The sequence below is a fragment of the Micromonospora sp. NPDC018662 genome, from assembly GCF_044391475.1.
GTDB lineage: Bacteria > Actinomycetota > Actinomycetes > Mycobacteriales > Micromonosporaceae > Micromonospora.
In genome coordinates this window covers 112,080-167,512 of sequence record NZ_JBISAC010000010.1, presented here as the reverse complement: position 1 = coordinate 167,512, position 55,433 = coordinate 112,080, and the positions used below count along the sequence as shown (strand labels likewise).

The window sequence follows — 55,433 nt, the reverse complement described above, 5'->3', positions numbered from 1 at the left end:
GACCATCGCGAGGTCGGCGTGTGTCGTCATGCCGGGGGAGTCTGCCGCCGGTACCTGCCACCTGCTGTCAGGTACCGGTGGCGGGTCGCACGGTCAGCCGGCCGTCGGGGTCGCGGCAGGCCAGCGCATCGGCGACCAGGTGGCAGTCGCGGGTGCCGGCGGGCAGCGTCCCGCCCGGGCGCGGGCCGTCGCGGTCGACGGCGACGACCAGGGCGCGGCCGTCGCCGCCCGGGCGCAGCAGCACCTGCCGCGTCGGGTCGGGCTCGCCGGGCACCGGCTGCCAGCCGGCCCCTCCCGGCCACCGCCACACCTGCGCGCCGGTGGCCGGGTCGAGCGCGCGTCGGTCCGTCACCCCGGCCAGGCAGAGCAGCCGTGGGCAGCCGGGCGCGGGCGTCTCCCCGACCGGCAGCAGCCGCCGCCAGCGCGGGGTGAGCGCGGGCAGGTCGTACCCGGTGAGCGCGGTCCCGCCCGGCGCCGGGTGCCGCAGCACCAGGTGGTCACCGACGACGAGCGGGTTGTCCGGGGCGTACCCGGCCGGTGGCAGGCGGGTCTCGGCGATCGCCGCGCCGTGGCGGACGTCGTGCACGCGGGCCAGCCCGGTGTCGTGCACCACGACGATCCGGCCGGGCGACGCCGCGAGCACGGCGGTCGACGGCACCGGCACCGACCAGCGGTCCGCGCCGGTGGCCAGGTCGACGCCGCGTACCGCGCCCTGGACGCGCTGGCCGGGGTCGGCGACGCTGCGGACCTCGGTCACCGCCACCGCGGCGGCGCCGGCCGGCTGGACGCGGTCGGGGCGACGCCAGCGCGGCTGCCCGGTGTCGGCCGCGTACGCCGTGGTGCCGGTGACCTGGCGGGCGTCGTCGCGCGCGGTGACCAGCACCAGGTCCGCGACGGACGCGGCGGTCCACGCGCCGGCGGGCGCCGGGGCCCGCCACCGCGGCCGGCCGTCCGGACCGTACGCGGTCAGTGTCGAGGGGTCCGCGACCAGGAACAGCGCGCCGGCGGAGAGCAGGACGGCGCCGGCCGGCAGGACCGGACCGGTGACCGCCGCGGAACGGCCGGGTGGGGCGGCGGCGCCCAGCAGCAGGCACCCGGCCAGCACCGGCGCGGCCCACCAGCGGCGCCGGGGTCGGGTCGACGGTCCGGGTGGCGGCCGGTCCAGGGTCACCGGGTGGTCGGGCTGCCCGTCACGCGTCATCCTCGGCTCCTCCCGGGGCGTGCGCCGACGGTAGACGATCCACCGCCGGGCGGCACAACCGGCTGCGGGCCGGTCGCTGGTTGCCTACCGTCGGTGGTGATGGGCGGGGAGCAGGTGTGGCACCGACCGGCCCGGCGTCGCCGGCCGGCGCGCGCCGGTGTGCTGGTCGCCGGCCTGGGACTGGGCACCTGCCTGATCGGCGTGGCCGGCCTGGCGGTGTGGAACGCGCAGGTGGTGCTGCAGGCCGGCGGGCCGGTGCGGGAGACCGCGGACGGGTTTTTCCGGGACGTCGCCGCCGGCGACACCGACGGGGCGTACGAGCGGTTGTGCGCCGAGGCGCGCAGCCGGTGGAGTCAGGCCGGGTTCGGCAGTTGGGTGCGGACCCCGCCGGTGGTCAGCGGCTACGAGATCGTCGACGTGTCGGTGTCGACGCGGGCGGGGCGGCCGCGCGGCACGGTGGTGGTGCGGTTGAACCGCGACGGCGGCGGCAGCGAGCAGCGGGAGGTGCCGGTGGTGCCGGAGGACGGCGGCTGGCGGGTCTGCGGGGACCCGTTCTGACCTGGCCCGTCCGTAGTTTCCGGACCAAAAACAACGCTAAGGACTGAGGGTTGATCGAGCTCTGATCTGGGCCGTAGCGTCCCGTCCCGTTCGGTGACGGTCGATGCTCAGGCGGTGGGTTCGTGGCGACTCAGGACGTGTTCTCGGCGGAGGAGCTGGCGCGGCTTCGGGGGTTCCCGGAGATCAACCGGGCGGAGCTGATCCGGTACTTCACGTTGACCGGTGCGGACGAGGCGTTCGTGCGCCAGTTCCGTACGGGCCGCAACGTGCTGGGCGTGGCGGTCCAGCTCTGCACGCTGCCGTGGCTCGGGTTCGTGCCCGACGAGGTCGCGTCGGTGCCGGATGCCGCGGTGGGTCGGTTGTCGCAGCGGCTCGGGATTGCCCTCGGTGAGCTGCGCGGGTACGGCGAGCGGGAGCAGACCCGGACGGGGCATCTGCGGGAGGTGGCCGGGTACGCCGGCTGGCGGTCGATGAACACCGCCGAGTGGAAAGACCTGGACGAGTTTCTGTTCGCTCGGGCGATGGAGCACGACTCGCCGAAGCTGCTGTTCCGGCTGGCCTGCGAGTACCTGCTGTCGTCGCGGGTGATCCGGCCGGGGGTGATCCTGCTGCTACGGCGGGTGGCTGCGGCCCGGGCCCGCGCTCGGGGTGAGACGTGGTCGCGGGTACGGCACCTGCTCACCGATCGGCGGTGCGCGGAGCTGGACCTGTTGCTGGTCCCGGACGCCTACCTGGGCCGGACGCCGCTGGCATGGCTGGGTGTGGGGCCGACGTCGTCGAGCCCGGCCGCCGTAAAGGCGGAGCTGGAGAAGCTGACCTACCTGCGCCGGTTGGACGCGCACACGCTGGATTTGTCGATGCTGCCGGCGGAGCGGCGCCGGTTCCTGGCCGGGGTCGGGCGGCGGTTGACCGGGCAGGCCTTGCAGCGGCGCGAGCCGGAGCGCCGGTACCCGATCCTACTCACGCTGTTGGCGCAGTCGGCGGTCGACGTGCTGGACGAGACGCTGCTGCTGTTCGACCAGGCGATCAGCGGCCGGGAGGCGGCGGCGAAACAGAAGGTCGCCGAGGCCCTCGCGGAGCGGGCGAAGGGCGGGGAGAACCGGCAGGCGCTGCTGGACGAGATCCTGACCATCGTGCTCGACACCGCGATCGGCGACGAGCAGATCGGCACGCTGCTGCGCGGCCGGATCGGTATGGACCGGATGCGCGCGGCGTGGGCGGAACGTCGCGAGCGGCTGCCGCGCGATCACGGGCAGCTCAGCATGTTGGACGCGTCGATGTCGTACCTGCGCCAGTTCGCCCCGGCGGTGCTGGCGGCGGTCCAGTTCGCCGGCGGGCCGGGCACCGAGCAGTTGCTTCAGGCGGTGAGCGTGCTGAGCGAGTTGTACGCCACCGGCGCTCGGAAGGTCCCGGCGGGTGCGCCGGTCGGGTTCGTGCCGACGAAGTGGGCCGGCTACCTCGTGGCGACGGAGCAGGCCGGTGACGTCACCGCGTACCGCCGGTACTGGGAGATCGCCCTGCTCGTCGGGCTGCGCGACGGGCTGCGCTCGGGTGACGTGTTCGTGCCCGGGTCGCGGCGGTACGCCGATCCGGCGTCGTTCCTGCTCACGCCCGAGGCATGGGCCCCGCAGAAGGTGGAGTTCTGCCACCTGGTCGACAAGCCGGTCGAGGCCGCTGACGCGCTCGCGCAGGCCGACGACGAGCTGCACACCGCCCTGGCCGATCTGGAGACGCAGTTGGCGAAGGGCAATCCGGGTGAGGTCCGGCTCACCGACGACGGGGAGCTGATCATCCCGCCGCTGACCGCGGAGGACGTGCCGGCCGAGGCTGACGCGCTGCGCGCGGAGCTGGCCGGGATGCTGCCGAGGGTGCCGATCGCGTCGGTGCTGGTGGAGGTCGACGCCCGGACCGGGTTCACCGACCATCTGGTGCACGCCGGCGGGAAGGTGAGCCGGCCGGCGGAGCTGAAACGCAACCTGCTGTACGTGATCATCGCCGAGGCGACGAACATGGGCCTGTCGGCGATGGCCGAGTCCTGCGGCGTGCCCTACGACGTCCTCGCGTGGACCGCCGAGTGGTACTTCCGCCCCGAGACGCTGGAGGCGGCCAACGCCGCGGTGGTCAACTACCACCACCGGCTCCCGCTGACCCAGGCGTTCGGGTCGGGCACCCTGTCGTCGTCGGACGGGCAGCGGTTCCCGGTCAAGGGCAAGAGCATCACCGCGCGGCACCTGTCGCGGTACTTCGCCCGGGGGCAGGGCGTGTCCACCTACACCCACGTCTCCGACCAGCACTCGACGTTCGACACGAAGGTCATCGTGGCGACCGCGCCGGAGTCGCACTACGTGCTCGACGGCTGCTGGGCAACGCCACCGACTTGGCCGTGTTCGAGCACGCCACCGACACCCACGGCGCGACCCTGGCCAACTTCGCCCTGTTCGACCTGGTCGGCAAGCAGCTCTCGCCACGCATCCGTGACCTCGGGAAGATCACCCTCTACCGGACCGGCCCGAACGCCGACTTCCTCGCCCGCTACCCACGTGCGGGCGGCCTGCTGACCCGGCGGCTGAACACCGACCTGATCACGAGCACCTGGGACGACCTGCTGCGCGTCGCCGCGAGCGTGCAGGGCGGGCATGCCACCGCCGCGCCGGTCGTCGGGAAGCTGTGCTCCTCGAAACGGCAGCAGAACGCGCTGACCAGCGCGATCAAGGAGTACGGGGCGCTGCGCCGCACCGTCTACGCCGCCCGGTACCTGGCCGACGAGACCTACCGGCGCCGGATCGCCCGGCAGCTCAACAAGGGCGAGAACCTGCACGCCCTGCGCCGCTCCCTCGCCTACGCCGGCGAGGGCGCGTTGCGCCGCCGCCACCACGAGCAGCAGACCGAGCAGATGTGGTGTCTCACCCTGGCCACCAACGCGATCGTCTGCTGGTCCACCGAGTACCACGGCCTCGCTGTCGGCGCACTCCGCCGCGACAGCCGCCAGGTCGACGACGAGGTCCTGGCGCACATCTGGCCGACCCACCACGAGAACGTCCACTTCTACGGCACCCATTCCGTCGACATCGACGGCGAACTCGCCCAGCTCGACACCGACGGCTACCGGCCGTTGCGGCTTCCGGAGTTGCGCCCAGCCGCGTGATGCCCCCATGAATAGATGAACCCCTTCGGCCGCATATTCTCGGGCATCTCGGGACAGTGGCGACTTCTGAGTTCTGCAAATATCAGGAAGCAGTTGCTGGTCGCAGTGACCTGTGCAACTGAGGGTGCTTGGGTGACTTCGACTAGTCATATCGCGGCCATGCGCATGTGCCACCCGTCGACGACGAACGGAGGATCGCATGAAGCGATCGGCCGCAGCCGTCATGGCGGTCGCCCTCGGACTGTCCACCATCGCGGTGGCGGGTCCGGCATGGGCGGAACCGCCGGGCTGCTCACACGTCAAGCCCGACATCTACGAAGAGAGCCCCGGCTACATGACCGCGTACGGCAGCGGTTCGTGCAGCGCGTCGGAGACCCGGACCTTCCGGGTGGAGATCAAGAAGGATCTGTCCGGACGACCCGACCCGGTGTTGTCCAGCTACGACGACCGGCACACGGGCATGAGCTACTACGCTGAGACCAGCAGCTGCGACGGCGGCGCCAACGCCACCTACTACGGCCGGACGTTCTTCACGTCGAGCCCGACCTACAAGGACAGCGATCATCTGGACGTGAACACCTGTTGATTGGACGCTTTCGGGGGACCCACGATGACCGAGCCGATCATTGGGCACGGACTGGCGCAGCGGTACGGGAAACGGACCGTTTTTCGTGATCTCGACATCGTCGTTTCGCCCGGCGTGACGGTGCTGTTGGGACCGAACGGCGCCGGGAAGACGACACTGCTGCACACCATCGTGGGTCTCAAGCGGCCTGATGCCGGTGATCTACAGGTGCTCGGCCGAGACGTTCTGCGTCGTGGCGGCCTGCGGGCCGTCGCGGCGCGGATCGGATTCCTCCCCCAGATGGTCTCGCATTATCCCGGACACAGCGTGCGTGACTCCGTGGCCTACGCCGCGTGGCTCAAGGGTGTGCCGGAGCGGGAGATCACGACGAAGGTGAATCGGGCGCTGCAGGTGATGCACTTGTCCGGCCGGGCCAGGTCACGGATGAGCAGCTTGTCGGGAGGTCTGCTGCGGCGTGCGGGCATCGCCCAGGCGATCGTGCACGAACCGGCGTTGCTCATCCTTGACGAACCCGCGGCTGGCCTCGACCCGCAGCAGCGCATTGAGCTGCGCCGCGTCGTGCAGACGCTCGCCGGCTCAACGACCGTGCTGATCAGCACGCACGTCGTGGAGGACGCCCGGCACATCGCCGACACCCTGGTCGTGCTGCACGATGGCGCGGTGGCGTTCACCGGCACGGTCGCCGGCCTGGAGGCGCTCGCCGGTCCGGACATCGACGGTGACAGCGATCTTGAGCGGGGTTATCTCGCCACGCTGCGGCAGCCGGCGGTGTCGGCGTGACCGCTCTGCGGATCGAGCTGCGGCGTGGCCCGGGCTTGTGGAGTTTGCCGGTGCTGGTGGTGATCGGCGTCTTCGCTGCCCGCGCTGAACTGCGCACGGACACCATCTGGTCGTATGCCACGGGCGCGGCGACGAGCGCGCCGATGTTGATGGCGCCACTCGCGGTGGGTCTAGCAGCCTGGGCGGGTGCCCGCTCCCAGCGCCGAGGCGTGCGACAGGCGTGGCTGCTCGCGGGCCGCGAGCCGGCGCAGGCCCCGCTGGTGGAGGTTGGGGTGTTGGTGGTCTGCGCGATCGCCGCCTACGTGACGGTGGTGGCGGCGACGTTGCTGCCAACGGCGGTGACTGCGACGTGGGGCGGGCCGCTGTGGTGGTGGCTGATCGCCGCCGGCGCCGGGCTCGCCGCCGTGGTGGCGATCGGTTACGGCGTGGGCGTGCTGGCGCCCGGCCGTCTAACGCCGTTCGCTGCCGCTGTGGTCACCTACCTGGCCACGACATGGAACCTGGGGCAGAACGGCAGTTGGTGGCACGCGCTGTTCCCGGTCACCGTCGCCAAAATCTTTCCGTTCAACGCGCCGCACGTGCAAACCATGCGGGGTCAGGTGTTGTGGTTCGCCGGTCTCGGACTGGCGACGTTGGCGCTGGTTGCGGTGAAGGTGCGTTCGTCAGCACGACTGATGATGCCGGCGGCCGGAGCGTCCCTCGCGCTGCTCGCCGCAGGCGCCGCCGTGGTGGTGAACGAGGGCGGGCGGTATGTCGATTTGAATCGCCACATCGTGTGGTCCTGTGAGGGCACCACTCCGCAGGTCTGCATTCACCCCGCCTACGCCAACAGCCTGACGGCGATCAGCCAGCGTGCGGCGGCGATCAGCGACCGCCTGGCCTCGACGCCGTTCGCCATCGCTCGGGTGGAGCAGCGGCCCAGGGGCGTGGGGAGTCGGCCCACAGCGGGGGCGATCGCGTATGCCCTCGACGCGCCCGCCGCGGACGACTACGACCGCGCGGGGCTTGACATCGCTATCGCAGCTCTCGGCGTCCGGGCCTGCGGGCGGGGACCAGTTCGCGACACCGACGCCCATGCGATGGCGCAACTGCTTGTTGCCTGGGTGGTTGGCGACGAACGGCTGTTCGTGCCCCGCAGCCTTGAGCAGCGGCAGGTGAAGTCTCGCTTCCTCGCGATGGGGCTCAAGGACCAGCAGCGGTGGCTCACCGTGCACGCCGCTGCTGTCCGCAGCTGCGCGCTGTCCCCGCAGTCGGTTCCGTGACCGGTCTTTACCTGCTGGCGAAGTCACGCCGGGCCGCGTCGCTGCTGCTGGCCCTCATCGCGGTCGCCGTGGCGTCTCGTCAGCTAGGGGGACAAAGACTGCTCGTCGGCGCGAGCGAGCCCATCCCGCTGCCGTGGGCTGCCGTTCTACCCGCGATCACCGCTTACCTGACCGTCGTCGCCGCATGGCCGGCGTTGCCCGTTCAGGAGTATCTCGCCGCTCGCCGCGTGACCTTGATCGACATGCTCAACCTCGCGGCTGTCGCGGCGGGCGGGATCGGGCTGGTCGCCTGGGCAGCTCAGCCGCTCACCGGAACTCTTACCGAGCTTGGCGCCGTTCGAAACTATCTGGGCCTGCTCGGCTACTCTCTGATCGGCGCCGCGGCCTTCCGGCCCACGATGGGTTGGGCGCTCCCGACCATGCTGGTCACCACCGGACTGGTCGCCGCCGGCGCCGGTACGAACATGCCGCCGTTGGACTGGCCAGCCCGCAACGACACCGAACCGACATCCTGGGCCGTTGCCATCGCAATCTTGCTCACCGGTCTGACGACCTTCGTCAGCCCCACTCGCCGCCGCGCCCTGGCGCTACGCGCGGCACGAGCCGAATACGACCAGTAGCTGGCGCTCACCCCAACGCGGCGGCCCCCCGTGGATGAGCCGGTGGCTTCGGTCGTGCGTGGTTAATGGCCCGGCCGCAGCCCGTAGCGAATAGCCAACGCGAAGAAGCGCCAGGGCCGAAAACAGCGTGTTGCCGGCACCACCCCCGGGTGCCGGCCGTGCTGCGCGTCGTCGACGGTGCGGTGCGGCAGAGGTGGCACATGCCCGTCGACGCGCGACCCCTTGCCTTGTCCATCGATCGGGTGCTGTCGGTGGTGACGGGTTCGCGGCGACGAATGTGAATAGGACGCGGGTTCCGGGGCGCGATGCTGTCCGAAAATCGATCGTTTCCCAGACAAGATCAGAAACTGCCGCTCCGGTCGGTCACACCCGTCCGAGAAACCCGTCCGAAAATTCGGCGTGTCCAACAACGCGACAAGGGTTTTGTTGGACATCATGACGGCATGACCGTCACCCCCGTGCCCGCCGACAGCGATCTGCTCCTGCCGACCCCGCTCGCCGGCGTACTCGTCGGCTACGGCCGCGTCTCCACCCGCGAGCAGAACCTCGCCCGCCAGCAAGCCGCTCTGGCGGCGGCCGGCTGCGCAAAGTGCTTCTTCGACAAGGCCAGCGGCAAGAACACCGACCGGCCCGAGCTGACCAAGGTGTTCGAGTACATCCGGCCCGGCGACGCGCTCACCGTCGTCTCCCTCGACCGGCTCGGCCGCTCCCTGGAAGACCTGATCACGATCGTTGGCCGGCTCAAGCGCCTGGGCGTCGGCTTCCAGTCCCTGCACGAGAAGCTCGACACCACCACCCCCGGTGGCATGTTCGTCTTCCACGTCTTCGCCGCCCTGGCCGAGTTCATCCGCACCATCATCGTGGCCAACACCAACGAGGGCTTGGCCGCCGCCCGCGCCGCTGGCCAACGCCTCGGCCGCCCCCCGGCCATGACACCCGAGAAAGTCGCGTACGCGCTGCAACTGCTCGGCGAGCCCGACCGCACGATGACCTCGATCGCCAAGCTCCTCGGGGTCTCCCGCAGCACCCTCTATACCGCGCTGCCCGAACTGCAAGCCACCAAGCGCGGCTGCGGCAGCCTCGACGACGTCCTCGCCCGGCTGCCGCCGGACTCCCGGCCCGGGCCGCCGGCGGTCGACCAGTACGACACCCTGTTCACCCGCCCCCGGATGGCGACGGCCGACCCCGAATCCCACTTACCGGGAACACGTCAAACGCTTGCACGACTGCCCGAAGCCCGCGCCCCTGAAGCAGCACCCCAGGTACAGACCTAGATCAACTGCTTAGCGTTGTTTTTGGTCTGGAAGCTACGGGCGGGCCGACCTCAGGCGCGCGGGCCGAGGTCGCCGGAGCGGTAGTGCCGCCGGCACAGCACCTGGTAGCGCACGTCGGCGGTGTCCACGGTGTCGCCGATGACCACCTGCGCGCCCTCGCGGACGACCCGGCCGCTCACCACCCGGGCGTTGAGCAGCCCTTCCCGGCCGCACCAGCACAGCACCTCGACCTGGATGCGGGCCACCTCGTCGGCCAGCTCGAACAGCCGCTGCGCGGCCGGGAACAGGCAGGAGCGGAAGTCGGTGGCCAGGCCGAAGGCGTAGACGTCGACGTCGAACTTGTCGACCAGTTCGGCCATCTGCTCGACGTGTTCCAGGTCGTAGAAGGACGCCTCGTCGCAGATCAGGTAGTCGACGCGTACCCCCTCGGCCCACGCGGAGCGGACCAGGTCGCGCAGGTCGAGGCCGTCGGTGACCTCGATGGCCTCGTGGGCCAGGCCGATGCGGGTGGTGACCTGCGGGCCCAGCGAGCGGTCGATGCGGGTGGTGACCAGGCCGCGGCGGCCCTGGCGGGCGTGGTTGTAGTTCATCTGCAACGCCATGGTGGACTTGCCGCAGTCCATCGGCCCCCAGAAGAACTTCAGCGCGGCGGCGTGCAGCGGCCGGCCGTCGACGCCCCGGGCGGCGGCGCAGCCGCCGGCACGGTCGTCGCCGGGCCCCGGCAGGGGGCGGGCCAGGCAGGTCGGGGCGGCAGTGGCGTCGTCGGTCACGTCGGGGCAGCCTAGCCGATCGACGCCGGCGCATCCGGGCCGCGATGATCCACGGCCCGGACGCGCCGGGTCTCAGAGCACCCGGGGCGGGGTGTTGCCGGCGGCGATGATGGCCCGGCGCATCGGCACGGCGGCCAGCAGCGCGAAGCCGACCACGAAGAAGATCAGCAGCGACACCAGCCCCACCCGGTACGACGAGGTGAGCTGGAACACCAGGCCGAACGCGAGCGGGCCGAGCCAGCTGGTGCCCTTGTCGCTGATCTCGTAGAAGCCGTAGTACTCGCCCTCCTTGCCGGCGGGGATGAGCTGGCTGAACAGCGAGCGGCTCAGGGCCTGGCTGCCGCCGAGCACCAGCCCGATGCAGCCGCCGAGGATCATGAAGGGCACCGGGGCCTCGGCGGGCAGCCGGAACGCGGCGATGATCACGCCGGTCCAGAGCACCAGCGACAGCAGCACCGTCTTCCAGGCGCCGATGCGCTTGGCGAGCGCGCCGAGGGCGAGCGCGCCGCCGAACGCGAGGAACTGCACCAGCAGGATGGTCACGATCAGCGTGCCCTGTTCCAGCCGCAGTTCCTCGGTGCCGTACTGGCTGGCGAGCGTGATGACGGTCTGGATGCCGTCGTTGAAGACCAGGAAGGCGAGCAGGAAGAACAGCGTCAGCGGGTACGCCTTGACCTCGCGCAGCGTGTGGCCGAGCTGCCGGAACCCGTCGGTGAGCACGTTGCCGCCGCCGAGGCGGGCGGCGGCGGTGGGGCGCTCGCGCAGCCAGCGCAGCGGCAGCAAAGTGAACGCGGCCCACCACACGCCGGCCGAGACGATCGACCAGCGGGCCAGGTCGAGGGTGCGCTGGGCGTTGCCCTCCTCGCTGAGCGCGGTGACCGCGACCAGGTTGAGCGCGAGCAGCAGCCCGCCGCCGAGGTAGCCGATGGCCCAGCCGCGGCTGGAGATGGCGTCGCGGTCGTCCGGGCCGCCGAGCTGCGGCAGGAACGAGTTGTAGACCACCACGGCGGCGCCGAAGGAGATGTTCGCGATCAGGAACAGCACGCCGCCGAGCAGGTACCGCTCGCCGGTGACGAACGCGAACGCGATGGTCGCGCCGGCGCCGGTGAACGCGGCGGCGGCCAGCAGCCGCTTCTTGTGCGCGGACCGGTCGGCGATCGCGCCGACCACGGGCAGCACGAACACGGTGAGGAAGACCGACAGCGAGATCAGGTACGGGTAGTAGGAGCCGGCGGCGACGCGGATGCCGAGCGGGTGCACCACGCCGTCGCAGCGGTCGGCGCCCAGCTCGCAGCCGGCGGCCAGTTCGGTGACGGTGGTGAGGAACGGCCCGAGGAAGACCGTGATGACGGTGGTCTGGAAGGCGGAGTTGGCCCAGTCGTAGAGGTACCAGCCGGTGCGTTCGCGGCGGGTGCTGCCCGGGGGTGTGGGCTCGGCGACGGCGGGGGTGACCGTTTCGGCCATCGGGGCGGTCCTCGGGGGGCTCAGGCGGCCCAGTGGCCGCGGCTGTGGTAGACGTCGCGGAGCACGCCGACGTGATCGGTCATGATGCCATCCACTCCAAGATCAAGTAACTGGTGCATCCGGGCGGGTTCGTCGATCGTCCAGACGTGCACCTGCAGGCCGATCCGGTGGCAGTAGGCGAGGAACCGGCGGTCGACCACCGGGATTCCCCCATAGGAGACCGGGACCTGGGCGGCGGCCACCGACGGCGGCAGTCGCAGCGGCCGGCCGTGCAGCGAGGCCATCCGCAGCCGGGCCACGCCGCGCATGCCCAGGCTGGTGGCGACGGCCGGGCCGGCCAGGGCGCGCAACCGGGCCAGCCGGGCGTCGCTGAACGAGGCGAGCAGCACCCGGTCGCCGGCGCCGGCCCGGCCGATCGCGGCGACGGTCGGCGCGACCCCGCCGTCGGCCTTGACGTCGACGTTGAACCGGACCTCCGGCCAGGCGCCGAGGACGTCGTCGAGGCGGGGCACCAGGGCGGCGCCGCCGACGCGTACCGAGGCGAGGTCGGCGTAGCGCAGGTCGGCGATGCGCCCCGCCTCGCCGGTGACCCGGCGCAGCGTCGGGTCGTGGAAGACCACCGGCACGCCGTCGGCGGTGGCGTGCACGTCGGTCTCCACGTACCGGTAGCCCAGGGCGACCGCGCGGGCGAACGCGGCGGCGGTGTTCTCGTCGCCGTCGGCCGCGCCGCCGCGGTGGGCGAAGGCCAGCGGCGCGGGCGCGTCGAGGTAGCCGTGTCGGGGCTGCACGCCGGCAGTATGCCGGCCCGAGACGGCCAGCGGGTGTCCGGCCGATGAAATTCCCTATCGTTACCTATAAGCGCTACCATACGGTGCGATGGGTAACGACATGTACTCGGTGGAGCAGGTCGCGGCGCTGCTCGGGCTGCACGTGCGCACGGTGCGCGGCTACATCCGCGCCGGCCGGCTGCCCGCGACGCGGATCGGCAAGCAGTACCGGATCGCCCGCGCCGACCTCGACGCGCTGACCGGCCGGCCGCCACCGCCGGCCGGCCCGGCGGCGGAGGTGTCGAGCATCGTGGCGCTCGACGGCGTCGACCGGGCCGCCGCCGACCGGCTCGCCACCCTGGTGCTGGCCGGCGTCAACACCCACCCCGACCCGGACCGTCCGCTGCGCGTGCAGACCGTCCACGACGAGGAGCGTCACCGCATGAAGATCATCGTCCTGGGCGACCTGGCCGCCACCGCGGACCTGCTGCGCCTGCTCGACGCGGTGCTCGACGGCGACAACGGCCTGCTCGCCGGCGAGGCCGGCCGTGGCTGACGAGCTGCGCGAGCGTGCCGGCGTCACGGTGCTGGTCTGCGACCCGGCCGGCCCGCCCATCGTCACCGAGGCCGACGCGCTGGACCTGATCGGCGCGGCGTTCCTCGGCGCCACGGTGGTGGCGGTGCCCGCCGCCCGCCTCGACCCGCGCTTCTTCGCGCTGGGCACCCGCTTCGCCGGGGAGGTCATGCAGAAGTTCGTCAACTACCGGCTGCGCCTGGTGGTGGTCGGCGACATCTCCGCGCACCTGGCCGCCAGCGGCGCGCTGCGCGCGTTGGTCGCCGAGTCCAACCGGCACGACCAGGTGTGGTTCGTCCCGGACCTGGCCGCGCTCGACGACCGGCTGCGCGCCGCCGGCTGACCGCTACCGCAGCCAGCCGGCGGTCAGCGCGGTCACCCCCAGGCCGTCGGTGTCGGCCAGTTTGACGGCGACGAACTGGCGGGCGGCGGGGGAGGTCTGCACGCGGGGCGCGGGCTCCGGGTCGGTCAGCGTCGCGACCACCGCCGCGGCCGCCTCGGCCGGCGACTGCGCGGCGGCGAACGCGTCGGCGCTGCGCCGCAGGTACGCCCGCAGCGCCGGCCCGTACGCTCCGGCGGCGGCGACGGCGGTGTCCCGGTCGAGCCCGACGTTGGCGACGAACTCGCTGGCCACCGCGCCGGGCTCGACGACGCAGACGCTCACCCCGACGGTGGCCGCCACCGGCGCCAGGGACTCCATGAACCCCTCGACGGCGAACTTCGCCGCGCAGTACGCCTCGTTGAACGGCTGCCCGACCACGCCGCCGACGCTGGTCACCGTGATCAGCCGCCCGTTCGCGGCGCGCAGGTGCGGCAACGCGGCGCGGGTGACGTGCAGGACGCCGAAGAAGTTGACCTCCAGCACCGCGCGCACGTCGTCGACGGTCTCCTGTTCCAGCGTGCCGACGTGGCCGGCGCCGGCGTTGTTGACCACCGCGTCGAGCCGGCCGTGGCGGGCCACCACGTCGGCCACGCAGGCGGTCACCGAGGACTCGTCGACCACGTCGAGCCGGCGTACCTCCAGCAGGTCGCCGACCCCGGCGGCGTCGGCGGCGGCGCGCAGCGGGCCGGCCCGGTCGGGGTCGCGCAGCGTGGCGACGGTGCGCCAGCCGGCGCGGGCCGCGCCCACTGCGGTTTCCAGGCCGATGCCGGTGGACGTGCCGGTGATCAGCACGACGGGTGCGTCGCTCACATGTGCCACGGTCTCACCCTAAGCCGGGGTGGCGCGGCGGATTCAGCCGGTTCGGTGGCGGCGGTGCGCGCGGCTCGGGTCCACCGGCCGGCCGGGGTCGACGTGGCGGGGCACGTCGGGCTCGTGCGGGCGCAGCGGGGCCAGGTCGTCGGTGATCGCGTCGATGATCCGGTCGGTGGCGCGGCGGGCCGCGCCGGGCGCGGCCGGCGACAGGTCGGCCAGGGGGACCGGGTTGCCGAAGTGCACCCGGATGACCGGGCGGCGGGCGAGCGCACGGGCCAGGCCGCGCAGCATCCCCTTCGGCGCCCGGTAGGGCAGCACCTCGTGCGAGCCCCACTGGGCGACCGGGACGACGGCGGCGCCGCTGGCGAACGCGAGCCGGGCGGCGCCGGTCTTGCCCCGTTCGGGCCACATGCCGGGGGCCAGTCCGATGCGTCCCTCCGGGTAGACCAGCACCACCGACCCGCCGGCCACCGCCTCGGCGGCGATCTCCAGCGAGCGGTGCACGGCGGTGGTGCCACGGTCGACGCGGATGTGCCCGGCGCGGCGCATCAGCGGCCCCAGCACCGGGGCCCGGAACAGCCCGCCGGTGGCCATGATCCGGGGGGCGACGCGCCGGACCCGGCAGGCCGCGGCGAGCACCACCGGGTCGAACGGGCTGATGTGGTTGGCCGCCAGGATCAGCGGGCCGTGGCGCAGCAGGTCCGGCACGTCGCCGGTGACCTCCAGACGGCCGATCAGCGCGACGGCGGCCCGGGCGAGCGTCTGGGCGCCGCGCCACAGCAGCGGCGCGCGCCAGGGGGAGGTGTCCATCAGTGCTGGATGGTCGCACGGACCCACCGACCGGGGTGATCAGGGTCATTGGTCCCGGGTGGATCCGGGCCGAACGGCCCTCACGTTTTCTCTACGACGCCGAGTAGTATTTACTACGTCTCGTAGTAAGAAGGCTGGGGGTTCTCAGGTGGACGCGTTGGACGTCGCCCGCTGGCAGTTCGGTGTCACCACCGTCTACCACTTCCTGTTCGTGCCGCTGACCATCGGCCTGTCCGTGCTGGTCGCCATCCTGCAGACCATGTGGCACCGCACCGGCAACGAGCGGTACCTCAAGCTCACCAAGTTCTACGGCAAGCTGTTCCTCATCAACTTCGCCATGGGCGTGGTCACCGGCATCGTGCAGGAGTTCCAGTTCGGCATGAACTGGAGCGACTACTCCCGCTTCGTCGGCGACATCTTCGGCGCCCCACTGGCCATCGAGGCCCTGGTCGCGTTCTTCCTGGAGTCCACGTTCATCGGCCTGTGGATCTTCGGCTGGGACCGGCTGCCCAAACGCCTGCACCTGGCCGCGATCTGGGCCGCCGCGATCGGCACCAACCTGTCGGCCTACTTCATCCTCGCCGCGAACTCGTTCATGCAGAACCCGGTCGGCTTCCGCATCAACCCCGACAGCGGCCGCGCCGAACTGACCGACTTCGTCGCCGTGCTCACCAACAAGGTCGCACTGGTCACCTTCCCGCACACCCTCGCCGGGTCGTTCCTGGTCGCCGGGTCCCTCGTGGTCACCGTCGGGCTGTGGCACGTGATGCGCAACCGCGGCAGCGCCGACACCGGCGCCTACCGCTTCGCCACCAGGTTCGGCTCCTGGGTGGTCCTGGTCTCCTCGGCTCTCGTCGTGCTCACCGGCGACATCCAAGGCAAGATCATGACCGAGGTGCAGCCGATGAAGATGGCCGCCGCCGAGGGCCTCTACACCACCGAGAGCCCCGCCTCGTTCTCCGTACTCACCGTCGGCAGCCTCGACGGCAGCCGCGAGGTCTTCGCCCTGAAGATCCCCTACCTGCTGTCGTTCCTCGGCACCGGCGACCCGAACGGCACCGTGCAGGGCATCAACGACCTCCAGGCCCAGTACGCCAGCCAGTACGGCCCCGGCAACTACGCCCCGATCATCCCGGTCACCTACTGGAGCTTCCGCTTCATGATCGGCTTCGGCCTGGCCGCCGCCGCCATCGCGCTGCTGGTGCTCTGGAGCCAGCGCAAGGGCCGCACCCCCACCAGCCGGTGGCTGCTGCGCGCCGGCCTGGTCATGCCGGTACTGCCGCTGCTGGCCAACTCCTTCGGCTGGATCTTCACCGAGATGGGCCGCCAGCCGTGGATCGTCTTCGGCGAGATGCTCACCCGCAACGGCGTGTCCCGCAGCGTCTCCCTCACCGAGGTGCTCACCTCCTTCACCGCCTTCACGCTCATCTACGCCACCCTCGCGGTGATCGAGTTCAAGCTGCTCGTCCGCTACGCCCGCGCCGGCGTCCCCGACGTCACCCCGCCACCCGTCGACGACGACACCGACGACGCCGAGCGCCCGCTCGCGTTCGCCTACTGACCCGGAGCCCACCGTGGAACTGACGACCGTCTGGTTTCTGCTCGTGGCCGTGCTGTTCACCGGCTACTTCATCCTCGAAGGCTTCGACTTCGGCGTCGGCATGCTGCTACCCGTGCTCGGCCGCGACGACCGGCAACGCCGCGTCCTGATCAACACCATCGGCCCCGTCTGGGACGGCAACGAGGTCTGGCTGATCACCGCCGGCGGCGCCATGTTCGCCGCGTTCCCCGAGTGGTACGCCACCCTGTTCTCCGGCTTCTACCTGCCGCTGCTGCTCATCCTGCTCGCCCTCATCGCCCGCGGCGTCGCGTTCGAATACCGGCACAAGCGCCCCGAGGCGTCCTGGAAACGCCGCTGGGACCAGGCCATCTTCGCAGGCTCGGCGATCCCGGCCGTGCTGTGGGGCGTCGCGTTCGCCAACATCTTCCGCGGCGTGCCCCTGGACGCCGACCACGAGTACGTCGGCGGCCTGCTCGACCTGCTGCACCCGTACGCGCTGCTCGGCGGCCTGACCACGCTCGGGCTGTTCCTCACCCACGGCGCGGTGTTCCTCGCGCTCAAGACCACCGGCGACATCCGCGAACGCGCCGGCGCGCTCGCCGTCCGGCTCGGCGCCGGCACCGCCGTCGCGGCGGTGGCGTTCCTCGGCTGGTCGCTGACCATCCGCTCCAGCGCCGCCGCCGTCGTGCTCGCCGTCGGCGCCGCGCTCGCCCTGCTCGGCGGCCTCGCCGCGGCCCGGGTACGCCGGGAGGGCTGGGCGTTCACCGGCACCGCGCTGGCCATCGCGCTGGCCGTCGCCACCCTGTTCGCGGCGCTGTTCCCGAACGTGCTGCCGTCCACGCTCGACCCGACCGGCACACTCACGGCCACCAACGCCGCGTCCACCCCGTACACCCTGAAGATCATGACGTGGGTGGCGGTGGTGTTCACCCCGATCGTGCTCGCCTATCAAGGTTGGACCTACTGGGTGTTCCGCCGCCGAATCGGGGTACAGAACATTCCGCAACACTGATGGACCTGTGGGCGCAGGGGTACGCGGGGCCGGTGCGAGGGGGTCGCACCGGCCCCGCGGGGCGTCCGGACCCGCGTCAGCGCGCCTCGCGCAGCTCCGCCAGCCGCGCCTCGATCTCGGCCAGCTCGGCGCGCAGCTTCTCCGCCTGCTGCTCCGCCTCGGCCCGCTCCGCGCCCAGGATCTGCTCCACCGCCTCCTGCACCCCGGGCACGTCCACCAGCGCCACCATCCGCAGGGCCTCGGCCGGCTTCACCACGTACGGCCGCGCGAGGGCCTTCGCGCCCTGCTGCGCCGCGACCGTCCACTCACCGTCGGCGTAGGCCAACGTCACCGTCAACCCGGCCGGGGTCTTCGGCTTGGCGGCCTTCACCGCCCGCTTCGCCGGCTTCGGCTCCACCTGCTGCTGCTCCACCTTCGGTTCCTCCCGGCGCGGCGCCGGCACCCGCGGCGTGTCCAGCACGAACTCCGGCCCCGCCGGCGCGGCCACCTCCGGCTCCGGCTTCGCCTCCGCGGCCGGCCGACGCCCGGCGCCCTTGGGCGCGATCGCCACGTCCGTGGGGGAGAAGGGCAACTCGTCGCGGCCGAACCGCACCACCACGAACTCCTCCGACGCCGCCGGGTCGGTCAGCTCCACCACCTGCCCGAGCTGCCCGGCCATCTGCCCGGCCGCCTCGGTGAACACCACCCGCGGCTTACGGCCCGCCGCCAACGACTCACGGATCTGCTGGACCTCGTCAGTGGACAAACCCTGAACCGCCATCACGCCCTCTTCCGTACACCTGTTTGACTGGCGCTCTTGATATCAGTTCGCTGCGACAGCGCGGCGGTCAGCCCCCGAGCGCCCGCAACGCCGCGTCGGCGTGCTCGTTCATGCTCAGCTCGCTGTGCACCACCGCCAGCACCCGCCGGTCCGCCCCGATCACGAACGTCATCCGCCGCGTGCTCAACGCGCCCAGCGGCACCCGCCGCCGCACCCCGAACGCCGCCGCCACCGCGCCGTCGACGTCCGACAGCAGCGGATAGTCGAAGCCGTGCCGGCGGGCGAACTCCGCCTGCCGGTCCACCGGATCCCGGCTGATCCCCACCCGGGACGCGCCCACCGCCGCGAACTCCGCCGCCAGGTCCCGGAAATGGCAGCTCTCCGCCGTGCAGCCCCGCGTCATCGCCGCCGGGTAGAAGAACAGCACCACCGGCCCGGCGGCCAGGAACTCCGACAGCCGCCGCGGCGTACCCGTCTGGTCCGGCAGCGTGAAATCCTCGACCAGGTCACCGACACCCACACCCACCACGTACCTCCCGTGCCTCGCCGTCGATCCGGTGAGCCTAGGCGCGCCAGACCCGCGTCACCTCGTCGGCCACCGCCTCGGCCTGCGCGAACCCGGCCCGCGCCGACGCCGCCCGCCGCGTCGGATCCAGCACGTTACGCCCGATCGCCGCCCGCGCCGCCCGGTCCGGCACCACCACCGCCACCCGCGCCCCCGCCGACCGCAACGCCGCCACCTGCGCCGACAGCCTCGGCATCGGCCCCACCGCGGCGCTCGTCGGCGCCAGCACCACCACCCGCTCCGCGCCCGCGGCCAGGTCCGCGTTCACCGGCGACCGCACCCCGCCGTCGACGAAACGCCGGCCACCGACCGTCACCGGCGGCCACACCCCCGGCACCGCGCAACTGGCCCCGACCGCATCGACCAGCGACACCCCGCTGCCGGCGTCGAACACCACGAACTCACCCGAGACCGCGTCGACCGCGGTCACCAGCAGCCGCCGCGCCGGCCACCGGCGCACCGGCAGCCGCGCCGCGATCACCGCCCGCCGCGACTCCTCCGACGGGGTACGCGCCGCCAACGCCACCGCCCCCACCCGGGCGCGGGCCCGCGCCGCGTCCCGCCCCCGCCCACCGGCCCACGCCCAACGGGCCAGCACCCCCAGCCCCAGCCGGGCCGGCACCTCGTCGCGCGGCGGCCGCAACTGCGCCGCGTACCGCTGCTCCGGCGACACCCCGGCGCACACCTGCGCCCCGACCACCGAACCCGCCGACGTGCCCACCACCAGGTCCGCGTCGTCCAGCGACACGCCCCGCCCGGCCAGCCCGGCCAGCAGCCCCAACTCCCAGGCCACCCCGGTCACCCCGCCGCCGCCCAGCACCAAAGCCCGCGCCATGTGACAGTCCTCTCCGTCCCCACCGGACCCGCCCACGGTAACGTCGCCCCCACCAGCAGGGCAGGGGAGAACACATTGACCTCCGTCACGATCGTCACCGGCGGTGGGCGCGGCATCGGCGCGGCCACCGCCCGTCGGCTCGCCGCCGCCGGCCACGACCTCGTCCTCGGCTACCGCGCCGATCACGCCGCCGCCGCGGCCGTCGCCGCCGACGTGCGCGCCGCCGGCCGCCGTGCCGTCACCGTCGCCGCCGACACCACCGACCCCGACGCGGTACGCGGGCTCTTCGCCGCCGCCGACCAGCTCGGCCCGCTCACCGGCCTGGTCAACAACGCCGGCGTCACCAGCCCCATCGGCCCCTTCACCGACCTGCGCGCCGAGGACCTGCGCGACGTCGTCGACGTCAACCTGATCGGCTACGTCCTCTGCGCCCAACAGGCCGCCCGGCGGATGACCACCGGCGGCGCCATCGTCAACGTCTCCTCCGCCGCCGCCACCCTCGGCAGCCCCGGCGAATACATCCACTACGCCGCCGTCAAGGCCGCCACCGACACCCTCACCGTCGGCCTGGCCAAGGAACTCGCGCCGCGCGGCATCCGGGTCAACGCGGTCGCCCCCGGCATCATCCGCACCGACATCCACGCCCGCTCCGGCGTACCGGACCGCGCCGACAGCGCCGCCGGCCGCATCCCGCTGGGCCGCGCCGGCGAACCCGACGAGGTGGCCGGCGCCATCGCGCACCTGCTCGGCCCCGACGCCTCGTACACCACCGGCGCGGTCCTGCGGGTGGCCGGCGGCCTCTGACCGGCGCGACGGCCCGGGGGAGACCCCGGGCCGCCGCCACCCGTCACTGCGTGAACAACTTCGCCGCCGTGATCAACGTCTGCACCACGCCGTAACCCAGCAGCACGGCCACCACCAGCCACGACACCACCAGGCGGACCTGCTGCCCGCCGCCGCTGCGCTCGTTCACGATCCGCTCCGCTCCGCCGTCACCGGCTGCCCGTCCGTCATCTCGTCCCGGCCCGACGCCGGCTCGTGGAACCGCCGCGGCGCCGGCCGGATCAGCAGGTTCGCCACCAGACCGACCGCCAACACCCCGACCATCGTGAACAGCGCCGGCCGGTACGCCGACGCGGTCAACGAGCCCGGCTCGCCCTGCGCGTCCAGGAACGCGTTGACGATCAGCGGACCGGCCACCCCGGCCGCCGACCAGGCGGTCAGCAGCCGACCGTGGATCGCGCCCACCTCGAACGTGCCGAACAGGTCCCGCAGATACGCCGGCGCGGTCGCGAACCCGCCGCCGTAGAACGACAGGATCACGCAGGCCAGCAGCACGAACAACGCCGTCGCGCTCTGCCCCACCAACGCCAGCAGCAGGTACAGCACCAACCCGACACCCAGGTACACCACGTAGATCGGCTTACGGCCGATCACGTCCGACGCCGACGACCAGACGAACCGGCCCGCCATGTTGAACAGCGACAGCAACCCGACGAAACCACCGGCCGCCGCCACCGACACCGCCGACGTGCCGCTGTCGCGGAAGAAGTCCTGGATCATCGGGCTGGCCTGCTCCAGGATGCCGATGCCCGCGGTCACGTTGCAGAACAGCACCACCCACAGCAGCCAGAACGACCGCGTCCGCACCGCATTCGCCGCCGACACGTTCGCGGTGGTCACCAACGGCTTCGCCGCCACCCGCGCCGGGTCGAACCCGGCCGGGCGCCAGTCCGACGCCGGCACCCGCACGTTGAACACCCCGAACATCATGATCACGAAGTAGCCGACACCGAGCGTGACGAACAACCACACCAGCGCCGAACCCGACGCCGTCGACCCGCTGTTCGACGGGTCGTACCCGGAGTCGAAGAACGACAGCAACTGCCGGGACAGGGGAGAGGCCACCATCGCCCCACCACCGAAGCCCATGATCGCCAGACCGGTGGCCAGGCCCGGCCGGTCCGGGAACCACTTGATCAACGTGGAGACGGGGGAGATGTACCCGATCCCCAGCCCGATCCCGCCCAGCACCCCGTACCCCAGATAGAGCAGCCACAGCTGCGACGTCGCGATGCCCAGCGCGCCCACCAGGAAACCGGCCGCCCAGAAACACGCCGAGACGAACATCGCCTTACGCGGCCCGTTCGCCTCCACCCAGGTGCCGGCCACCGCGGCCGACAACCCCAGCATCACGATCGCGATGCTGAAGATCACGCCGATCGCCGTCTGCCCGGTGTCGAAGTGCGCGATCAGGGAGTTCTTGTACACGCTGGTCGCGTAGACCTGCCCGATGCAGAGATGGATCGCCAGCGCCGCCGGCGGGATCAGCCAACGGCTGTACCCCGGCGGCGCGATGGTGTGCCGACGATCGAGTGCGGAAAGCATCAGTGCTTCCTCCGTCCAGATGGCGAGAACCCCTCGCTTCATGCCCCCGGCACACGCTGCGCCCAAACCCGCCACGCGCTCGACGGTCGAAACCCTGAGCCGAACGGTCGACCCTGCCCGCGGCCGTCGCACCACGACCACCGAGCGTGACCACCGGCCGAGGTGCGACGATGGGCCGGTGAAGATCCTGTCCATCCAGTCCTCGGTCGCCTACGGCCACGTCGGCAACTCCGCCGCCGTGTTCCCCCTGCAACGCCTCCGCCACGAGGTCTGGCCGGTGCTGACCGTGCACTTCTCCAACCACACCGGCTACGGCGCCTGGCGCGGCCCCCTGCTCGCCCCCACCGACGTCGCCGACGTCATCGCCGGCATCGCCGACCGCGGCGTGCTCGGCACCGCCGACGCCGTCCTCTCCGGCTACCAGGGCGACCCCGCCGTCGGCGCCGTCATCCTCGACGCCGTCGCCCAGGTCAAGGCCGCCAACCCGGCCGCCCTCTACTGCTGCGACCCGGTCATGGGCGACGTCGGCCGCGGCATGTTCGTCCGCCCCGGCATCCCCGAGTACCTGCGCGACACCGTCGTCCCCCGCGCCGACATCGTCACCCCCAACCAGTTCGAGCTGGAATTCCTCGCCGGCCGCCGCACCGACACCGTCGACGACCTGCTCACCGCCGTCGACGCCGTCCGCGCCACCGGCCCCGAGCACGTCCTGGTCACCAGCGTCCTGCACGGCGACCTGCCCGCCGACCACCTCGACGTCGTCGCCGTCTCCGGCGAGGGCGCCTGGGCCGTCACCACCCCGCTGCTACCGATCAGCCCCAACGGCGGCGGCGACGTCACCGCCGCCCTCTACCTGGCCCACCTCGCCACCACCGGATCACCCGCCACCGCGCTGGAACACACCACCAACTCCATCTACGCGGTCCTCGAGGCCACCCTCGCCGCCGGCACCCGCGAACTCCAACTCGTCGCCGCCCAGGACGCCATCGCCGACCCACCCACCCGGTTCACCGCCCGCCGCCTGCGCTGAGCACCGCGGCCCGCCGTACGCCGGCGCGGACCAGCGGCAGTTGCGCGCGCCGAAACGCCACCCCCGGAAGATGGACAAATCAGCAACCAGCCGGAGAAAATGCACCCGTGCCAGCCCACCCGGCCACCGACGACCCCGCCTTCGCCCAACGCCTGCGCGACCTCACCCGCCTGCGCCGCATCCGCGACCGCATCGACCGCGAACACGCCCAACCCCTCGACGTCGAAGCCCTCGCCCGCGGCGAACACATGTCCGCCGGCCATCTCAGCCGCCAGTTCCGCCAGACCTACGGCGAAACCCCGTACGCCTACCTCATGACCCGCCGCATCGAACGCGCCATGGCCCTGCTGCGCCGCGGCGACCTCAGCGTCACCGACGTCTGCTTCACCGTCGGTTGCCAGTCCCTCGGCACCTTCAGCACCCGCTTCACCGAACTCGTCGGCGAAACCCCCAGCGCCTACCGCGCCCGCCACACCCCCGGCGCCCCCGAACCACCCCCGTGCCTCACCAAACAGGTCACCCGACCGATCAGGAATCGAGAAGCCCCACGCCGCCCCACCGAACTAGCGTGACCACCATGACCATCACGATCCACTACACCTTCCTGCCCCACACCGACGCCGACGCCGCCCTCGCCTTCTACCGCGACACCCTCGGCTTCGACCTGCGCAACGACGTCGGCAACGGAAACACCATGCGCTGGCTCACCGTCGGCCCACCCGAACAACCCGAGACCGGCATCGTCCTGCACCCCCCGGCCGCCGACCCCGGCATCACCGACGACGAACGCCGCACCATCCTCGAACTCATCGCCAAGGGCACCTACGGCGCCCTCACCCTCGCCACCGACGACCTCGACGCCCTCTTCGACCGCCTCCAGGCCAGCGGCGCCGACGTCGTCCAGGAACCCACCGAACAGCCCTACGGCGTCCGCGACTGCGCCTTCCGCGACCCCACCGGCAACCTCATCCGCATCAACGAACGGCGCTGAACGACCACTCCGCACGTCGGCACCCGATCCCGCAGCCCGTACCGTACTCTGTACGCCGGCCGGCGCGCCGCACCTCGACCACCGGCCCGCCCGACACCCGCACCAACCGGACGGAGACCCATGACCCAGGCCCACGCCGACAGCCACGACGTGATCCGCGTCCACGGCGCCCGCGAGAACAACCTCCGCAACGTCGACGTCGAGCTACCCAAACGCCGCCTCACCGTCTTCACCGGCGTCTCCGGCTCCGGCAAGAGCTCCCTGGTCTTCGGCACCATCGCCGCCGAATCCCAACGCCTCATCAACGAGACCTACAGCGCCTTCCTCCAAGGCTTCATGCCCACCCTGTCCCGCCCCGAGGTCGACGTCCTCGAAGGACTCACCACCGCGATCATCGTCGACCAGGAACGCATCGGCACCGACCCCCGCTCCACCGTCGGCACCGCCACCGACGCCAACGCCATGCTCCGCATCCTCTTCAGCCGCCTCGGCCAACCCCACATCGGCCCACCCAACGCCTACTCCTTCAACGTCCCCTCCGTACGCGCCACCGGCGCCATCACCGTCGACCGCGGCCCCGGCAAGACCCAGACCAAGAAAGGCACCTTCAACCGCCTCGGCGGCATGTGCCCCCGCTGCGAGGGCCGCGGCAACGTCACCGACTTCGACCTCACCGTCCTCTACGACGCCGACCGCACCCTCAACGAGGGCGCCATCACCATCCCCGGCTACAGCATGGACGGCTGGTACGGCCGCATCTTCCGCGCCAGCGGCATGTTCGACCCCGACAAGCCCATCCGCGACTACACCGACCGCGAACTGCACGACCTCCTCCACAAGGAGCCCACCAAGGTCAAGGTCGAAGGCATCAACGTCACCTACACCGGCCTCATCCCCGCGATCCAGAAATCGATGCTCGCCAAAGACATCGACGCCATGCAGCCGCACATCCGCGCCTTCGTCGAACGCGCCGTCACATTCACCACCTGCCCCGAGTGCGACGGCACCCGACTGAGCCCCGAAGCCCGCTCCTCGAAGATCAACGGCATCAACATCGCCGACGCCTGCGCCATGCAGATCAGCGACCTCGCCACCTGGGTACGCGACCTGACCGAACCCTCCGTCGGCCCGCTGCTCACCGCGCTGGGGGACACCCTCGACTCCTTCGTCGAGATCGGCCTCGGCTACCTCAGCCTCGACCGCCCCTCCGGCACCCTCTCCGGCGGCGAGGCCCAACGCACCAAGATGATCCGCCACCTCGGCTCGTCCCTCACCGACGTCACCTACGTCTTCGACGAACCCACCATCGGGCTGCACCCGCACGACATCGCCCGGATGAACAACCTCCTGCTACGCCTGCGCGACAAGGGCAACACCGTCCTGGTCGTCGAACACAAACCGGAAGCCATCGCCATCGCCGACCACGTCGTCGACCTCGGCCCCGGCGCCGGCACCGACGGCGGCACCATCTGCTACGAGGGCACCGTCGCCGGACTACGCGCCAGCACCACCGTCACCGGCCGGCACCTCGACGACCGCGCCACGCTCAAGAACACCCTCCGCGCACCCACCGGGACCCTGCCCATCCGCGGCGCCCGCACCCACAACCTGCGCGACGTCGACGTCGACATCCCCCTCGGCGTCCTGGTCGTCGTCACCGGCGTCGCCGGCTCCGGCAAGAGCTCCCTCATCCACGGCTCCCTGGCCCGGCGCACCGACGTCGTCGGCATCGACCAGAGCCCCATCCGCGGCTCCCGCCGCAGCAACCCGGCCACCTACACCGGCCTGCTCGACCCCATCCGCAAGGCCTTCGCCAAGGCCAACGGCGTCAAACCGGCCCTGTTCAGCGCCAACTCCGAGGGTGCCTGCCCCACCTGCAACGGCGCCGGCGTCATCTACACCGACCTCGGCATGATGGCCGGCGTCGCCAGCACCTGCGAAGACTGCGAGGGCAAGCGGTTCCAGGCCGCCGTGCTCGACTACCACCTCGGCGGCCGCGACATCAGCGAGGTCCTCGCCATGCCGGTCAACGAGGCCGAGAAGTTCTTCGGCGCCGGCGACGCGCGCCTCCCAGCCGCCCACAGCATTCTCGACCGGCTCGCCGACGTCGGGCTCGGCTATCTCACGCTCGGTCAGCCGCTGACCACGCTGTCCGGAGGGGAGCGGCAGCGGCTCAAGCTGGCCACCCGGATGGGGGACAGGGGCGGCGTCTACGTCCTCGACGAGCCGACCACCGGCCTGCACCTGGCCGACGTCGCCCAACTGCTCGGCCTGCTCGACCGGCTCGTCGACGCCGGAAAGTCGGTCATCGTGATCGAGCACCACCAGGCGGTCATGGCACACGCGGACTGGATCATCGACCTCGGTCCGGGCGCGGGACACGACGGGGGCCGGATCGTCTTCGAGGGCACCCCGGCCGAGCTGGTGGCCAAGCGGTCCACGCTCACCGGCGAGCACCTCGCCGACTACGTCGGAGCCTGACCTCGGCGGACCGGGCGGCGGTGTCCGGCACCGACACCGCCGCCCGGTCCACTTCGGCGTGCGGTTCGATAATCTACATTATGTCAAGTAGACGGTTGCAGACCCTCCTCGAGCACCGTCGTCCGCGCCCCGGAACCACTCCCACCGACCCGCCCCCGGCCCGCACACGAGCCGACGCGCGCGCGTCGGCTCCCGATCCCCGATGCCACACGCGCCGACGTCGATCCTGCGTCAGCACCCCCGGGGGCCGTGATCAAGAGTTCGGGTCTCGCAGGAGCTCAGCGGAGACGCCAACTCCTTGATCGTCATGGCGGGCGGGCGGGTGCCAACGATGCGGGTGGGGCTCCTGGCTCCGATGGCCGACCGCGGCGCGCGGCGTGCGGGCGGCCACACGTGGGTCCTCTCCCCCGGGAGCGGCGGCTGGCAGGAACACGAAAGTCATGCATAATATGGCTTATGCATGACAAACGGGACGAATCGGTAGGATCACTGATCGAGGAGTTCCTGACCGCGCGGGCCACCCGCAAGCCCTCCCCCCACACCCTGGCGGCCTACCGGCGGGACCTTCGTACGGTGGCGGCGCTGGTCACGACGGACGACGAGGCCACTCCCCTCCCCCTGGACCAGCTCCCGGTCGCCGCCCTCTCCCCCCGGGTGATGCGCGCGGCGTTCGCCCGCTTCGCCGCTCCCCGCGCCGCGGCGTCGGTCCACCGCGCCTGGTCCACCTGGAACAGTTTCTTCACGTTCCTGGTCGCCGACGGGGTGGTGGCCGGGAATCCGATGCCGGCGGTGGGGCGGCCCCGCACGCCGCTCCCCCGGCCCAAGCCGCTGCGCGGCGAGGACACGCCGGAGGAGTTGCTGGCGGCGGTGGCCCGGTCGGAGGGCCGGCAGCACGACCCGTGGCCGGAGCGGGACGTGGCGGTGCTGGCGCTCGCGCTGTGCGCCGGGTTGCGCCTGTCGGAGCTGCTGGCGTTGCGGGTGTCGTCGCTGGCCGGTCGGGACGGTGAGCGGCGGGTCGACGTGGTCGGTAAGGGCGGCCGGCCGCGTACGGTGCCGATCGAGGTCGGGGTGGATCGGGTGGTGGGCGGTTTCCTGGACAGCCGGCGGCGCCGGTTCGGGGCGCGCAGTGTGCGGCCGGACGGGCCGTTGCTGGTGGACCGGCAGGGCGAGCCGTTGCGCCGGGGTGGCCTGCAGTATCTGGTGGAGTCGTGTTATCGGCGGGCGGGCATCGGTGACCGGGTGCCGCGGGGGGCGCGGTTGCACGCGTTGCGGCACACGTTCGCGACGCGGTTGGCCGAGGACGGGGCGAGCGCGGCGGAGATCATGCGGTTGCTGGGGCACGCGTCGTTGGCGTCGTCGCAGACGTACATCGAGGTGACGGCGGGTCAGCAGCGGGCGGCGGTGGCGGCGAACCGCACGAACCGGGCGTTGTCGGGGTTGATCCTCTAGCGTCGGTGTCGGGGTCGGCGGCGGTGCGTTGGGCCGCCGAGAGCCCCGGCCCGTCCGGTAGTGGTCCTGACGGCCTCGCGGCCTGGAGGACCACCACGAGCGGGAATCGTGTTCCGACTCTGATCCGGCCCTAGCGTGCCGTCCCGTTCGGTGACGGTCGATGCTCGGGTGGTGGTTCGTGGCGACTCAGGACGTGTTCTCGGCAAAGGAACTGGCGCGGCTTCGGGGCTTTCCGGAGATCAACCGGGCTGAGCTGATTCGGTACTTCACGTTGACGGGTGCGGACGAGGCGTTCGTGCGCCAGTTCGGCACAGGGCCGCAACGTGCTGGGCGTGGCAGTCCAGGTGTGCACGCTGCCGTGGCTCGGGTTCGTGCCCGATGAGGTGGCCGTCGCTCCGGCCGCCGCGGTGGGCCGGTTGTCGCAGCGGCGCGGGATCGCGATGGGTGAGCTGCGCGGGTACGGCGAGCGGGAGCAGACCCGTACGGATCATCTGCGCGAGGTGGCCGGCTACGCCGGCTGGCGCACGCCCTGCGCCGCTCCCTCGCGTACGCCGGCGAGGGGGCGCTGCGGCACCGGCGCCACGAGCAGCAGACCGAGCAGATGTGGTGCCTCGCCCTGGCCACCAACGCGATCGTCTGCTGGTCGACCGAGTACCACGGCCTCGCCGTCGGCGTGCCACGCCGTGACGGCCGCCAGGTCGACGACGAGGTCCTGGCGCACATCTGGCCGGCCCACCACGAGAACGTGCGCGTCCGCTGTATTTGTCTTTCGGCAGTGTCGCGCGGCAACCGTGGCCCGTACCGTCGCCTGGTGAGGCGCGCGACGATCAAGGCCGCGGTGGCAGCCGTTCCGGCTGCCACCGCGCGGGCTGTTGACCCGGGATTTCTTCTGACCGGGGCTGCGGTCGTGTTTGCCGGTCTGAGCGTGGTGAGCGGGTGGTGGTTGTTGCCGACCGTGGTTACCGCGTTCCTGGCCGGACTGCGCCCGGGGCGGCCGGGTCCGACGGTGCTTGCGCTGGTGGCGGTGCTCTCGGCCGGTGTGGTGGTGTTTTCGGTCGTGCCCGGCTGGCTGCCGCTGGCGAGCCGGTTCCTCATCGTGTTCGTCGCCGCCACGATGTCGCCATGGTTCGCGGGACGATTCTGGCGTCAGTGGCAGGATCTGGTCCGGGCTGGCTGGGAACGGGCCGCGCACGCGCAGCGTGAACAGCATCTGGTTGCCGAGCAAGCTCGGCTGCGCGAGCGTGCGCGGATCGCCCAGGACATGCATGACCTACTCGGTCACGACCTCAGCCTGATCGCGTTGTCCGCGGGCGCGTTGAAACTGGCGCCGGGCCTCGAAGATCACCACCGCAAGGCCGCCGCAGACCTCAGGGCCCGGGCCGGAGCTGCGGTGGATCGACTCGACGAGGTGATCGGCGTCCTGCGCGAGCAGACCGATAGCGCTCCACTGGACGTCCACGGGCCCGATCTCGCGGCGCTGGCGGCCGCGGCTTCCGCATCGGGGTTGGTGGTGAAGCTGCACATCGATGGGGAGGCGGGCGATCTGCCACCGATGGCCGAGCGGGCCATGCAGCGGGTCGCGCAGGAAGGACTGACCAACGTGGCCAAACACGCGCCCGGAGCGATGGCGACCATTTCCGTGACGCATTCCGCGGCCGAGACGACGATCGTGGTGGAGAACGGCCCGCCACCGGCCGGCGTGCAGGTCCGCCCCTGCGGCGGCGGGCGTGGTCTGGTCGGTCTCGCCGAACGGGTGCGGTTGGTCGGCGGCACATTCGAGTACGGCCCGCACCACGGAGGCTTCGTCGTCACCGCACGGATCCCGCACATCTCCGTGTCCCTACCGGTGGCCTCTCCGACCGACTGGACGCTGCTTCGGGAGCACCACCGCGCCCGACGGCGGGTAGGCCGGTCCCTGGTCATAGCGGTGATGGTTCCGCTGGTCACCGGTGGGCTGCTGAGCGGGGCGCTGGCGGGCTGGGAGACGCTGTCCGCGGCACAGGCGGTCCTGGACCCGGGCGACTACGCCCGCCTGCGCATCGGGCAGGATCGTTCCGAGGTGGAGCAGGTCCTCCCGCGCCGGCAAATGCGCTACCGGCCGCTGACAGCCGAGCCGACCGAGGACGGGGTGACGTGCGAGTACTACGCGATGACGGCCGATCGCTTCGACGATCGCTCCGGGGACGCCTACCGGCTCTGCTTCCGCGACAACGTGCTGGTGTATCGGGACACGGTCACCTCGTGAGCCGCCGATGATCCGCGTACTGATCGCCGACGACGAGCCGATGATCCGTGCCGGGATCCGCGCGGTTCTCGCCACTGCTGCGGACATTGACGTCATCGGCGAGGCCGGCGACGGACACCACGCCGTCGAGCTGGCGCGGCGGCACCGGCCCGCGGTGGCTGTCCTCGACATCCGGATGCCCGGAATGAACGGCATCGAAGCGATGGCGGAGCTCCGCAGGACCGTGCCGACCACACGCGTGATCATTCTGACGACGTTCGGGGAGGACGACTACATCCTGCAGGCGCTCGGCGGGGGCGCCGCCGGCTTCCTGATCAAGTCCGGCGAGCCCGAGGAGCTGATCATCGGGGTACGCGCGGTAGCCGACGGCGCCGCCTACCTGTCACCGAAAGTCGCGGCCCGCGTCGTCGCGCACCTCGCCGCGACGGGCGCGGACACCCTGGCCACGCGGCGCTCCAGCGCCCGTGCCCGGGTCGACGCCCTCAGCCCCCGGGAGCGGGAGGTGCTGGCCTTCCTCGGCAGCGGGCTGTCCAACGGACGGATCGCCCGACGGCTGCATCTGGTCGAAGGAACGGTCAAGGCGCACGTGAGTTCCATCCTGGCCGGACTCGGTGTGGAGAACCGGGCTGCGGCCGCGGTGGTCGCCCACGAAGCGGGCATCGCTGTTCCACCACCTGCGCAGCAGTAACGACATCGCCTGCTGGGCCGACGGCATGAGCCCCAGCAGGGCAGCCGCCACCACCGCGCCGCCGAGCAGTGCACCGGCCAAGACATCGTGCGGGTAGTGAACTCCCACCAGCACCCGCAGCAACGCGGTCGCCCCGGCCAGAGGCAACGTCAGCGCGGCAAGGCGCGGCCACAGCACCGCAAGCCCCACGGCCAGCCCAGCGGCCAGGGTGGCGTGGTTGCTCGGGAACGACCAGTCCCCGCTTGCGGGACAATCGGCGATCAGCTCGGTCCCCGTATGCAACGCACGGCACGGCCGCTCCTCATCCACCACCAACTTCATCGCTTCACTGACCGCGTACGCCGCCACGGTGCCGACACCGGTCAGCACGGTCCCGGTAGCCCCTCGAACGTCCCGGCGGCGCATCGCCGTGCACCACATTCCGGCCAGCAGCATGCCCAGGAGCACCAGTGTGCCCTCGGTCGCCACCTCCAGCGCCGGGCCAAACCACGCCGGTGCGCCCGCCGTCGCCCCGATGACCGCTCGGTACCCTGATACCGAAACTCCCTCGGTAACCTGCACGGCCCCGGCCCGGCCCAATCCGCCCGGGGAAAGCCAGGCGACCGTCGCCGCGACCGCTGCCAGGACGCCGACAGCGGCCAACAACCGACCGGTCCCGCTGGTTGCTCGTGTTTCTCGTTTCATGGGGGTCGACCGTAGGAACGAAAGCAGCCAGAAACCCGAGCCGAACGGCAACCGCGCACCCCGACGATCGTCAGGGTTGACCACTCCGCAGAGAACAATGCGGCGACTAACCCGTGCAGCGGGCCGAGTCGGCCGGTGGTTGACGCAGCCGCCCCAGGTACGGGCCTAGATCAACTGCTTGGCGTTGTTTTCGGGCTGGAAACCAGCGACGGGCCGTTGTCGGTCGGTGCCGGGGCCGGCGTTCCCAGTCGCGCGACAACCGTGGGTGGTCGCCGGTGGTGGCAGGATCGGTGGATGCGGGTGGGTGCGGCGCGGGCGGTGGCGGTCGGCTGGGTGCGGGAGCGGATGCGTGCGGATCCGTCGGTCGAGGGGGCGTTGTTCAGCGGTTCGACGGTGGGGTTGCCGGACGACGCGGTGTTGCCGGCGTCGTCGGATGTGGACGTGCTGTTGGTGCGGTGCTCCCCCGGGGTGAAGGTGGGGAAGTTCGTCCATCGTGGGGTGTTGTTGGAGGTCAGCGTGGTCACTTGGGCGGAGGTGGGTGAGCCGGAGGTCGTGCTGGGGTCGTGGGTGTTCGCGCCGATGTTCCGTACCGATGCGGTGATCGCTGATCCGTCGGGGCGGTTGGCGGCGGTGCGGCGTCGGGTGGCGGCGGGGTACGCGGATCCGGTGTGGGTGCGGCGGCGTTGCGCGGGGGTGCGGCAGCGGATCGAGAGCGGGCTGGGGGTGCTGGACGCGGGGGCGCCGCTGGCGGAGCAGGTGTTGGCGTGGGTGTTCCCGACGTCGCTGCTGGCGGTGTGGCCGGCGGTGGCGGGGTTGGTGGATCCGACGGTGCGGCGGCGGTTCGTGCGGGCGTCGGAGGTGTTGTCGCGGTTCGGGTTCGGTGGGCGTTATCCGGAGGTGGTGGCGGCGGTGGACGGGGGTGGGGTGGGTGCGGGGCGGGTGCGGGAGCATCTGGCCGGGTTGGCGGTGGTGTTCGACGAGGTGGCGCGGTTGCCGCGGGAGGGGTTCGCGTTCGGGGCGGATCTGGGTGCGGCGGGGCGGCCGGTGGTGTTCGACGGTGGTCGGGAGTTGGTGGCGGCGGGGCGGCATCGGGAGGCGATGTTCTGGGTGCTGGTGACGTACGCGCGGTGTCTTGTGGTGTTGGGGGTGGTGGCGCCGGAGCGGGAGCGGGCGTTGCGGCCGGGGTTCGAGGCGGTGTTGGCGGATCTTCAGGTGGGGTCGGCGGCGGATCGGCGGCGGCGGGCGGATGCGGTGTTGGCGTCGTTGCCGGGGTGGCAGTCGGTGGTGGATGCGATTGTGGCGCGGGCTGTGGCAGGCTGAGGGGGACGCGACTGGCGGCACGGGGATGGGTGAACCATCGGGGAGCTCGTCGTGGGGGTCGACCGCCTGGGCCTCCGCGGGCGAGGTGTCGCATGTCTTCTTCTTCGGTGGTTCCGGGTTCGTCGGCGCGGTTGTTGCCGGGTGGGCCGGTGGCGGAGCGGGTGTTGGGTGAGGTGGCCGCGTCGGTGGCGGAGCTGCGTGCGGCGGGGGTGACGCCGGCGTTGGCGACGGTGCTGGTGGGTGACGACGACGCGAGTGCGGGTTACATCCGGATCAAGTCTCGGCAGGCGGCGGCGTTGGGGTTCGCGTCGCCGCATGTGCATTTGCCGGCGTCGGCGTCGCAGGCGGATCTGCATGCGGTGTTGGCGGATTTCAACGCCGACTCCGGGGTGCACGGGGTGTTGGTGCAGCATCCGATTCCGGGGGGTCTGGACTACGACCGGGCCCTCGCCGTGGTGGATCCGGACAAGGACGTGGACGGGATGCATCCGGTGAACATGGGGCGGTTGGCGTTGGGGTTGCCGGGTCCGTTGCCGTGTACGCCGGCGGGGATCGAGGCGTTGTTGGCGTTCCACGGGGTGCCGGTGTCGGGCCGGGAGGTGGTGGTGCTGGGTCGGGGTGCGACGTTGGGTCGGCCGTTGGCGATGTTGTTGGCGCAGAAGCGGCCGACGGCGAACGCGGCGGTGACGGTGGTGCACACGGGGGTGGCGGACTGGCCGCGGTACACGCGGCGGGCGGAGATCCTGGTGGCGGCGGCGGGGGTGCCGGGGATCGTGCGGCCGGAGCATGTGCGTCCGGGTGCGGTGGTGGTCGGTGGTGGGGTGCGGTATGCGGGGCGGCGGTTGTTGCCGGATGTGGACGAGTCGTGTGCGCAGGTGGCGGGGGCGATCACGCCGCGGGTGGGTGGGGTGGGTCCGACGACGGTGGCGATGTTGTTCCGGAACGCGGTGGAGGCGGCGCGGCGGCGGGTGGGGTTGGGGTGACATGGGCCGGGCCCGCCGGCCGTCTCGGTCGGCGGGCCGGGGCAGAGTGTGTCTGCGGCGGGCGGTGTGCCTCAGCCGACCGAGATGCAGCTGTTGTCGGGTCCTGCGGCGCGGGCCCATTGCATCCGGGACCGGGTGGCGGGGCCGTAGACGCCGTCGGCTGCGGCGCCGACCTGGCGCTGTACGTTGATCAGCGCGGACCGGGTCTGGGCTCCGAATACCTTGTCCACGTTGATGTTCTGCCCGTAGCAGTACCTCATGGTGTACTGCAGGGCCCAGACGCCGTCTGACACGTTTCCGGAGCCCAGCACACAGTCCCAGTTGCCGCTGCCGTAGGTGGGGATCCTCGGCCTGGGTTCGCTACCCCAGTTCGTCGCCCACTGGTTGCAGTTGGGCAGCGCGGCGCTGGCCGCCGAGCTGGTCAGGGCGGTCAGGGTGGAGGTGGCGAGGGCAACTGCTGCGGCAGCGCACAGCAGCCGTGGGGATCGTCGCATCGGTAGCTCCTCGACGACGTGTGGTTGGTCGGGTCCCACCGGTTGTATGCCGCTGCGTGGCCGTCGTCGGTGGCGACGGTCTATTGCGCAGGGCGACGGTCTATCGGACGCTGGGTGGTATGTCGCGTTCGGAGCGTCCGCTTGATCCGTCGTCTGGACCCGCCGCCGCCTTCGCGATGCAGTTGCGTGCCTTGCGGGTCGCCGCCGGGTCTCCGAAGTACCTGCAGATGGCTCGCCGGACCGGCCGCTCCCGGACTGCGTTGGCCGAAGCCGCGGGCGGGGACCACATTCCGCAGTGGGAGACGGTCGAGGCCTACGTGCGGGCGTGCGGTGGTGATCCGGCTGAGTGGATCGCGCGCTGGGAGCAGGCTCGTGCCGCGGCGTCCCGCAATGCCTGTGCCGCGCGGCCGTCGCTGCGTCGACACCCCGTGCCGGAGGTGTCCGCGGCGTCGGAGGAAGCTGCCGGGCGGGAAGACGCCGGGGTGGGCCCGGCCGGTCAGGGAGCGGGCCCGGGATTCCGCGAGGGCCGCGACGAGGACAGCTTCGCCCGTGGCGACCAGCGGGGAATCCGGCATCGGGTACGTGCCGGCGCTGAGCTGCTACGGCGGGCGTCGCGGCCGGTGCTGCTGGTGGGGGTGGCGGTGTTGCTGGTGCTGGTCGGCATGACCGTGCCGCGGCCCGGGGTGCTGACGGGTCGCCACCGCCCGGCCGTCACCATCGATCAGATCCGTGTCGCGGGACCGGCGGCGACGACGCTGGTGGCCTTCAGCCGGTTCGGCGCGTTCGCCACCGGGAACTTCGCCGTCACCGGTGCCGGTGGTGTGGTGGAGGTCTGGGACACCCGCACCGTCGTGCGGCGCCATGCCCTCGCCACCGGCGATGCGCAGGTCACTGATGTGCAGTTCGATCCGCTGAATCGCAACATCCTCGCGACCGCCGGCACGAACGGCCTGCTCCGGCTGTGGAACACCACAGATGGTAAGGCTGTCCTCGGCATCACCGGCCGGGCCGCCGGAAGCAGGATGGTCTTCGCGTTCGATCCGCGTCGGCGAGGGATCGTCGCGACTCCCGGCGAGGGCGGGACGGTCCGAATCCTGCGGACGGACACCGGTCAGGTCGTCCGTGAACTGCACACCGGGTTGACTGACATCACGGCCTTGGCTTTCGACTGCCACAACGAGGGTGACCTGGCGGCCGGCGGCGACGGTGCCCTGGAGGTCTGGAGCAGCAGCGACGGCGCCCGCGTCAGCGTCGGCGAACGGATACCGGGACGGGTCACCTCGATCGAATTCGACCCGCTGACGCAAAACACCCTGGCCGTCACCACGGCGGGCGCGCCGCCGGGCATCTGGGATGCCAGTAACGGCCGTCCGGTGCGCTTCCTGCGCAGCGATGTCGGTCCCGCGGTCGTCGCGTTCAACCCGCTGATCAGGAACAGCGTCGCCACGGGCGACGGCCACGGCCGGGTGCGGATCTTCGACGCGAGCAACGGCTTACCGGTCCACACCTTCGACGGCCGGTTCGGCCCGGTGACCGCCTTGGAGTACGCGCCCGACGGCACCACCCTGGCCGTCGGCACTCGCGACGGAGCCGTCCGGCTCGAGGTGGTGGACGACTGGTGACCGGGCCGGGCGGCGGCGGCTGGTGCCGCGCCGACTTCCGCAGCCGACCCGTGTCCCGCTGACCGCATCCTCCACGAACCTCACCCGGCTCGGCGTGACGGTCCGTTCCGATGCTCGTCGACGGCCGTCAGCCGAGGTCGACGACGAGGGGCCGGTGGTCGGAGATGGTGGACAGCGGTGTGTCGACGGCGGTGACGGGTGGGAGCCGGTCGAGGTGGTGGGGGTCGGCGAGGATGTGGTCGAGTTGGACGCGGGGTTGTCCGGCCGGGTAGGTGGGGCGGCGGGCGAGGGGGCGCCAGCGGGACAGCGCGGCGGCGGGGCCGGCGGGGAGGTTGAGGTCGCCGAGCAGGATGCGCGGGGCGGGTAGCGCGCGGAGGGCGCGGACGACGCGGCGGAGCTGCCAGACGTTCCAGCCGGGGACGAAGGACAGGTGGGTGGCGGCGACGGTGAGGGGGCCGTGGGGGGTGTCGAGGACGGCGGCGAGGACGACGCGGGGTTCGTCGCGGAGCAGGACGAGTCCGCCGCCGGGGCCGGGGATGTAGATGGGTGAGCGGACGGGTGCGGCGGGTAGTCGGGTGACCTGCCAGGTGCGGACGGGGTGGCGGCTGATGAGGCCGACGCCGTAGAGGGGTTCGCCGTGGCCGTCGTCGTCGTGGGTGAGGGGGCGGAAGTGTTCGCCGGGGGTGCCGACGACGGCGGCGGCGAAGCGGTGGTGGTCGGTGTGCAGGGCGTGGGCGGCGAGGGCGGTGAGGTCGTGGTTGCCGCTGCGGGTCTGGTCGCGGTCGACTTCCTGGAGGGCGAGGATGTCGGCGTCGAGGGCGGTGACGGCGGCGGTGAGTCGGTCGGGGTCGACGAGCCCGTCGGTGAGGGAGCGGCCGTGCAGCAGGTTGAAGGTGGCCAGGCGCACGTGCACACCCTACGTGGTGGTGGGAGGCTGGCCGGATGGCGAAGCTGTTGTGCTGTTCGGTGCTGGTGTTCGTGGCGGTGGCGTCGGTGGGGTTGTGGGTGCGGCGTCGTCGGGGGCGGTGAGGCTGGCCACAGGGGTGCTCGCGGGTGGTGGCGGGGTGGGCAGAATGCGGCCGTGGATGCCGGGTCGTTGGTGACGTTGCTGGCCGCTGCCGCGCTGGCCGGGTGGGTGGACGCGGTGGTGGGTGGTGGTGGGTTGCTGCTGTTGCCGGCGTTGTTGGTGGCCGCGCCGGGGGTGCCGGTGGCGACGGCGTTGGGGACGAACAAGTTGGCGGCGATCTTCGGTACGTCGACGGCGGCGGTGACGTATGCGCGGCGGACGAAGGTGGACTGGGCGGTGGCGGGTCCGGCGGCGGGGTTGGCGGTGGTGACGGCGGGGGCGGGTGCGGCGTTGGCGGGGGTGGTGCCGGCGGGGGCGTACCGGCCGGTGGTGTTGGTGGTGTTGGTGGCGGTGGCGGTGTTCGTGTTGACTCGGCCGCGGTTGGGGGTGGTGGCGTGGCCGGGTCGGCGGACGCGGTGGCGGGTGGTGGCGGCGGTGGCGGTGGCCGGGGTGGGTATCGCGTGGTACGACGGGTTGATCGGGCCGGGGACGGGCACGTTCCTGGTGTTGGCGTTCACGGCGTTGGTGGGTGCGGATTTCGTGCAGGCGTCGGCGATGGCGAAGGTGGTGAACGCGGGAACGAATCTGGGGGCGTTGGTGGTGTTCGGGGTGGCGGGGCATGTGTGGTGGTGGTTGGGGGCGGCGATGGCGGTGTGCAACGTGGTGGGTTCGGTGGTGGGTGCGCGGATGGCGTTGCGGCGGGGTGCGGGGTTCGTGCGGGTGGTGCTGTTGGTGGTGGTGTTGGCGTTGGTGGCGCGGTTGGGTTATGACCAGTGGTCGGCGGTGCGGTGATGGGGGTGCGGGCGGAGCACGACCGGGGGGTGTTGGCGGGGTTGTTGGGTCGGGATCCGGTGTTGCACGCGTACCAGTTGGGGGATCTGGACGATTTCTTCTGGCCGTACACGTCGTGGTTCCGGTCGGGTGACGAGGTGGTGTTGCTGTACCACGGGGTGCAGGTGCCGACGTTGCTGGCGTTCGCGGCGCCGGATCGGGTGGCGGCGTTGTCGGGGTTGCTGGTGGCGGCGGCGCCGGTGTTGCCGGCGCGGTTGTGGGCGCACCTGTCCCCCGGTCTGGAGGCGACGGTGTCGCGGTGGTACGCGGTGTCGGACGCGGCGGCGCATGTGCGGATGGCGTTGACGGATCCGGGGCGGTTGGCGTCGGTGCCGGCGGCGGGTGAGCCGTTGGGGCGGGCGGATCTGCCGTTGTTGCGGGAGTTGTACGCGGTGGCGTATCCGGGGAACTGGTTCGACGCGCGGATGGTGGACACCGGTCAGTACGTGGGGGTGCGGGAGCGGGGCCGGTTGGTGGCGGTGGCGGGGGTGCACGTGTTCTCGCCGCGGTGGCGGGTGGCGGCGGTGGGGAACGTGACGACGCATCCGGCGGTGCGGGGGCGTGGCCTGGCCGCGGGTGTGGTGGCGGGACTGTGCGCGCGGCTGCGGGCGTCGGTGGATCATGTGACGTTGAACGTGCGGGTGGACAACGTGGCGGCGGTGCGGTTGTACGAGCGGTTGGGTTTCACTCAGGTGGCGGGGTTCACCGAGTGCGCGTTGACCCGGTCGCCCGACTGACGGGGGGTGTCAGCGGCCGCGGCTGGGTGAGTCGAACCGGCCGGCGCGGATCTCGCGTAGCGCCTTGCGGCGGGTGTCGCCGCGCAGCGTGTCGACGTAGAGGCGGCCGCGTAGGTGGTCGGTCTCGTGTTGCAGGGCGCGGGCGAGGAAGCCGCTGCCGGTGATGGTGAGGGGTTCGCCGTGCTGGTCGTAGCCGTGGGCGGTGGCGTGCAGGGCGCGGGGGGTCGGGAAGTAGAGGCCGGGGATGGACAGGCAGCCTTCGTCGTCGTCGTCGAGTTCGTCGGACAGTTCGAGGGTGGGGTTGACGAGGTGGCCGCGGTGGCCGTCGGCGTCGTAGACGAAGACCTGGGTGTTGACGCCGATCTGGGGGGCGGCGACGCCGGCGCGGCCGGGGGCGCCGAGCAGCGTGTCCATGAGGTCCGTGACGAGGGTGCGGAGTTCGGCGTCGAAGCGGGTGACCGGTTCGCTGGGGGTGCGCAGGACGGGGTCGCCGATGATCCGGATCGGGCGCATAGTCATGCCCGGAAGGCTATCCGTTGCTTACCGGTGTGGGGGCCCCACCCGCCGGTGGGAGCAGGCCGGTGTCGGCGATGCGCTCGCGCAGGGGGCGGTGGCGCAGCGCGGTGAGCACCGCGTACAACTCGTCGGCGAGTGGTACGGGCAGTTCGGTGTCGAGGCGGCGCATGGCGGCGGTGGTGGCGGCCCATTCGGCTTCGACGGCGGGCAGCAGCGCGTGGGCGCGGTCGGTGAGGGTGACGATGCGGTGGCGGGCGTCGGCGCCGGGGGTGAGGGTGACCAGGCCGGCGCGGCGCATGCCGGCGACGGTCTGGCTGGCGGCGGAGTGGGTGACGCCGACGCGGGTGGCGAGGTCGCGGATGGGCAGGGGTCCGTCGGTGACGAGGACGCGGACCACGGGTGAGTAGCGGGGCCGGTAGTCGGTGAGGCCGAGTCGGTCGTGGATGGCGGCGACGTCGCCGTCGAGCAGTTCGAGGACGTGGCGCAGCAGGGTGCCGAGGGCGTCGCGGTGGGGGGCGGTCACGTCCGCTAATGTAACAGCGCTGTTGTTTCCGGTGTCGTGGGAGGGCCGCCGATGTATCCACCGATCGAGCCGTACGCGTGGGGTCACCTCGACGTCGGCGACGGCCAACGCGTGTACTGGGAGACCTGCGGCAATCCGGACGGGCGCCCGGCGCTGGTGGTGCACGGCGGTCCCGGCTCGGGCGCCGACGCGTGGTGGCGGCGGATGTTCGACCCGGCCGCCTACCGGGTCGTGCTGTTCGACCAGCGCGGCTGCGGGCGCAGCACCCCGTCGGCCGCAGACCCGGCCACCGACCTGTCGGTGAACACCACCGGCCACCTGGTGGCCGACATGGAGGCGCTGCGCGCGCACCTGGGCGTGGACCGCTGGCTGCTGTGCGGCGCGTCGTGGGGTTCGGCGCTGTCCCTGGCGTACGCGCAGGCGCACCCGCAGCGGGTCACCGCGCTGGCGCTGTTCAGCGTGGTGGCCAACACCCGCCGGGAGATCGAGTGGGTGACCCGGGACATGGGTCGGGTGTTCCCGCAGGAATGGGCGCGGTTCCGCGACGGGGTGCCCGAGGCCGACCGGGACGGTGACCTGGCCGCCGCGTACGCCCGGCTGGTCAACGACAGCGACCCGGCGGTGCGGGACCGGGCGGCGCGCGACTGGTGCGACTGGGAGGACGTGCACGTGTCCCTCGCCGGCGGCTACACGCCGAGCCTCCGCTACGCCGACCCGGTGTTCCGGTATGGGTTCACCCGGCTGGTCACCCACCACTTCGCGAACCTGGGTTTCCTCCCCGACGGGCAGTTGCTGCGCGACGCCGGCCGGCTCGCCGGCATCCCCGGCGTGCTCGTGCAGGGGCGTCTCGACGTCAGCGGGCCGCCCGACATCGCCTGGCGGTTGACCCAGGACTGGCCGGACGCCCGGCTGGAGATCGTCGAGTCCGGCGGCCACGGCGGCGGCCACGGCATCGGCGAGCGGGTGGTCGCCGCGCTGGACGCGTTCGCCGCCGCCTGAGTGGGCCGCTGCCCGGCGGCGACCGCACGTGGGCGGGTTCAGCCGGCGGCGAGCAGCGCGCGCAGCGGGGCGGCCTTGGCGGCGGCCTCGGCGACCTCGGCGGCCGGGTCGCTGCCCCAGGTGATGCCGCCGCCGGCCCACACATGCAGCCGGTGCGCGTCGGCGGCGGCGGTGCGGATGGTCAGGCCCAGGTCGAGCCGGTCCGGGCCGACCCAGCCCAGCGCGCCCATGCCGGCGCCGCGGCCGACCGGCTCCAGCGCGGCCACCTGGGCGAGCGCGGCGCGCTTGGGGGCGCCGGTGACCGACCCGCCGGGGCAGACCGCGCGCAGCAGGTCGGCCAGGCCCAGGCCGTCGGCGGGCGCCGCGGAGACCGTCGACTCGGCCTGCCACAGGTCACACCAGCGGCGTACGGCGAACAGCTCGTCCACCCGGACGGAGCCGGTGCGGGCGATCCGGGCCAGGTCGTTGCGTTCCAGGTCGACGATCATGATGTGTTCGGCGCGTTCCTTGGCGGAGGTGAGCAGGTCGCGGCGGCCGGCGGGGGTGGCCGGGCGGGTGCCCTTGATCGGCCGGGTGACCAGCCGGCCGTGTTCGGTCGCGACGAGCGTCTCCGGGGAGGCGCAGCCCAGCGCCCAGCCGGGCCCGGTGAGGGCGCCGCCGTAGCGGGCGCCGGGCAGCGCGGCGAGGCGGCGCAGCGCCGGGCGCGGGTCGCCGGCGTAGTCGGCGGCGGCGTGGCCGACGAGGTTGACCTGGTAGACGTCGCCGCGGGCGATGGCGGCGCGGACCGTCTCGACGGCGGCGGCGTGCGCGGCCGCCGTCCAGCTGTCCCGCCAGTCCCCCAGCCACCAGCCGCCCGGCGGTGGCGGCCGGTGCGGGCGGTCGCCGTGGTGGTAGACGACCACGACCAGGTCGGGCAGCGCCGGGACGGGGGTGGGCGCGCCGGTCGGCGCGCCGATGGCGTACGCGCCGGCGGCGGCGGACAGGAACAGCGCCGCCCCGCACGGCCCGTCCGGGGTGTGCCGGCCGGGGCGGGACAGGTCGTCGACGCCCACGCCGTGCGCGGCGAGGAAGCGTTGCGCCAGGTCGGCGGGGTCGCCGCCGGCGCCGACGTGCCACTGCAGCCGGGCGGTCTCGACCAGTCGGGACCGGCAGCGCGGCGGCGCGCCGGGCACCGCGACCGGCACGTGTGGGAGCGCTTCCACAACGTCTGGACCGTTCTGGCTCATCCGTTCAGCCGATTCTGGGTGAACAAGCCGCAACCTTGCTCGATGCCGCGCAGTTTCGCTTGGTACTGTGCGTCACTGGTCATGTGAACCATGACACAGTGCCCCCACAGTCCGGAGAACCCGATGTGTCAGCACCAGCCCACCTGCCCCTCCGCCGACGCGACCGACCGCGAAGCCGCCCGCGTCCTCGCCTGCTTCCCTGAGCAGGGCTGGAGCCTGCTCTGCAACGGCGTCATCGTCTTCGAGGACACCGGTGAGCTGCTCCCCGACGGGCGGACCATCGCCCCGCACCGGGGACCGGCCCGCCACGCCCTCGTCGCCTGAGCGATCACGCAGCGTCAGTGAGCGTACGCGCCGACGGACCTCGTCGGCGCGCCGGCCGGGGCGGCGATCCACCACCGCCCCGGCGTGAGCGCCCTCAGTCCTCGAACGCCTCCGGCGCCGGGCACGAACAGACCAGGTTCCGGTCCCCGTACGCGCCGTCGACGCGCCGCACCGGCGGCCAGTACTTCCCCACCCGGTCCACCGCGCCCGGGTAGGCGCCCACCGACCGCGGGTACGGGTGCGGCCACTGGTCACCGGAGACCATCGCCGCGGTGTGCGGCGCGTTCGCGAGGGGATTGTCCCCCGCCGGCCACTCCCCGGCACCCACCTTGTCGATCTCCGCCCGGATGGCGATCATCGCGTCGCAGAACCGGTCCAGCTCGGCCAGGTCCTCACTCTCGGTCGGCTCCACCATCAGCGTGCCCGCCACCGGGAACGACATCGTCGGGGCGTGGAACCCGTAGTCGATCAGCCGCTTCGCCACGTCGTCGACGCTCACCCCGGTCGCCTTCGTCAACGGCCGCAGGTCCAGGATGCACTCGTGCGCCACCAGGCCCTTGTTGCCGGCGTACAGCACCGGGAAATGCTGTCGCAGCCGCGCCGCCACGTAGTTCGCCGCGAGGACCGCCACGCCGGTGGCCCGCGCCAGGCCGTCCGCGCCCATCATCCGCAGGTACGCCCACGGGATCGGCAGGATCCCCGCCGACCCGTAGCGGGCCGCGGAGATCGCCGGCCGCCCGTCGACGGACACGCCGACCGGGTCGCCGGGCAGGAACGGCGCCAGGTGCGCCCGCACCGCCACCGGACCCACCCCCGGCCCGCCGCCGCCGTGCGGGATGCAGAACGTCTTGTGCAGGTTCAGGTGCGACACGTCCGCGCCGAACCTCCCCGGCTTGGCGAACCCGACCAGGGCGTTGAGGTTCGCCCCGTCGACGTACACCTGACCGCCGGCGTCGTGGACCTTCGCGCACAACTGCGCGATGCCCGTCTCGTACACCCCGTGCGTCGACGGGTACGTCACCATGATCGCCGCGAGGGCGTCCCGATGCTTGTCGATCTTCGCGTCGAGGTCGACCAGGTCGACGTTGCCGTCGGCGTCGCAGCCCACCACGACCACCCGCATGCCGGCCATCACCGCCGACGCGGCGTTCGTGCCGTGCGCCGACGACGGGATCAGGCACACGTCACGGTGCCCCGCACCCCGGTCGCGGTGGTAGGCGCGGATCGCCAGCAGCCCCGCCAGCTCCCCCTGCGACCCGGCGTTGGGCTGCACGCTGACCGCGTCGTAGCCGGTCACCTCCGCCAGCCAGCCCTCCAACTGGGCGATCAGCTCCCGGTAGCCGGCGGTCTGCGCGTCCGGCGCGAACGGGTGCAGGTGCGCGAACTCCGGCCAGGTGATCGGTTCCATCTCGGTGGTGGCGTTGAGCTTCATCGTGCACGACCCCAACGGGATCATGCCCCGGTCCAGGGCGTAGTCGAAGTCGGACAGCCGCCGCAGGTAGCGCAGCATCGCCGTCTCCGAGTGGTGGCTGCGGAACACCGGGTGGGTGAGGAAGTCCGACGTGCGGGCCAGCCCCGCCGGCAGGCCGGCGTCCACGTCACCGTCGACGCCGTCGACGCCGAACGCCGCCCACACCGCCCGAAGGTGCGCGTCGGTGGTGGTCTCGTCGCAGGACACGCCGACCCGGTCGGCGTCGACCAGCCGCAGGTTCACGTCGCGGGCCGCCGCGGCGGCCACCACCTCGGCGGCGCGGCCCGGCACGGTCGCGGTGACCGTGTCGAAGAACGCGACGTCCGCCACCTCGACGCCGCCGGCGCGCAGCCCGGCCGCCAACCGGGCCGCCGCCTGATGGGTACGCCGGGCGATGGCGCGCAGCCCGTCCGGGCCGTGGTACACCGCGTACATGCCGGCCATCACCGCCAGGAGCACCTGCGCGGTGCAGATGTTGCTGGTCGCCTTCTCCCGCCGGATGTGCTGCTCACGGGTCTGCAACGCCAACCGGTACGCCGGGTTGCCGTCGACGTCGCGGGACACCCCGACCAGGCGGCCCGGCAGCATCCGCTCCAGGCCCGACCGGACCGCCAGGTAGCCGGCGTGCGGCCCACCGAAGCCCATCGGCACCCCGAAACGCTGCGTGGTGCCGGCGGCGATGTCGGCGCCGATCTCCGCCGGCGGACGCAGCAACGTCAACGCCAACAGGTCCGCCGCGACGGTCACCAGCGCGCCGGCGGCGTGCGCCGCCTCGACCAGCGGCGCGTGGTCCCGGACCGCGCCGGACGCGCCCGGATATTGCAGGTGCAGGCCGAAGAACTCCGCCGGCAGCTCCCCGGCGTCGACGTCGACCACGCGCACCTGGATGCCGAGCGGCTCGGCGCGGCTGGTGATCACGGCGATGGTCTGCGGCAACGCGTCGGCGTCCACCACGTACACCGGGCTCTTGCTCTTGCTCGCGCGGCGCGCGAGGGTCATCGCCTCGGCCGCTGCGGTGCCCTCGTCGAGCATCGACGCGTTCGCCGTGGCCAGCCCCGACAGGTCGGACACCATGCTCTGGAAGTTCAGCAGCGCCTCCAACCGGCCCTGGCTGATCTCCGGCTGGTACGGCGTGTACGCCGTGTACCAGGCCGGGTTCTCCAGCACGTTGCGGCGGATCACCGCCGGGGTGTGCGTGCCGTGATAGCCCAGGCCGATCATCGACACGGCCACCGTGTTGCGGGCCGCCAGGGCGCGCAGCTCGGCCAGGGCCTCCCGCTCACCGGCCGGCGCCGGCAGGTCCAGGGCGCCGTGCCAGCGGATCACCTCGGGGATCGCGGCGTCCATCAGCTCATCGACGGAGCCGTAGCCGACGGCCTCCAACATGCGGCGCTCGTCGTCCGGGCCGGGGCCGATGTGCCGGTCGGCGAACTGCTCAGCGGTCATGCGCGGCGCTCCTTGCGGGGGCGAGGTCGACGGGTCGGCCTCCCCCTGAGTCGCGCTCACGCGCTCCACAGCGCCTGCCCACGTGGTCCTTTTGCCTGAGAGGTTCCGGGGAGAATCTGCCCCTTCGGCGCCGTCGGGTCGACGGTCTCTCCCACGTGGGTGGTACCGGCACCCCCCACGCTACCAGCGGCCGTGTTTCCGGCTCATGTCCCGGGGGTGATCACACCGCCGCCGGCGCCGGCTCGGCGAGCCCGGCGGCCAGCGCGGTCAGGGTGGCGCCCAACGGCGCGTCCAGCCGCAGCGCCGCGTACCCGTCGCCGCGGGTGGCGCCCTGGTTGACGATCGCCACCGGGACGCCGAGCTTCGCCGCCCGCAACACGAACCGCCGCCCCGACATGACCGTCAACGACGACCCGAGCACCAGCAACGCCCGGGCCCGCTCCACCAGCGCGAAACAGTCCGCCACCCGGGGCGCCGGCACCGTCTCGCCGAAGAACACCACGTCCGGTTTGAGCATGCCACCGCCGCACACCCCGCAGTCGACCACGCGGAACCCGCCCACCGCCTCGTCGGGCAGCTCCACGTCACCGTCGGGGTTGACGTGCGCCACCCGCGCGTCGAACCCCGGGTTCGCCTCCGTCAACCGCCGGTGCAGCTCGTCCCGGCCGGTCAGGTTGCCGCAGTCCAGGCACGTCACCTCGTCGAGACGCCCGTGCAACTCGATCACACCGGTCGCGCCGGCGGCGCCGTGCAGCCCGTCGACGTTCTGCGTGATGATGCCGCCGAGCAGCCCCGCCTGCTGCAACCGGGCCACCGCCCGATGCCCGTCGTTGGGCGCCGCCCGGGCGATTGTCCGCCACCCCAGGTGGCTGCGCGCCCAGTAGCGCCGCCGCGCGAGTGGATCACGGGTGAACGCCTGGTAGGTCATCGGGGTGTGCCGTCGCGCCGCGCCGCTGGGCCCCCGATAGTCCGGGATGCCCGACTCGGTGGACAGGCCGGCGCCGCTGAGCACCACCACGCCCCCACCGGCCACCAGCCGCGCCAACGCCTCGAACGCCTCACTCACCCCACCATGCTGCCTCGCCCACCCCCCACCGCCCACCCCCACCCCGCGGAAGCGCGGGTGATCAAGGAGTTTGCGTCAGTGTCGATCTCCACGGCGGCGCAAACTCCTTGATCAACGCCCCAGGAGAGCGGGCTGGGGGTGCGGTGACGGCTACGGTGAGGGCATGCGCGTCGTCATCGCCGGAGGCCACGGAAAGATCGCCAAGCTGCTGGAGCGGGACCTCGCCGGACGCGGGGACACCGCCGTCGGGTTGATCCGCAACCCCGACCACGCCGCCGTCCTGCGCGCCGCCGGCGCCGAACCGGTCGTCTGCGACCTCGAACACACCGACGCCGACACGCTCGCCGCGCACCTCACCGGCGCCGACGCCGTGGTGTTCGCCGCCGGCGCCGGCCCCGGCAGCGGCGCCGACCGCAAGGACACCGTCGACCGGGGCGCCGCCGTGCTGCTCGCCGACGCCGCCACCCGCGCCGGCGTCCGCCGCTACCTGCTGGTGTCCTCCATGGGCGTCGACGACCCACCCGCCCCCGGCACCGACGACGTGTGGACTGCCTACCTGCGGGCCAAGAAAGCCGCCGAGGACGACCTCACCAGCCGCGACCTCGACGTCACCGTGCTGCGCCCCGGCCGCCTCACCGACGACGAACCCGCCGGCCGGATCACCCTCGCCCGCCACGTCACCCCCGGCGCGATCAGCCGCGCCGACGTCGCCCGAGTGCTGCTGGCCCTGCTCCAGAACCCCGGCACCGCCGGACACACCCTCGAACTCGTCGCCGGCGACACCCCCATCGCCGACGCGGTCGACGCGCTCACCCGCTGACCCACGCCCCGACGCGGACAGCGCCCGCACCACCGGCGGGACCCGGCCCACCCGCCCCACGGCAGGCCGGGCCGACACTCACCGCTGGTGACGCGGCAACGCCGGCTGCGGCGCACCCCCCGCCACCGACGGCGCCTCCCGCGAGAGCCGCTCCATCGTCCGCGCCAACTGCTCACTGCCGTCGTCGAGATGCCGGGCCGCCGCCCGCATGTGCGACATCATCATCTCCCCGAAGATCCGCAACGCCTCCCGGGTGGCCACCGAATCGTCCACGTTCCCGCCGGCCGCGCTGCGATACTCCATCACCGCCCGCTCGGCCTCCTGCTTCGCCTCCTCCGCCGCCGCCCGCAGATAACTCTCGTACTGCGTCCGGGCGTACTCGGCGACCCGGCGGGCATAGTCGTGCGCCTGCGCGATGATCTGCTCCGCCTCCCGCTGCGCCGCCGACAACAGGTTGACCTCCTTCGCCGCCGGCCGCACCGGCTTGTCGGCGCTCGGAATCACCCCGTGCCGGTGCAACTCCAGATGGTCGTTGAGCCGCTCGTTCTCCGCCCGCAGATTCGCCACCTGCGCGGCCAGCAGATCCAACTCGTCGGCCACCTGCATCCGGAACCGGTCCACGTCGGCCTGCTCGTAGCCACGCCGGGTGAACGTCCCCGACCCGAACTCCCACCGCCGCACCCGGTCCGAGGTCAACCGCACCTGCACCGCACCGGACACCTGCTGCGCGTCGTAACCACTGATCGGGGTCGCGCTCATCGTGTCACCGCCCCTCCGGACTCGTCAGGGGCCGTGACGGTACGCCACGCCGGCCCGTACCAATGTCTGCCGTAACCCTCGTGATGCAGCTGACCTGGCTGGTAACCGGCCCCCGTCAACGCCGCCACCGTGTGGCCCACCATCTCGTCGGACCCGCACACGTACACGTGCCGCGACCGCCAGTCCCCGTCGGCCAGCACCCGGTCCACGACCCGAACCGGCTCACCCGGCCGCACCGGATCCGACCCCGCCACATACGACACCCGCAACCACGGATGCGACGCCGCCACCTTGTCGATCGCCTCGCTGTCGTAGAACTCCATCCTCGACCGCGCCCCCACATACAGGTCCACCCGCCGGCCCGACCCCTCCGCCGCGACCTGCTCCACCAACGCCTTCACCGGCGCCCAACCGGTCCCACCGGCCAGCAACAGCAGATCCGACGACCCGGCCCGCCCCAACGTCAACCCGTCCCCCACCGGCGCCGCCAGATGGATCTGGTCACCCGCCGCGCACCCGTACACCAGCCGCGACGACACCGCGCCACCCGGCGCCGCCCGCACGTGCAACTCCACCGTGCCGTCCGCGCGCGGCGCGTTCGCCGGCGAGTAGTACCGCCACGACCGCACCGCCGGATGCGACACCCCGATCGACTGACCCGCGACGAACGGCAACAGGTACTGCGGGCGCACCGTCAGCACCGCCACGTCGAACGTGCGCTGCTCATGGGTCAACACCTCGGCCACCCACCACGGCGGCGAATGCGCCTCCGCCGCCTGCGCGGCCTCCGTCATCACCCGGGCGACCAACCCGTACGCCGCCACCCAGTCGGCGGCCAGCTCCTGGGACCACCCGTCGCCGCTGAAATGCCGCAGCGTCTCCACCAGCGCCTCACCGACCGCCGGGTAATGCTCGGCGCGCACCGCGAACTTCCGGTGGTCCGCGCCCAACTGCCGCAGAAAACCGACCAGCCGATCCACCTGGTCCACATGCGACACGATGTGCCCCAGCGCCGACACCAACCGGTCCCGCTGCCCCGCCATGTTGGTCGGGAACATCTGCCGGGTCTCCGGATACGCCAGGAACAACGTCGAATAGAAATAGAGCGGCACCTGGTCACCGTGCCCGGCGACCACCGCCCAGCTCTGCTTGAGCCGCGCCGCGTCCACGCTCAGGCGTTCCCCGCCGACACGACCTGACCCCGCACCTGACCCAACACCGCCTGCACGTCGGCGATCACGTCCGCCGGCACACCCAACTCCACCAGCGTCGCGCTCAGATGCCCACCGACCATCGCGTAGTGCGCCCCGGAGATCCCCAACGGCTGGTGCGCCTCGGCCAACTCCCGGCCCGCGTACTCGTTCGGCCCACCCAGCACCACCGCCAACATCAACGCCAGATGCCGCCGCTGCGCCACCATGTCCACGCCCGCGAAGTAGCCGGCCAACTCCCGATCCGCCAACACCCGGTCGTAGAACAACTCCACCGCCGCCTTCACCGCCGCCGCGCCGCCGATGCGGTCGTAGTGGGAGATCGGGGTGGTCTCATTCGTCACCGTCATGCTCGGTCCTTCCACCAAGGGGGCCCGCGGCAACACCGCGGCAGGGGCACGCCAACCGACGCGACATCACGCACCGTGACGTCGATACGCCGACGACAGTGACGGACCATAGCGCGCCCGCCGCCACGGTTCACGCCTGCCCTATCCATATCCCGACAACCCTCAACCACGGACAGTCAACGAAACGCCCCGAGCGGACCAACACCAGCCACCCACCCGGCCCACCCCGACCCCGGACGGTCTCTTTCGGACACTGCACGGCCACCCACCGCGACCTGCGCACACCCCACCCACCGCCACCGCGGCCCGCCACCCACCACCGGACCCACCCCCCACACCCCACCGCGCCTACACTCCGTCACCAAACGACAGATCGCGCCGGGCCGAAAAGGCCACGACGCGATCCCACACACGAGACGCCGACGAATCACCCAGCTCGACGCCGCGCACGACGCGCCGCCAACTCGTCCCCCACCACATCCGACTCGGGCTCGGGCTCCACCGGAACCTCCCGCCCCGGCCCACCCGCCGGCTCCGCCGGCAGATGCGACAACGACCCCTGGATCTCCTTGAACGCCCCACCGATCGCGATGCCGAACACGCCCTGGCCCCCCTGCAACAGGTCGACCACCTCCTCCGGCGAACGACACTCGTACACCGTCGTCCCATCGGAGATCAACGTGATGCCCGCCAGATCATCCACCCCACGCGACCGCAACGCCTCGATCGCCCGACGGATGTTCTGCAACGACACCCCGGCATCCAACAACCGCTTCACGACCTTCAACACCACCAGGTCGCGGAACGAATACAACCGGGACGTCCCCGAACCCGACGCGTCCCGCACACTCGGCACCACCAGCGACGTCCGCGCCCAGTAGTCCAACTGCCGGTAACTGATGCCCACCGCCGAACACGCGGTCACACCCCGGTAACCCACCTCGCCGTCACCGAACGACTCGGGCCCCACACCCGCCTGCTGCTCCGAACTCGGACCAGGATCCCGCGGCTCGTGCATCCGGACCAACCTCCCCGCCCGTGCGGTGCCACGTCGACTTCCCCGTACGCGCACCCCTCGACACGGCAACCCTAACGCCGAGCCGCCGACAACACCCGCAGGAGACACCCGACACGCCGCGCCACCGACCCACCACAGCACACACGGCGGCCAGCCGCCACCACAGTGACAACCACCGCCGCGCACCCCGGCCACCCGGCCGGCCACCAGTCAGCCCGCGAAATCCTCCGGCCGCACCTGCTCCAGGAACTCCCGGAACTTCTCCACCTCGTCCTCCTGCTCGTCCGGAATCACGATCCCCGCCTCACTCAGGACCTGCTCCGCACAACGAATCGGCGCACCCACCCGCAACGCCAACGCGATGGAGTCACTCGGCCGCGCCGACACCCGCACCCCGTCACCCAGCAGCAGATCCGCGTAGAAGACGTTCTCCTTCAACTCGGTGATCTCCACCGCCCGCAACGGCGCCTGCAACGCCGCCAACACATCCCGCAGAAGATCATGCGTCAACGGCCGCGCCGGCTTGACCCCCTGCTGCTCATAGGCAATGGCCGTCGCCTCGACCGCGCCGATCCAGATCGGCAGATAGCGGTCACCCTCGACCTCCCGCAGCAGGACGATCGGCTGGTTGCTCGGCAACTCCACCCGAACTCCGACCACGCTCAGCTCGCGCACCGCCGCCTCCGTGTCGTCGTCACCTGCGCACCGCGCCCTTCCCTGCACGGTACACGGACCAGGACACGAGAGTCCCACGCGCTACGTGCACCACGCCTCGACAGACGGGCTTACCCCGGCAAGCCTACGACACGCCCACCCCACCCGATCTTTCCGCGCCCACCCACGACGAAAGGGGCCGGGCGCCCACCGGCACCCGGCCCCCACCGACAACCTCACCGACCCAACGTCGACCGCAGCCCCACCCGCACCAACGCCGCGTGCAACTGCTGCGACAACGCCATCAACTCCCGCGCCGTCTCCGCCGCCCGCGCCCGCGCCGCCGGATCACTCTGCCGCACCAACGGCGCCACCAACTGCGCGAACAGACCGACCTCCCGATCCGCCGCCGACCGGTACGCCCGCAGATGCCGCGGCTGGAACCCGTACGCCGCCAACCCCGCCACCGCACTCGCGATGATCAACGCATCCGCGTCGTACCACCCCGGCGGATCCGACACCAGCACACCGAGCCGCTCCAACTCGACCAACGTCGACTCGTCGACCCCGCTGCGGGCAATCAACTCCGCCCGACCCAGCCGCACCTCCGGCGACCCCACCGGCTCCGGCGACTCCCGACCCGGCACCTCACCACCCGGACCGACCGCCACCAGATTCGGCCGCGCCCGCCCCGACGGCACATCCGAGCCGTCCCACTGCGCCAACTGATCCCGGATCACCCGCAACGGCAGATACTGATCCCGCTGCGCGGACAACACGAACCGCAACCGCGCCACGTCGTCCCAGCCGTACTTCCGGTAACCCGCCGGCGTCCGCTGCGGCTCCACCAGGCCCTCGGCCTCCAGGAACCGCAACTTCGAGATCGTCACGTCCGGAAACTCCGCCCGCAACTGCGCCAACACCTCGCCGATACTCATCAGCGCAGGCGCACGCGCCGCCCCGGACGGCGTCGAAGCCGCAGGCTCGTTCACCCCCGGCCGGCCTCCTCCTCCGGGCGCGGACCGGCGATGAACACCACCCGGAACTTGCCGATCTGCACCTCGTCACCGTTGCTCAACGTCGCCGCCTCGACCCGCTCACGATTCACGTACGTGCCGTTCAAACTGCCCACGTCCCGCACCGTGAACGTGCCACCGTCCCGGTGGAACTCCGCATGCCGACGCGACACCGTCACGTCGTCGAGGAAGATGTCACTGTCCGGGTGCCGACCACTGGTCGTCACATCGTGATCCAACAGGAACCGGGCACCCGCATTCGGGCCCCGCCGAACCACCAGCAACGCCATTCCCGGCGGCAACGAACCGGACATGCGGCTCGGCACCACATCGGTGTCCGGCCCCTCCAGCACTTCGTCGAGCGAACCGAGATTGAGCGTCGAAGTGACGTCGAGCGGGGGGAACTCGTCGTCGGGCCGCGTCATGGGACCACCTCACGGATCTGTTCGGTCGGCGTCGGGGAATGGCGGGTCTGGCCGCCGGGCGAACCCACACCCGGCGGCTGGCTCCCCATGCCCGGGAAGGCGCATTCCGCAACGCTCAAACTATTGGGTTCTCGGTCGACTGGGCGAGCCTAGCCAGCGCCGAAATGCAGGGCAACCGGACGCGCGGAACCAACCCGCCCGCCCGGCACGACACGAACTCAGCTCTCGGTGAGCTCGCGGTACGCACCAGCGGTCAACAGACCCTCGACCGCCGCCGGATCATCCGGAGTGATCTCCACCAACCAACCCGCACCGTACGGATCCGTGTTGATCACCTCCGGGGTGTCGGCCAACGCCTCGTTGCGCGCCGACACCGTGCCGCTCAACGGCGCGTAGATCTCCGACACGCTCTTCGTCGACTCGATCTCCCCCAGCGACTCACCGGCCGCCACCACCGCACCGGAGTCCGGCAGCTGCACGAACACGATGTCACCCAGGGCATCCTGCGCGAAGTGCGTGATACCGACGCGGACGACACCACCGTCACCACCGACCACCCACTCGTGCTCGGCGGTGTACCGCAGATCCTCAGGAATCACCAACTGCGTCCTTCGTCATCGGTGCACCGGGGAAACCGGCGCGGGCCGCGACCGGTCAGGAAACCGGCCGGGCGTGGTCCAGCTTGATCGGCGCGTGCAGCTGCGAAACCTCCACAACCTCACGATCCTCGGACGTCACGTTACCGGCGGCGTCCCGCACCGATGAGACCACCCCGCCCGGAATGTTCAACGCCGTACGCATCGTCGCCGGGTCACCGATCACCAGGATCGTGTACGGACCACTCAACCGACGCCCGTCCACCACCAGACCCCCACCCGACGCATCCACGAAATACGTCGACGCGATGATCCGCACCGCGGTGCCGTCCACACCCTGGATCTGCATCGCCTCCGCGCCCGCGCCCCGCAACTCCTGCACCGCGTCGAGGATCCGCGTCGACGACATCGCCTTGTCCGGCCCCGAGAACTGCACCTCCAGGCCCGGCCCCACCGCCGGCAGCGTCCCCGCCAGGATGCCCAGCTCGTCCGCCCGCCGCGTCGCCTCCTCCAACGCCGCCTGCCGGCCCTGCTCACCCGAGCGCAACTGGCGCTGGCTCTCCTCCAACGCCTCGATGTCCTGCCGCAGCCGCCGCTCCCGCGAATCCAGATCCGACGAGATCCGCACCAGGTCCTCCTCCCGCGTCGCCGCGAGCGTCGGATCCGTCGACGTCGTCTTCAACTGCACCACCAGCGTGAAACCCAACAACGCCAGCAGCACCGCGATCATCGCGCCCGCCGACGTCAACCGCCGGGACACCGGCGCCGCCGCGGCCCCCGGCTCCTCCGCCGGCGCCGGCACGTCCTCCCGCTCGACCGGCTCGACGGGCTCCACCGGCGCCAACGGGCTCAACTCGTCCGGATCGGGCGCGTCCGGAGGCGGATCCGGCTCACCCGCCGGACCCGCCGGCCGCCCCGGCCCCGCCGGCGACGGCCAACCCGTACCCGTCTCCCTGTGCTCCTCGCTCATCGCCACCAACCTACGCCCGGAACAGGTGCCGGCGGATCGCCGCCACATTCCCGAAGATGCGCACCCCGAGCACGACCACCACACCGGTGGACAACTGACCGCCCACCCCCAACTGGTCACCCAGGTACACGATCAGACCCGCCACCAGCACGTTCGAGATGAACGACACCACGAACTGCTTGTCGTCGAAGATCCGGTCCAGCTTCGCCCGCACCCCACCGAACACCGCGTCCAACGCGGCCACCACCGCGATCGGCAGATACGGCTGCAACGCCGCCGGCACCGTGGGATCCAGATACACCCCCAGCACCACACCGGCGAGCAACGCCAGCACCGCGATCATCGGCCACCTCCGGAGGGACTGGGAGAAACACCCGAGCCGGACGGCCCGGGACTCGACGAACCCGCGACACCCGAACCCGACGGCAGCGGGCTCGGACTCACCGACGGCTCGGCGTAGCGTAGCCGTGGCTCAGGAGCCGCCGGCAGGGTGAGGTCGTCGACCTCCTTCACCCCGAACGACAACCCCGTCGTCTTCGCGACCTCGCGCATCAACGCCGCCGCCCGACCGTCGTCGAACTTGTCCCGCATCGACCCCGGCCCGATCGCCTGCACCTCGTACGGACTCGTCACCGGCCGGTAGTCCACCAGGATCGCCTCACCGGCCTGCCGGATCGTCGACGTCGCCGTCAACCGCTGCCCGTTGATCGACACAGCCTCCGCGCCCGCCGCCCACAGACCGTTCGCCACCTTCTGCAGATCCGAGTACAACACCTGCGACGGGCCCGCCTCCGCACCCGTCACCGCGTCCTTGTCGCGCGGCGCGTCCACCAACCGCACCACCACACCGTCCCCGCGCACCCGCCCCAGACCCGTCCCCGCCTCGAGCGTGCGCAACCGGGACGCCTGCGAACCGCTCAACGCCGCGTCCCGCTGCCGGCCGACCTCCACGCGCAACTGCTCCGCCCGCTGGGTCAACCGGTCGGTCTCCGCCTCCCGCTGCTTGATCTCCGCGATCAGCCCGGCCCGCGCCGTCGCCCGGCTCGGCTCCTCCGCCATCGTCTCCTGGTACGCCACCGCGAACAGGAACCCGATCACCGCCAGGACCACCAGGCCCACCGGCCGGGCCAGCACCTGCCGCACCCGCGACACCGGACCACCCGCCGCCCGCCGCGCCGCGGCGTCGCCGTACCCCGGGTCCAGCGGATTGCGGAACAACTCGGTCAGGAAGTCCGGCGCGTACACCCGGGCCGACGGGTCGCGCTCCCCGTCCCGGGGCGGCGCCGCCGTCACGC

Annotated in this window: 57 protein-coding genes, 3 pseudogenes and 1 riboswitch (2 of these 61 cut by a window edge); of the genes and pseudogenes, 28 read left to right on the top strand and 32 right to left on the bottom strand. The window is 72.1% G+C overall.

What is annotated here, in order from left to right:
• A protein-coding gene (locus ACH495_RS25520) for a VOC family protein (protein WP_396860225.1) crosses the window boundary here: on the bottom strand, positions 1–30 show its 5' end (the start). Its footprint begins 342 nt before the window's first position; the window shows 30 of its 372 coding nt (coding positions 1–30); it begins with the start codon at positions 28–30; its stop codon lies beyond the left edge, outside the window.
• 37 nt (positions 31–67) lie between these two features.
• Positions 68–1,201 carry a PQQ-binding-like beta-propeller repeat protein gene (locus tag ACH495_RS25515; RefSeq protein ID WP_396860224.1) on the bottom strand — a complete coding sequence of 378 codons (1,134 nt, stop codon included), beginning with the start codon at positions 1,199–1,201 and terminating at the stop codon, positions 68–70.
• 99 nt (positions 1,202–1,300) lie between these two features.
• Between ACH495_RS25515 and ACH495_RS25510 the strand changes: the two genes are divergently transcribed.
• The 7 genes and pseudogenes from ACH495_RS25510 (at position 1,301) to ACH495_RS25480 (ending at position 9,426) form a co-directional block, all read left to right on the top strand.
• A complete protein-coding gene (locus ACH495_RS25510; protein WP_396860223.1) occupies positions 1,301–1,759 on the top strand; it encodes a hypothetical protein in 459 nt (152 codons plus the stop codon).
• A gap of 122 nt (positions 1,760–1,881) precedes the next feature.
• Positions 1,882–4,904 (top strand): annotated as a pseudogene (locus ACH495_RS25505) (Tn3 family transposase).
• Positions 4,905–5,103: 199 nt separating this feature from the next.
• Entirely contained in the window at positions 5,104–5,490 is a 387-nt protein-coding gene (locus ACH495_RS25500; RefSeq protein ID WP_396860222.1) for a hypothetical protein, read from the top strand.
• A 24-nt stretch (positions 5,491–5,514) separates the two neighbouring features.
• Positions 5,515–6,270 (top strand): ATP-binding cassette domain-containing protein, encoded by a 756-nt coding sequence (locus ACH495_RS25495; RefSeq protein ID WP_396860221.1) that lies wholly within the window; start codon positions 5,515–5,517, stop codon positions 6,268–6,270.
• Positions 6,267–7,532, top strand: coding sequence for a hypothetical protein (locus tag ACH495_RS25490; protein ID WP_396860220.1), 1,266 nt, complete (start codon positions 6,267–6,269; stop codon positions 7,530–7,532). Before ACH495_RS25495 ends, ACH495_RS25490 begins: the two co-directional genes overlap by 4 nt.
• The gene (locus tag ACH495_RS25485; RefSeq protein WP_396860219.1) at positions 7,529–8,152 is read left to right on the top strand and encodes a hypothetical protein; all 624 of its coding nucleotides are present in this window, start codon (positions 7,529–7,531) and stop codon (positions 8,150–8,152) included. Before ACH495_RS25490 ends, ACH495_RS25485 begins: the two co-directional genes overlap by 4 nt.
• Positions 8,153–8,595: 443 nt before the next feature.
• The gene (locus ACH495_RS25480) at positions 8,596–9,426 is read left to right on the top strand and encodes a recombinase family protein (RefSeq protein WP_396860218.1); all 831 of its coding nucleotides are present in this window, start codon (positions 8,596–8,598) and stop codon (positions 9,424–9,426) included.
• Positions 9,427–9,476: 50 nt separating this feature from the next.
• On the opposite strand, the gene ACH495_RS25475 is transcribed toward ACH495_RS25480, so the two are convergent.
• From ACH495_RS25475 to ACH495_RS25465, 3 genes are all read right to left on the bottom strand, one after another.
• Positions 9,477–10,196, bottom strand: coding sequence for a thymidine kinase (locus tag ACH495_RS25475; protein WP_396860217.1), 720 nt, complete (start codon positions 10,194–10,196; stop codon positions 9,477–9,479).
• A 72-nt stretch (positions 10,197–10,268) separates the two neighbouring features.
• Complete coding sequence (locus tag ACH495_RS25470) at positions 10,269–11,660, bottom strand: MFS transporter (protein WP_396860216.1); 1,392 nt, start codon at positions 11,658–11,660, stop codon at positions 10,269–10,271.
• Positions 11,661–11,680: 20 nt separating this feature from the next.
• Entirely contained in the window at positions 11,681–12,448 is a 768-nt protein-coding gene (locus ACH495_RS25465) for a glycerophosphodiester phosphodiesterase family protein (protein ID WP_396860215.1), read from the bottom strand.
• A gap of 88 nt (positions 12,449–12,536) precedes the next feature.
• Here ACH495_RS25465 and ACH495_RS25460 point away from each other — a divergent pair, with 88 nt between their 5' ends.
• Together ACH495_RS25460 and ACH495_RS25455 are read left to right on the top strand one after the other, a co-directional pair.
• Positions 12,537–12,983, top strand: a complete 447-nt coding sequence (locus ACH495_RS25460; RefSeq protein ID WP_396860214.1) for a helix-turn-helix domain-containing protein — start codon at positions 12,537–12,539, stop codon at positions 12,981–12,983.
• Positions 12,976–13,344 (top strand): DUF4180 domain-containing protein, encoded by a 369-nt coding sequence (locus tag ACH495_RS25455; RefSeq protein ID WP_396860213.1) that lies wholly within the window; start codon positions 12,976–12,978, stop codon positions 13,342–13,344. The genes ACH495_RS25460 and ACH495_RS25455 overlap by 8 nt, the downstream gene beginning before the upstream one ends.
• Before the next feature lie 3 nt (positions 13,345–13,347).
• Here the strand turns inward: ACH495_RS25455 and ACH495_RS25450 are convergent, their stop codons facing one another.
• Both ACH495_RS25450 and ACH495_RS25445 read right to left on the bottom strand, forming a co-directional pair.
• A complete protein-coding gene (locus tag ACH495_RS25450; protein ID WP_396860212.1) occupies positions 13,348–14,193 on the bottom strand; it encodes an SDR family NAD(P)-dependent oxidoreductase in 846 nt (281 codons plus the stop codon).
• A 42-nt stretch (positions 14,194–14,235) separates the two neighbouring features.
• On the bottom strand, positions 14,236–15,006 hold the full coding sequence (locus ACH495_RS25445; RefSeq protein WP_396860211.1) for a lysophospholipid acyltransferase family protein: 771 nt from the start codon (positions 15,004–15,006) through the stop codon (positions 14,236–14,238).
• Positions 15,007–15,154: 148 nt separating this feature from the next.
• On the opposite strand from ACH495_RS25445, the gene ACH495_RS25440 reads away from it, so the two are divergent.
• The gene (locus ACH495_RS25440; RefSeq protein WP_396860210.1) at positions 15,155–16,567 is read left to right on the top strand and encodes a cytochrome ubiquinol oxidase subunit I; all 1,413 of its coding nucleotides are present in this window, start codon (positions 15,155–15,157) and stop codon (positions 16,565–16,567) included.
• Between the two features lie 13 nt (positions 16,568–16,580).
• The gene (gene cydB / locus ACH495_RS25435) at positions 16,581–17,579 is read left to right on the top strand and encodes a cytochrome d ubiquinol oxidase subunit II (protein WP_396860209.1); all 999 of its coding nucleotides are present in this window, start codon (positions 16,581–16,583) and stop codon (positions 17,577–17,579) included.
• A 76-nt stretch (positions 17,580–17,655) separates the two neighbouring features.
• Here the strand turns inward: cydB and ACH495_RS25430 are convergent, their stop codons facing one another.
• From ACH495_RS25430 to ACH495_RS25420, 3 genes are all read right to left on the bottom strand, one after another.
• Positions 17,656–18,339: a hypothetical protein gene (locus ACH495_RS25430; protein WP_396860208.1), complete on the bottom strand. Its 684-nt coding sequence runs from the start codon at positions 18,337–18,339 to the stop codon at positions 17,656–17,658.
• A gap of 67 nt (positions 18,340–18,406) precedes the next feature.
• Entirely contained in the window at positions 18,407–18,865 is a 459-nt protein-coding gene (locus ACH495_RS25425; RefSeq protein ID WP_396860207.1) for a peroxiredoxin, read from the bottom strand.
• Between the two features lie 37 nt (positions 18,866–18,902).
• Entirely contained in the window at positions 18,903–19,739 is an 837-nt protein-coding gene (locus ACH495_RS25420; RefSeq protein WP_396860206.1) for a patatin-like phospholipase family protein, read from the bottom strand.
• A gap of 75 nt (positions 19,740–19,814) precedes the next feature.
• Between ACH495_RS25420 and ACH495_RS25415 the strand changes: the two genes are divergently transcribed.
• The gene (locus ACH495_RS25415) at positions 19,815–20,543 is read left to right on the top strand and encodes an SDR family oxidoreductase (protein WP_396860205.1); all 729 of its coding nucleotides are present in this window, start codon (positions 19,815–19,817) and stop codon (positions 20,541–20,543) included.
• Positions 20,544–20,586: 43 nt separating this feature from the next.
• Here the strand turns inward: ACH495_RS25415 and ACH495_RS25410 are convergent, their stop codons facing one another.
• Complete coding sequence (locus ACH495_RS25410) at positions 20,587–20,712, bottom strand: hypothetical protein (RefSeq protein WP_255563039.1); 126 nt, start codon at positions 20,710–20,712, stop codon at positions 20,587–20,589.
• Positions 20,709–22,127 carry an OFA family MFS transporter gene (locus tag ACH495_RS25405; RefSeq protein WP_396860204.1) on the bottom strand — a complete coding sequence of 473 codons (1,419 nt, stop codon included), beginning with the start codon at positions 22,125–22,127 and terminating at the stop codon, positions 20,709–20,711. Before ACH495_RS25405 ends, ACH495_RS25410 begins: the two co-directional genes overlap by 4 nt.
• A 178-nt stretch (positions 22,128–22,305) precedes the next feature.
• On the opposite strand from ACH495_RS25405, the gene pdxY reads away from it, so the two are divergent.
• From pdxY to ACH495_RS25365, 8 genes and pseudogenes are all read left to right on the top strand, one after another.
• The gene (gene pdxY, locus ACH495_RS25400) at positions 22,306–23,157 is read left to right on the top strand and encodes a pyridoxal kinase PdxY (protein WP_396860203.1); all 852 of its coding nucleotides are present in this window, start codon (positions 22,306–22,308) and stop codon (positions 23,155–23,157) included.
• Between the two features lie 107 nt (positions 23,158–23,264).
• On the top strand, positions 23,265–23,729 hold the full coding sequence (locus ACH495_RS25395) for a helix-turn-helix transcriptional regulator (RefSeq protein ID WP_396860202.1): 465 nt from the start codon (positions 23,265–23,267) through the stop codon (positions 23,727–23,729).
• Between the two features lie 5 nt (positions 23,730–23,734).
• Positions 23,735–24,148 (top strand): VOC family protein, encoded by a 414-nt coding sequence (locus ACH495_RS25390; RefSeq protein ID WP_396860201.1) that lies wholly within the window; start codon positions 23,735–23,737, stop codon positions 24,146–24,148.
• A gap of 120 nt (positions 24,149–24,268) precedes the next feature.
• Positions 24,269–26,629, top strand: a complete 2,361-nt coding sequence (locus tag ACH495_RS25385; RefSeq protein ID WP_396860200.1) for an excinuclease ABC subunit UvrA — start codon at positions 24,269–24,271, stop codon at positions 26,627–26,629.
• A 456-nt stretch (positions 26,630–27,085) separates the two neighbouring features.
• Positions 27,086–28,078, top strand: a complete 993-nt coding sequence (locus ACH495_RS25380; RefSeq protein ID WP_396860199.1) for a tyrosine-type recombinase/integrase — start codon at positions 27,086–27,088, stop codon at positions 28,076–28,078.
• A 178-nt stretch (positions 28,079–28,256) separates the two neighbouring features.
• Positions 28,257–28,605: pseudogene (locus ACH495_RS25375) on the top strand (DUF4158 domain-containing protein); the annotation flags it as partial.
• Positions 28,596–30,323 (top strand): Tn3 family transposase, encoded by a 1,728-nt coding sequence (locus ACH495_RS25370; protein ID WP_396860285.1) that lies wholly within the window; start codon positions 28,596–28,598, stop codon positions 30,321–30,323. The pseudogene ACH495_RS25375 and the gene ACH495_RS25370, both read left to right, overlap by 10 nt.
• Before the next feature lie 7 nt (positions 30,324–30,330).
• Positions 30,331–31,011 (top strand): response regulator, encoded by a 681-nt coding sequence (locus ACH495_RS25365; RefSeq protein WP_396860198.1) that lies wholly within the window; start codon positions 30,331–30,333, stop codon positions 31,009–31,011.
• 96 nt (positions 31,012–31,107) lie between these two features.
• Here ACH495_RS25365 and ACH495_RS25360 read toward each other — a convergent pair.
• Positions 31,108–31,332 (bottom strand): annotated as a pseudogene (locus ACH495_RS25360) (phosphatase PAP2 family protein); the annotation flags it as partial.
• A gap of 657 nt (positions 31,333–31,989) precedes the next feature.
• Here ACH495_RS25360 and ACH495_RS25355 point away from each other — a divergent pair.
• Positions 31,990–33,015: a hypothetical protein gene (locus ACH495_RS25355; protein WP_396860197.1), complete on the top strand. Its 1,026-nt coding sequence runs from the start codon at positions 31,990–31,992 to the stop codon at positions 33,013–33,015.
• 92 nt (positions 33,016–33,107) lie between these two features.
• A complete protein-coding gene (locus ACH495_RS25350; RefSeq protein WP_396860196.1) occupies positions 33,108–33,998 on the top strand; it encodes a bifunctional 5,10-methylenetetrahydrofolate dehydrogenase/5,10-methenyltetrahydrofolate cyclohydrolase in 891 nt (296 codons plus the stop codon).
• Positions 33,999–34,069: 71 nt separating this feature from the next.
• On the opposite strand, the gene ACH495_RS25345 is transcribed toward ACH495_RS25350, so the two are convergent.
• Complete coding sequence (locus ACH495_RS25345) at positions 34,070–34,492, bottom strand: peptidoglycan-binding protein (protein ID WP_396860195.1); 423 nt, start codon at positions 34,490–34,492, stop codon at positions 34,070–34,072.
• A 119-nt stretch (positions 34,493–34,611) separates the two neighbouring features.
• On the opposite strand from ACH495_RS25345, the gene ACH495_RS25340 reads away from it, so the two are divergent.
• Positions 34,612–36,114 carry a helix-turn-helix domain-containing protein gene (locus ACH495_RS25340; RefSeq protein WP_396860194.1) on the top strand — a complete coding sequence of 501 codons (1,503 nt, stop codon included), beginning with the start codon at positions 34,612–34,614 and terminating at the stop codon, positions 36,112–36,114.
• Positions 36,115–36,241: 127 nt separating this feature from the next.
• On the opposite strand, the gene ACH495_RS25335 is transcribed toward ACH495_RS25340, so the two are convergent.
• Positions 36,242–37,021, bottom strand: a complete 780-nt coding sequence (locus ACH495_RS25335) for an endonuclease/exonuclease/phosphatase family protein (RefSeq protein ID WP_396860193.1) — start codon at positions 37,019–37,021, stop codon at positions 36,242–36,244.
• Between the two features lie 174 nt (positions 37,022–37,195).
• Here ACH495_RS25335 and ACH495_RS25330 point away from each other — a divergent pair, with 174 nt between their 5' ends.
• Together ACH495_RS25330 and ACH495_RS25325 are read left to right on the top strand one after the other, a co-directional pair.
• Positions 37,196–37,972, top strand: coding sequence for a sulfite exporter TauE/SafE family protein (locus tag ACH495_RS25330; RefSeq protein ID WP_396860192.1), 777 nt, complete (start codon positions 37,196–37,198; stop codon positions 37,970–37,972).
• Positions 37,972–38,748, top strand: a complete 777-nt coding sequence (locus tag ACH495_RS25325) for a GNAT family N-acetyltransferase (protein ID WP_396860191.1) — start codon at positions 37,972–37,974, stop codon at positions 38,746–38,748. Before ACH495_RS25330 ends, ACH495_RS25325 begins: the two co-directional genes overlap by 1 nt.
• 9 nt (positions 38,749–38,757) lie before the next feature.
• Here ACH495_RS25325 and def read toward each other — a convergent pair whose 3' ends face one another.
• Positions 38,758–39,267 (bottom strand): peptide deformylase, encoded by a 510-nt coding sequence (gene def, locus ACH495_RS25320; RefSeq protein WP_396860190.1) that lies wholly within the window; start codon positions 39,265–39,267, stop codon positions 38,758–38,760.
• Positions 39,268–39,277: 10 nt separating this feature from the next.
• Positions 39,278–39,787: a MarR family winged helix-turn-helix transcriptional regulator gene (locus tag ACH495_RS25315; protein WP_396860189.1), complete on the bottom strand. Its 510-nt coding sequence runs from the start codon at positions 39,785–39,787 to the stop codon at positions 39,278–39,280.
• Positions 39,788–39,838: 51 nt separating this feature from the next.
• On the opposite strand from ACH495_RS25315, the gene pip reads away from it, so the two are divergent.
• Complete coding sequence (pip, locus tag ACH495_RS25310; RefSeq protein ID WP_396860188.1) at positions 39,839–40,786, top strand: prolyl aminopeptidase; 948 nt, start codon at positions 39,839–39,841, stop codon at positions 40,784–40,786.
• Between the two features lie 38 nt (positions 40,787–40,824).
• Here pip and ACH495_RS25305 read toward each other — a convergent pair whose 3' ends face one another.
• On the bottom strand, positions 40,825–42,012 hold the full coding sequence (locus ACH495_RS25305) for a chorismate-binding protein (RefSeq protein WP_396860187.1): 1,188 nt from the start codon (positions 42,010–42,012) through the stop codon (positions 40,825–40,827).
• 123 nt (positions 42,013–42,135) lie between these two features.
• Between ACH495_RS25305 and ACH495_RS25300 the strand changes: the two genes are divergently transcribed.
• The gene (locus ACH495_RS25300) at positions 42,136–42,336 is read left to right on the top strand and encodes a DUF5999 family protein (RefSeq protein WP_013286363.1); all 201 of its coding nucleotides are present in this window, start codon (positions 42,136–42,138) and stop codon (positions 42,334–42,336) included.
• A gap of 94 nt (positions 42,337–42,430) precedes the next feature.
• On the opposite strand, the gene gcvP is transcribed toward ACH495_RS25300, so the two are convergent.
• Positions 42,431–45,253 carry an aminomethyl-transferring glycine dehydrogenase gene (gcvP, locus tag ACH495_RS25295; RefSeq protein ID WP_396860186.1) on the bottom strand — a complete coding sequence of 941 codons (2,823 nt, stop codon included), beginning with the start codon at positions 45,251–45,253 and terminating at the stop codon, positions 42,431–42,433.
• A 73-nt stretch (positions 45,254–45,326) separates the two neighbouring features.
• Positions 45,327–45,417: riboswitch (glycine riboswitch) on the bottom strand.
• A 56-nt stretch (positions 45,418–45,473) separates the two neighbouring features.
• Complete coding sequence (locus ACH495_RS25290; RefSeq protein ID WP_396860185.1) at positions 45,474–46,319, bottom strand: NAD-dependent protein deacetylase; 846 nt, start codon at positions 46,317–46,319, stop codon at positions 45,474–45,476.
• Between the two features lie 163 nt (positions 46,320–46,482).
• Between ACH495_RS25290 and ACH495_RS25285 the strand changes: the two genes are divergently transcribed.
• Positions 46,483–47,139 carry an SDR family oxidoreductase gene (locus tag ACH495_RS25285; protein ID WP_396860184.1) on the top strand — a complete coding sequence of 219 codons (657 nt, stop codon included), beginning with the start codon at positions 46,483–46,485 and terminating at the stop codon, positions 47,137–47,139.
• 78 nt (positions 47,140–47,217) lie between these two features.
• Here ACH495_RS25285 and ACH495_RS25280 read toward each other — a convergent pair whose 3' ends face one another.
• The 12 genes from ACH495_RS25280 to ACH495_RS25225 all read right to left on the bottom strand — a co-directional run.
• The gene (locus ACH495_RS25280) at positions 47,218–47,898 is read right to left on the bottom strand and encodes a DivIVA domain-containing protein (protein ID WP_396860183.1); all 681 of its coding nucleotides are present in this window, start codon (positions 47,896–47,898) and stop codon (positions 47,218–47,220) included.
• Complete coding sequence (locus ACH495_RS25275; RefSeq protein WP_396860182.1) at positions 47,895–49,067, bottom strand: globin domain-containing protein; 1,173 nt, start codon at positions 49,065–49,067, stop codon at positions 47,895–47,897. The genes ACH495_RS25280 and ACH495_RS25275 overlap by 4 nt, the downstream gene beginning before the upstream one ends.
• Positions 49,068–49,069: 2 nt before the next feature.
• Positions 49,070–49,459, bottom strand: a complete 390-nt coding sequence (locus ACH495_RS25270) for a group 1 truncated hemoglobin (protein WP_396860181.1) — start codon at positions 49,457–49,459, stop codon at positions 49,070–49,072.
• 427 nt (positions 49,460–49,886) lie between these two features.
• Positions 49,887–50,477: a MerR family transcriptional regulator gene (locus ACH495_RS25265; RefSeq protein ID WP_396860180.1), complete on the bottom strand. Its 591-nt coding sequence runs from the start codon at positions 50,475–50,477 to the stop codon at positions 49,887–49,889.
• Between the two features lie 210 nt (positions 50,478–50,687).
• Entirely contained in the window at positions 50,688–51,152 is a 465-nt protein-coding gene (locus ACH495_RS25260) for a bifunctional nuclease family protein (RefSeq protein WP_088647333.1), read from the bottom strand.
• 215 nt (positions 51,153–51,367) lie between these two features.
• On the bottom strand, positions 51,368–52,069 hold the full coding sequence (locus ACH495_RS25255; RefSeq protein ID WP_396860179.1) for a MerR family transcriptional regulator: 702 nt from the start codon (positions 52,067–52,069) through the stop codon (positions 51,368–51,370).
• Between the two features lie 50 nt (positions 52,070–52,119).
• The gene (locus tag ACH495_RS25250; protein ID WP_007071101.1) at positions 52,120–52,572 is read right to left on the bottom strand and encodes an FHA domain-containing protein; all 453 of its coding nucleotides are present in this window, start codon (positions 52,570–52,572) and stop codon (positions 52,120–52,122) included.
• Between the two features lie 218 nt (positions 52,573–52,790).
• Positions 52,791–53,171: a glycine cleavage system protein GcvH gene (gene gcvH, locus ACH495_RS25245; RefSeq protein ID WP_396860178.1), complete on the bottom strand. Its 381-nt coding sequence runs from the start codon at positions 53,169–53,171 to the stop codon at positions 52,791–52,793.
• A 55-nt stretch (positions 53,172–53,226) separates the two neighbouring features.
• Entirely contained in the window at positions 53,227–54,138 is a 912-nt protein-coding gene (locus tag ACH495_RS25240; protein ID WP_396860177.1) for a DUF881 domain-containing protein, read from the bottom strand.
• Between the two features lie 10 nt (positions 54,139–54,148).
• Positions 54,149–54,481, bottom strand: a complete 333-nt coding sequence (locus tag ACH495_RS25235) for a small basic family protein (RefSeq protein ID WP_007071104.1) — start codon at positions 54,479–54,481, stop codon at positions 54,149–54,151.
• Positions 54,478–55,431, bottom strand: coding sequence for a DUF881 domain-containing protein (locus tag ACH495_RS25230; RefSeq protein ID WP_396860176.1), 954 nt, complete (start codon positions 55,429–55,431; stop codon positions 54,478–54,480). Before ACH495_RS25230 ends, ACH495_RS25235 begins: the two co-directional genes overlap by 4 nt.
• Positions 55,428–55,433 carry the final stretch of a CDP-alcohol phosphatidyltransferase family protein gene (locus ACH495_RS25225; RefSeq protein ID WP_396860175.1) on the bottom strand. 630 nt of this gene lie beyond the right edge of the window, so only the last 6 of its 636 coding nucleotides appear in the window; the start codon falls outside the window, past its right edge — the gene reads right to left on this strand; its stop codon occupies positions 55,428–55,430. Before ACH495_RS25225 ends, ACH495_RS25230 begins: the two co-directional genes overlap by 4 nt.

What these genes read in the sequence shown, in the direction of transcription:
- ACH495_RS25515 (WP_396860224.1), bottom strand. Translation starts at nt 1,201, where the DNA reads ATGACGCGTGACGGGCAGCCCGACCACCCGGTGACCCTGGACCGGCCG.
- ACH495_RS25510 (WP_396860223.1), top strand. Translation starts at nt 1,301, where the DNA reads ATGGGCGGGGAGCAGGTGTGGCACCGACCGGCCCGGCGTCGCCGGCCG.
- ACH495_RS25500 (WP_396860222.1), top strand. Translation starts at nt 5,104, where the DNA reads ATGAAGCGATCGGCCGCAGCCGTCATGGCGGTCGCCCTCGGACTGTCC.
- ACH495_RS25495 (WP_396860221.1), top strand. Translation starts at nt 5,515, where the DNA reads ATGACCGAGCCGATCATTGGGCACGGACTGGCGCAGCGGTACGGGAAA.
- ACH495_RS25480 (WP_396860218.1), top strand. Translation starts at nt 8,596, where the DNA reads ATGACCGTCACCCCCGTGCCCGCCGACAGCGATCTGCTCCTGCCGACC.
- ACH495_RS25470 (WP_396860216.1), bottom strand. Translation starts at nt 11,660, where the DNA reads ATGGCCGAAACGGTCACCCCCGCCGTCGCCGAGCCCACACCCCCGGGC.
- ACH495_RS25460 (WP_396860214.1), top strand. Translation starts at nt 12,537, where the DNA reads ATGGGTAACGACATGTACTCGGTGGAGCAGGTCGCGGCGCTGCTCGGG.
- ACH495_RS25445 (WP_396860211.1), bottom strand. Translation starts at nt 15,006, where the DNA reads ATGGACACCTCCCCCTGGCGCGCGCCGCTGCTGTGGCGCGGCGCCCAG.
- ACH495_RS25430 (WP_396860208.1), bottom strand. Translation starts at nt 18,339, where the DNA reads ATGGCGGTTCAGGGTTTGTCCACTGACGAGGTCCAGCAGATCCGTGAG.
- ACH495_RS25420 (WP_396860206.1), bottom strand. Translation starts at nt 19,739, where the DNA reads ATGGCGCGGGCTTTGGTGCTGGGCGGCGGCGGGGTGACCGGGGTGGCC.
- ACH495_RS25405 (WP_396860204.1), bottom strand. Translation starts at nt 22,127, where the DNA reads ATGCTTTCCGCACTCGATCGTCGGCACACCATCGCGCCGCCGGGGTAC.
- ACH495_RS25390 (WP_396860201.1), top strand. Translation starts at nt 23,735, where the DNA reads ATGACCATCACGATCCACTACACCTTCCTGCCCCACACCGACGCCGAC.
- ACH495_RS25385 (WP_396860200.1), top strand. Translation starts at nt 24,269, where the DNA reads ATGACCCAGGCCCACGCCGACAGCCACGACGTGATCCGCGTCCACGGC.
- ACH495_RS25380 (WP_396860199.1), top strand. Translation starts at nt 27,086, where the DNA reads ATGCATGACAAACGGGACGAATCGGTAGGATCACTGATCGAGGAGTTC.
- ACH495_RS25365 (WP_396860198.1), top strand. Translation starts at nt 30,331, where the DNA reads ATGATCCGCGTACTGATCGCCGACGACGAGCCGATGATCCGTGCCGGG.
- ACH495_RS25355 (WP_396860197.1), top strand. Translation starts at nt 31,990, where the DNA reads ATGCGGGTGGGTGCGGCGCGGGCGGTGGCGGTCGGCTGGGTGCGGGAG.
- ACH495_RS25350 (WP_396860196.1), top strand. Translation starts at nt 33,108, where the DNA reads ATGTCTTCTTCTTCGGTGGTTCCGGGTTCGTCGGCGCGGTTGTTGCCG.
- ACH495_RS25345 (WP_396860195.1), bottom strand. Translation starts at nt 34,492, where the DNA reads ATGCGACGATCCCCACGGCTGCTGTGCGCTGCCGCAGCAGTTGCCCTC.
- ACH495_RS25340 (WP_396860194.1), top strand. Translation starts at nt 34,612, where the DNA reads ATGTCGCGTTCGGAGCGTCCGCTTGATCCGTCGTCTGGACCCGCCGCC.
- ACH495_RS25325 (WP_396860191.1), top strand. Translation starts at nt 37,972, where the DNA reads ATGGGGGTGCGGGCGGAGCACGACCGGGGGGTGTTGGCGGGGTTGTTG.
- def (WP_396860190.1), bottom strand. Translation starts at nt 39,267, where the DNA reads ATGACTATGCGCCCGATCCGGATCATCGGCGACCCCGTCCTGCGCACC.
- pip (WP_396860188.1), top strand. Translation starts at nt 39,839, where the DNA reads ATGTATCCACCGATCGAGCCGTACGCGTGGGGTCACCTCGACGTCGGC.
- ACH495_RS25305 (WP_396860187.1), bottom strand. Translation starts at nt 42,012, where the DNA reads ATGAGCCAGAACGGTCCAGACGTTGTGGAAGCGCTCCCACACGTGCCG.
- ACH495_RS25300 (WP_013286363.1), top strand. Translation starts at nt 42,136, where the DNA reads ATGTGTCAGCACCAGCCCACCTGCCCCTCCGCCGACGCGACCGACCGC.
- gcvP (WP_396860186.1), bottom strand. Translation starts at nt 45,253, where the DNA reads ATGACCGCTGAGCAGTTCGCCGACCGGCACATCGGCCCCGGCCCGGAC.
- ACH495_RS25285 (WP_396860184.1), top strand. Translation starts at nt 46,483, where the DNA reads ATGCGCGTCGTCATCGCCGGAGGCCACGGAAAGATCGCCAAGCTGCTG.
- ACH495_RS25280 (WP_396860183.1), bottom strand. Translation starts at nt 47,898, where the DNA reads ATGAGCGCGACCCCGATCAGTGGTTACGACGCGCAGCAGGTGTCCGGT.
- ACH495_RS25270 (WP_396860181.1), bottom strand. Translation starts at nt 49,459, where the DNA reads ATGACGGTGACGAATGAGACCACCCCGATCTCCCACTACGACCGCATC.
- ACH495_RS25265 (WP_396860180.1), bottom strand. Translation starts at nt 50,477, where the DNA reads ATGCACGAGCCGCGGGATCCTGGTCCGAGTTCGGAGCAGCAGGCGGGT.
- ACH495_RS25255 (WP_396860179.1), bottom strand. Translation starts at nt 52,069, where the DNA reads ATGAGTATCGGCGAGGTGTTGGCGCAGTTGCGGGCGGAGTTTCCGGAC.
- ACH495_RS25250 (WP_007071101.1), bottom strand. Translation starts at nt 52,572, where the DNA reads ATGACGCGGCCCGACGACGAGTTCCCCCCGCTCGACGTCACTTCGACG.
- ACH495_RS25240 (WP_396860177.1), bottom strand. Translation starts at nt 54,138, where the DNA reads ATGAGCGAGGAGCACAGGGAGACGGGTACGGGTTGGCCGTCGCCGGCG.
- ACH495_RS25235 (WP_007071104.1), bottom strand. Translation starts at nt 54,481, where the DNA reads ATGATCGCGGTGCTGGCGTTGCTCGCCGGTGTGGTGCTGGGGGTGTAT.